40 protein-coding genes, 2 pseudogenes and 1 riboswitch (1 of these 43 running past the window's edge) are annotated in these 57,671 nt (G+C 50.8%); of the genes and pseudogenes, 13 read left to right on the forward strand and 29 right to left on the reverse strand.

The window, feature by feature from the left end; genetic code table 11:
* Positions 1 to 169: 169 nt before the first annotated feature.
* Positions 170 to 970: an ABC transporter ATP-binding protein gene (locus ACTHRH_RS16490; protein ID WP_144934968.1), complete on the reverse strand. Its 801-nt coding sequence runs from the start codon at positions 968 to 970 to the stop codon at positions 170 to 172.
* 155 nt (positions 971 to 1,125) lie between these two features.
* Positions 1,126 to 1,241: riboswitch (TPP riboswitch) on the reverse strand.
* 412 nt (positions 1,242 to 1,653) lie between these two features.
* Between ACTHRH_RS16490 and pdxK the strand changes: the two genes are divergently transcribed.
* Complete coding sequence (gene pdxK / locus ACTHRH_RS16495) at positions 1,654 to 2,472, forward strand: pyridoxine/pyridoxal/pyridoxamine kinase (RefSeq protein ID WP_144934911.1); 819 nt, start codon at positions 1,654 to 1,656, stop codon at positions 2,470 to 2,472.
* A 172-nt stretch (positions 2,473 to 2,644) separates the two neighbouring features.
* Positions 2,645 to 3,733 (forward strand): M42 family metallopeptidase, encoded by a 1,089-nt coding sequence (locus ACTHRH_RS16500; protein ID WP_144934908.1) that lies wholly within the window; start codon positions 2,645 to 2,647, stop codon positions 3,731 to 3,733.
* A gap of 216 nt (positions 3,734 to 3,949) precedes the next feature.
* On the opposite strand, the gene ACTHRH_RS16505 is transcribed toward ACTHRH_RS16500, so the two are convergent.
* The gene (locus ACTHRH_RS16505; protein ID WP_150960393.1) at positions 3,950 to 4,483 is read right to left on the reverse strand and encodes a hypothetical protein; all 534 of its coding nucleotides are present in this window, start codon (positions 4,481 to 4,483) and stop codon (positions 3,950 to 3,952) included.
* Between the two features lie 132 nt (positions 4,484 to 4,615).
* On the reverse strand, positions 4,616 to 6,106 hold the full coding sequence (locus ACTHRH_RS16510) for an MDR family MFS transporter (RefSeq protein WP_440416591.1): 1,491 nt from the start codon (positions 6,104 to 6,106) through the stop codon (positions 4,616 to 4,618).
* Positions 6,107 to 6,286: 180 nt separating this feature from the next.
* Between ACTHRH_RS16510 and ACTHRH_RS16515 the strand changes: the two genes are divergently transcribed.
* The 5 genes from ACTHRH_RS16515 (at position 6,287) to ACTHRH_RS16535 (ending at position 10,947) form a co-directional block, all read left to right on the forward strand.
* Positions 6,287 to 7,657, forward strand: coding sequence for a YjiH family protein (locus ACTHRH_RS16515; RefSeq protein ID WP_440416593.1), 1,371 nt, complete (start codon positions 6,287 to 6,289; stop codon positions 7,655 to 7,657).
* Positions 7,658 to 7,888: 231 nt separating this feature from the next.
* Complete coding sequence (locus ACTHRH_RS16520) at positions 7,889 to 9,094, forward strand: MGDG synthase family glycosyltransferase (protein ID WP_186328292.1); 1,206 nt, start codon at positions 7,889 to 7,891, stop codon at positions 9,092 to 9,094.
* Between the two features lie 126 nt (positions 9,095 to 9,220).
* Positions 9,221 to 9,607, forward strand: coding sequence for a large conductance mechanosensitive channel protein MscL (mscL, locus tag ACTHRH_RS16525; protein ID WP_144934894.1), 387 nt, complete (start codon positions 9,221 to 9,223; stop codon positions 9,605 to 9,607).
* A gap of 161 nt (positions 9,608 to 9,768) precedes the next feature.
* On the forward strand, positions 9,769 to 10,188 hold the full coding sequence (locus ACTHRH_RS16530) for an Rrf2 family transcriptional regulator (RefSeq protein WP_144934891.1): 420 nt from the start codon (positions 9,769 to 9,771) through the stop codon (positions 10,186 to 10,188).
* 132 nt (positions 10,189 to 10,320) lie between these two features.
* Positions 10,321 to 10,947: an FMN-dependent NADH-azoreductase gene (locus ACTHRH_RS16535; RefSeq protein ID WP_144934889.1), complete on the forward strand. Its 627-nt coding sequence runs from the start codon at positions 10,321 to 10,323 to the stop codon at positions 10,945 to 10,947.
* A 96-nt stretch (positions 10,948 to 11,043) separates the two neighbouring features.
* On the opposite strand, the gene ACTHRH_RS16540 is transcribed toward ACTHRH_RS16535, so the two are convergent.
* Together ACTHRH_RS16540 and ACTHRH_RS16545 are read right to left on the reverse strand one after the other, a co-directional pair.
* Positions 11,044 to 11,610 carry a DoxX family protein gene (locus ACTHRH_RS16540; RefSeq protein ID WP_144934886.1) on the reverse strand — a complete coding sequence of 189 codons (567 nt, stop codon included), beginning with the start codon at positions 11,608 to 11,610 and terminating at the stop codon, positions 11,044 to 11,046.
* Positions 11,611 to 11,968: 358 nt separating this feature from the next.
* Entirely contained in the window at positions 11,969 to 13,804 is a 1,836-nt protein-coding gene (locus ACTHRH_RS16545) for a cation:proton antiporter family protein (RefSeq protein ID WP_379291168.1), read from the reverse strand.
* A 224-nt stretch (positions 13,805 to 14,028) separates the two neighbouring features.
* Here ACTHRH_RS16545 and ACTHRH_RS16550 point away from each other — a divergent pair, with 224 nt between their 5' ends.
* Positions 14,029 to 14,370, forward strand: a complete 342-nt coding sequence (locus tag ACTHRH_RS16550; protein ID WP_225312790.1) for a hypothetical protein — start codon at positions 14,029 to 14,031, stop codon at positions 14,368 to 14,370.
* 109 nt (positions 14,371 to 14,479) lie between these two features.
* Here the strand turns inward: ACTHRH_RS16550 and ACTHRH_RS16555 are convergent, their stop codons facing one another.
* The 5 genes from ACTHRH_RS16555 to ACTHRH_RS16575 form a co-directional block, all read right to left on the reverse strand.
* Positions 14,480 to 15,055, reverse strand: coding sequence for a hypothetical protein (locus ACTHRH_RS16555; RefSeq protein ID WP_144934880.1), 576 nt, complete (start codon positions 15,053 to 15,055; stop codon positions 14,480 to 14,482).
* Positions 15,056 to 15,862: 807 nt separating this feature from the next.
* Positions 15,863 to 16,978 carry a glycoside hydrolase family 88/105 protein gene (locus tag ACTHRH_RS16560; protein WP_379291172.1) on the reverse strand — a complete coding sequence of 372 codons (1,116 nt, stop codon included), beginning with the start codon at positions 16,976 to 16,978 and terminating at the stop codon, positions 15,863 to 15,865.
* A gap of 41 nt (positions 16,979 to 17,019) precedes the next feature.
* Positions 17,020 to 17,901 carry a carbohydrate ABC transporter permease gene (locus ACTHRH_RS16565; RefSeq protein WP_144934874.1) on the reverse strand — a complete coding sequence of 294 codons (882 nt, stop codon included), beginning with the start codon at positions 17,899 to 17,901 and terminating at the stop codon, positions 17,020 to 17,022.
* A gap of 83 nt (positions 17,902 to 17,984) precedes the next feature.
* Positions 17,985 to 18,938 (reverse strand): ABC transporter permease, encoded by a 954-nt coding sequence (locus ACTHRH_RS16570; RefSeq protein WP_440416598.1) that lies wholly within the window; start codon positions 18,936 to 18,938, stop codon positions 17,985 to 17,987.
* A gap of 140 nt (positions 18,939 to 19,078) precedes the next feature.
* Positions 19,079 to 20,632 carry an extracellular solute-binding protein gene (locus tag ACTHRH_RS16575; RefSeq protein WP_225312791.1) on the reverse strand — a complete coding sequence of 518 codons (1,554 nt, stop codon included), beginning with the start codon at positions 20,630 to 20,632 and terminating at the stop codon, positions 19,079 to 19,081.
* A 370-nt stretch (positions 20,633 to 21,002) separates the two neighbouring features.
* On the opposite strand from ACTHRH_RS16575, the gene ACTHRH_RS16580 reads away from it, so the two are divergent.
* Positions 21,003 to 23,321 carry an AraC family transcriptional regulator gene (locus ACTHRH_RS16580; RefSeq protein ID WP_440416601.1) on the forward strand — a complete coding sequence of 773 codons (2,319 nt, stop codon included), beginning with the start codon at positions 21,003 to 21,005 and terminating at the stop codon, positions 23,319 to 23,321.
* Positions 23,322 to 23,488: 167 nt separating this feature from the next.
* On the opposite strand, the gene ACTHRH_RS16585 is transcribed toward ACTHRH_RS16580, so the two are convergent.
* Positions 23,489 to 24,898, reverse strand: coding sequence for a DEAD/DEAH box helicase (locus ACTHRH_RS16585; RefSeq protein WP_440416603.1), 1,410 nt, complete (start codon positions 24,896 to 24,898; stop codon positions 23,489 to 23,491).
* 60 nt (positions 24,899 to 24,958) lie between these two features.
* Positions 24,959 to 25,312, reverse strand: coding sequence for a DoxX family protein (locus ACTHRH_RS16590; RefSeq protein WP_440416605.1), 354 nt, complete (start codon positions 25,310 to 25,312; stop codon positions 24,959 to 24,961).
* A 465-nt stretch (positions 25,313 to 25,777) separates the two neighbouring features.
* Here ACTHRH_RS16590 and ACTHRH_RS16595 point away from each other — a divergent pair, with 465 nt between their 5' ends.
* Positions 25,778 to 26,497 (forward strand): Crp/Fnr family transcriptional regulator, encoded by a 720-nt coding sequence (locus ACTHRH_RS16595; protein WP_440416607.1) that lies wholly within the window; start codon positions 25,778 to 25,780, stop codon positions 26,495 to 26,497.
* Between the two features lie 172 nt (positions 26,498 to 26,669).
* On the opposite strand, the gene trhA is transcribed toward ACTHRH_RS16595, so the two are convergent.
* A complete protein-coding gene (gene trhA / locus ACTHRH_RS16600; protein ID WP_144934861.1) occupies positions 26,670 to 27,311 on the reverse strand; it encodes a PAQR family membrane homeostasis protein TrhA in 642 nt (213 codons plus the stop codon).
* Between the two features lie 248 nt (positions 27,312 to 27,559).
* Here trhA and ACTHRH_RS16605 point away from each other — a divergent pair, with 248 nt between their 5' ends.
* The 3 genes from ACTHRH_RS16605 to ACTHRH_RS16615 all read left to right on the forward strand — a co-directional run bounded on the left by ACTHRH_RS16605 (position 27,560) and on the right by ACTHRH_RS16615 (position 29,811).
* On the forward strand, positions 27,560 to 28,033 hold the full coding sequence (locus tag ACTHRH_RS16605; RefSeq protein ID WP_440416609.1) for a GNAT family N-acetyltransferase: 474 nt from the start codon (positions 27,560 to 27,562) through the stop codon (positions 28,031 to 28,033).
* 11 nt (positions 28,034 to 28,044) lie between these two features.
* A complete protein-coding gene (locus ACTHRH_RS16610; protein WP_379291190.1) occupies positions 28,045 to 28,542 on the forward strand; it encodes a phage tail protein in 498 nt (165 codons plus the stop codon).
* A gap of 213 nt (positions 28,543 to 28,755) precedes the next feature.
* Positions 28,756 to 29,811 (forward strand): hypothetical protein, encoded by a 1,056-nt coding sequence (locus ACTHRH_RS16615; RefSeq protein WP_440416612.1) that lies wholly within the window; start codon positions 28,756 to 28,758, stop codon positions 29,809 to 29,811.
* A gap of 275 nt (positions 29,812 to 30,086) precedes the next feature.
* On the opposite strand, the gene ACTHRH_RS16620 is transcribed toward ACTHRH_RS16615, so the two are convergent.
* From ACTHRH_RS16620 to ACTHRH_RS16695, 16 genes and pseudogenes are all read right to left on the reverse strand, one after another.
* The gene (locus ACTHRH_RS16620) at positions 30,087 to 30,821 is read right to left on the reverse strand and encodes a nucleoside phosphorylase (protein WP_379291221.1); all 735 of its coding nucleotides are present in this window, start codon (positions 30,819 to 30,821) and stop codon (positions 30,087 to 30,089) included.
* 55 nt (positions 30,822 to 30,876) lie between these two features.
* Entirely contained in the window at positions 30,877 to 31,800 is a 924-nt protein-coding gene (locus tag ACTHRH_RS16625; protein ID WP_440416614.1) for an ABC transporter permease, read from the reverse strand.
* Positions 31,784 to 32,851, reverse strand: coding sequence for an ABC transporter permease (locus ACTHRH_RS16630; RefSeq protein ID WP_144934847.1), 1,068 nt, complete (start codon positions 32,849 to 32,851; stop codon positions 31,784 to 31,786). The genes ACTHRH_RS16625 and ACTHRH_RS16630 overlap by 17 nt, the downstream gene beginning before the upstream one ends.
* Positions 32,848 to 34,344 carry an ABC transporter ATP-binding protein gene (locus tag ACTHRH_RS16635; protein ID WP_379291197.1) on the reverse strand — a complete coding sequence of 499 codons (1,497 nt, stop codon included), beginning with the start codon at positions 34,342 to 34,344 and terminating at the stop codon, positions 32,848 to 32,850. The genes ACTHRH_RS16630 and ACTHRH_RS16635 overlap by 4 nt, the downstream gene beginning before the upstream one ends.
* 79 nt (positions 34,345 to 34,423) lie before the next feature.
* Positions 34,424 to 35,461, reverse strand: coding sequence for a BMP family lipoprotein (locus tag ACTHRH_RS16640; protein ID WP_144934841.1), 1,038 nt, complete (start codon positions 35,459 to 35,461; stop codon positions 34,424 to 34,426).
* A gap of 514 nt (positions 35,462 to 35,975) precedes the next feature.
* Positions 35,976 to 36,050 (reverse strand): annotated as a pseudogene (locus tag ACTHRH_RS16645) (hypothetical protein); the annotation flags it as partial.
* Positions 36,051 to 36,419: 369 nt separating this feature from the next.
* Positions 36,420 to 42,386: pseudogene (locus ACTHRH_RS16650) on the reverse strand (isopeptide-forming domain-containing fimbrial protein); the annotation flags it as partial.
* Between the two features lie 569 nt (positions 42,387 to 42,955).
* Positions 42,956 to 43,720 (reverse strand): response regulator transcription factor, encoded by a 765-nt coding sequence (locus ACTHRH_RS16655; RefSeq protein ID WP_440416617.1) that lies wholly within the window; start codon positions 43,718 to 43,720, stop codon positions 42,956 to 42,958.
* A 60-nt stretch (positions 43,721 to 43,780) separates the two neighbouring features.
* Positions 43,781 to 44,656: a carbohydrate ABC transporter permease gene (locus ACTHRH_RS16660; protein WP_440416619.1), complete on the reverse strand. Its 876-nt coding sequence runs from the start codon at positions 44,654 to 44,656 to the stop codon at positions 43,781 to 43,783.
* Positions 44,657 to 44,672: 16 nt separating this feature from the next.
* Complete coding sequence (locus tag ACTHRH_RS16665) at positions 44,673 to 45,572, reverse strand: ABC transporter permease (RefSeq protein ID WP_440416621.1); 900 nt, start codon at positions 45,570 to 45,572, stop codon at positions 44,673 to 44,675.
* A gap of 54 nt (positions 45,573 to 45,626) precedes the next feature.
* A complete protein-coding gene (locus ACTHRH_RS16670) occupies positions 45,627 to 47,210 on the reverse strand; it encodes an extracellular solute-binding protein (RefSeq protein WP_440416623.1) in 1,584 nt (527 codons plus the stop codon).
* A gap of 105 nt (positions 47,211 to 47,315) precedes the next feature.
* Positions 47,316 to 48,968 (reverse strand): cache domain-containing sensor histidine kinase, encoded by a 1,653-nt coding sequence (locus ACTHRH_RS16675; RefSeq protein WP_440416625.1) that lies wholly within the window; start codon positions 48,966 to 48,968, stop codon positions 47,316 to 47,318.
* Between the two features lie 642 nt (positions 48,969 to 49,610).
* Complete coding sequence (locus tag ACTHRH_RS16680; RefSeq protein WP_379291208.1) at positions 49,611 to 50,747, reverse strand: DUF4261 domain-containing protein; 1,137 nt, start codon at positions 50,745 to 50,747, stop codon at positions 49,611 to 49,613.
* A gap of 329 nt (positions 50,748 to 51,076) precedes the next feature.
* Positions 51,077 to 53,911 carry an Ig-like domain-containing protein gene (locus tag ACTHRH_RS16685; protein ID WP_440416627.1) on the reverse strand — a complete coding sequence of 945 codons (2,835 nt, stop codon included), beginning with the start codon at positions 53,909 to 53,911 and terminating at the stop codon, positions 51,077 to 51,079.
* 823 nt (positions 53,912 to 54,734) lie between these two features.
* Entirely contained in the window at positions 54,735 to 56,594 is a 1,860-nt protein-coding gene (locus tag ACTHRH_RS16690) for an ABC transporter ATP-binding protein (protein ID WP_440416629.1), read from the reverse strand.
* A protein-coding gene (locus tag ACTHRH_RS16695; protein ID WP_144934810.1) for an ABC transporter ATP-binding protein crosses the window boundary here: on the reverse strand, positions 56,591 to 57,671 show its 3' portion. Its footprint extends 647 nt past the window's final position; only the last 1,081 of its 1,728 coding nucleotides appear in the window; its start codon lies beyond the right edge, outside the window — the gene reads right to left on this strand; its stop codon occupies positions 56,591 to 56,593. Before ACTHRH_RS16695 ends, ACTHRH_RS16690 begins: the two co-directional genes overlap by 4 nt.

Below are 57,671 nucleotides of genomic sequence, written 5' to 3' on the forward strand. Positions count from 1 at the left end.
AAAAAATGAATTGGCAAGGGTCTAGTTTCGTATTGCCTAAAAGTTACTTTAAGCGTATCTAGATTTTCAAGGTAGTTAGACGCCTATGCACCTGGAACGAATTTCCATGCAAAACTAATACTATCTTACATTTTGAAACCAGCGGATTCAAAGGCAGCCCCCCAAGCCCCTAACGGGTCGCCTGGCGCATCTTCCCCTGTTCCTCCTTCATTTGTTGGTAAATATCTTGTCTCAAGCGGATAAAATCAGGGTCCGTTAGCAGGGCCTCCTGCCGTGGGCGGGAGAAAGGAACGTCTATTTTCCTAAGCACCTTGGCGGGCCTGCTGGAAAAGAGGTAGACGGTGTCCGACAGCAGCAGCGCTTCTTCTATATTATGTGTTATGAACAGCACCGACCGTTGATGGACCTCCCAAATATCCAACAGCCAGCTCTGCATTTCCGTTCTCGTTAATGCATCCAACGCGCTGAACGGTTCATCCAGACAGATCAGCTCCTGCGGACTGAGCAGGGCCCGGAGGAAAGCCACACGCTGCTGCATCCCCCCGGACAATACATGGGGATAAGCTTTCTCGTAGCCGCCTAATCCGACTCTGGAAAGCCAGACTCTTGCTTCTTCCAGAGCCTCCCGTTTGGGCAAGCCGGCAACCTCTCTGGCGAGAATGACATTGTCCTCGATCGTCCGCCAAGGGAATAGCGCAGGCTGCTGAGGCATATAGCTTATATGTCCTTGCTGCCCGGTTACATCTTTCCCTTCCATGTTCACCCGTCCCCCTGTAGGCCGGATCAGGCCGCCGATGATGTGAAACAGGGTGCTTTTTCCACAGCCGGAGGGCCCTATAATGGAGACGAACTCCCCCTTGCGCACGGTTAAAGAGACCTCGTCCAGCACCGGAGCGGGTTTTCCTTTCGTATTGAAAATTTGAGTAATATGGTGCAGCTCCAGTTGATTTTCCAACGCCTTGTCCTCCATTCCGTTCAAAATATGCAGAACCCCTCAATAATCCCACCAGCCAACCCCTCAAGGAAAACGGCAGTCGCCGTCCTTGTAGAACTGAATAAGCATGCAAAACTTATACCTGTAATTTAAAAAAGCCCCCTTCCCCGGGAGCGCGCATGCCAAATCAAAAAGCGAATCTGCTGCTTTCCTACGCTGGCATTACCCAGATCAGGTTCAGAAAGGGTCAGTATCTTTAAGGGATACAATCTCAGCCGGCCGGATTCCAGCACCCCTGGCATCTAATATTCATGTTATTTATAATTTTTCCGATAGTGTCTGACGAGCTTAAGCCGCTGCCTTTGTTGGCGCAGCCCCGAAACTCAAGCGGTACTTAACCGGATGGATTCCTTGAGATTCTGCTTCGCCCAAGCTCATTCACTCTGATGACATTATAGACCCTGGTGCCGGAATTGTCCATTAGCGCCCCTTTTCTCCATGATGCTGAACAAGTAGCTCTTTTTTTCTCGGAATAGGTTTATCGATTGGCGAAATCATAGTAATATATTGGGGTAGTCCATTTTGTTTTGTAAGCCGCCTTGCGGCACGATTATACCCTGTTACAAAAAGGAGGAAGCAAGGAGACGTGACTTCCCGGGAGAAGAGATTCGGATCATTCCCTCTCTAATACTCGTATCACGTGTATCTTTGCGAAGATTATGAAAAAAGCACTAACCATTGCAGGTTCCGACAGCAGCGGAGGCGCCGGAATACAAGCCGACCTCAAGACTTTCCAGGAGCTCGGAGTCTATGGCATGACCGCTCTAACTACCATAGTCGCACAAGATCCGCATAATAATTGGTTTCATAACGTCTTCCCGATTTCCGCCGATGTTCTGGAAGCCCAATTGGAAACGATCATTTGCGGAATCGGAGTAGACGCTGCCAAAACCGGTATGCTCGGCTCCATCGAGATTATCGAGATGGCGGCCAGCAAAATCGAGAAATATCAGTTGACCAACGTCGTCGTGGACCCGGTTATGGTCTGCAAGGGGGCGGATGAGGCTCTTCATCCGGAGACGAACAACAGCCTGCGTGACGTGCTCGTTCCGAAAGCGCTGGTCGTGACGCCGAACCTGTTCGAGGCTTCCCAACTAAGCGGCTACGGCCCGATCAAATCGGTGGAGCAGATGAAAGAAGCAGCGGTGAAGATTCATTCGCTCGGAGCCAAATACGTCCTGATCAAAGGCGGCGGCAAGCTCGTCAGCGAAACCCGTGCGATCGATCTGCTGTACGATGGGGAGACCTTCGAGATTCTGGAATCGGAGAAGATCAGCACCACCTATACCCATGGCGCAGGCTGTACCTACTCATCCGCCATTACTGCTGAATTGGCCAAGGGCAAGAGCGTCCGGGAAGCCATTCACACGGCCAAGAAGTTCATTACGGCGGCCATTCGCCATTCCTTCGCCCTGAACAGCTATGTCGGCCCCACGAACCATGGCGCTTACCGCAATTACGAGGGCGGCAGCATTTAATACAGTCATATGAAGCCCGCGGCCTGTTAAAGGAAGCGGGCTCTGCTTTAGCTTCAAAAACGGAAAATTAGTATCACCTCATCCTTCTTGATGGTTTCTGATTTCCAAATAATGTGATAAAGTTTAGATGAAAACACTTAACTTCGTTCCATATCAAAGGAGGAAGAAAAAGATGGCTGAATTGGATACTACTTTACAGATGCTCAAAGATTTAACCGATGCGAATGGAGTGCCCGGCAACGAGGACGAGCCCCGTGCGGTTATGAAGAAGTACATAGAGCCCTACTCCGATGAAGTGACTGTAGATCGGCTGGGCAGCTTGATCGCCGTTAAGAAAGGGAAAACCGAAGGGCCGAAAATTATGATCGCCGGTCATCTCGATGAAATCGGATTTATGGTAACGCATATCGATGACAAGGGCTTCCTCCAGTTTCAGACGCTGGGCGGCTGGTGGGAGCAGGTTATGCTCGCCCAAAGAGTTACCGTGGTCACCCGTTCCGGAGAGAAAATTCCGGGAGTCATCGGCTCGAAGCCTCCGCACATTCTCTCGCCCGACGCCCGCAAGAAGCCGGTAGAGAAGCGAGATATGTTCATCGATATCGGCGCGTCCAGCAAGGAAGAAGCAATGGAGTTCGGGGTCCGGCCGGGGGATTCCATCTTCCCGGTATGTGAATTTACGGTGATGAAGAACGACAAGCTGCTGATGGCCAAGGCATGGGATAACCGGATCGGATGTGCCATAGCGATCGATGTGCTTCGCCAGCTGAAAGATGTCGATCACCCGAATACCGTATACGGCGTCGGTACCGTACAGGAAGAAGTCGGCCTGCGGGGAGCGAAGACGGCTACGAATCTGATTCAGCCGGATATCGGATTCTCTGTAGATGTCGGTATTGCCGGCGATACTCCGGGAATCAACGACAAGGAGGCACTGGCCAAGATGGGCAAGGGCCCGCAGGTGCTGGTTTATGACGGCTCCATGATCTCCCACCGCAGGCTGCGCCATCTGGTCACGGATACGGCCGACGAAGCGGGAATCCCTTACCAGTTTGACTTCGTCGCCGGAGGTGGAACGGATGCGGGAGCCATCCATCTGACCGCCGGAGGCGTTCCTGCTCTTGCCATCTGCATTGCGACACGCTATATTCACACGCATGCAGCCATTCTGCACCGTGACGATTATGAAAATGCGGTCAAGCTTCTTGTAGAAGTCATCAAGAAGCTGGATCAGAAGACAGTGAAAGAAATCATCTACGGATGACGTACAAAAAGCTCCTAACGGAGCCTCTTCGAAGACGAATAACCCGGTTTTAAAGGTAGCTTTTTATGCCAATTAGAAAGTTGTTCCATTTTAATGCTTTAATGAACTTAAACTTTCTAATGTGGTTAAAAAACCGCCCCGGAACTCCGATCAGGAGATTCCGGGGCGGTTCTGTTTTTAGCTTCTCCCTTTCAAACCGTCCCCTTTAATTTCGGACTAACCGTTCAGGAAGAGCAGCAAGACCAGCAGAAGTAAATGGATCATTATAAATCCGGCCAGAATCGGCTTGGATATGCCCGGGCTTCGCGGCCCTTCGGCAGCGGTTGCCTTGGACTTTTTCGTACTATGCGGACTTTCAGGCGAACGAAGTGGAAGCGCATGCCGACCGGCGACCACATAATCGGCCTTCCTGCTTCGGGCCGCGCTCTCCGCAGGCTCCTCCTCCAGCAATCTCCGCATGGCGAGCTTGGCTTTAAACGAATAGGAAGAAGACAAGTCCATAGCGGCAGCCAAATAATGCTTCAGCGCCTTGGAGTAACTCCCTTCTTCCTCACACTTCGCCCCTACCCGATAATGAGCTTCCGCGCAGGAAGGGTTCACATACCGAAGCACCTTCTCATAATAAGAAGGGTCCCCCCGGTTCAAGTACAGATTATGCTTCACGTGAACGAGCTGTTTCTTAAGATAAGAGGGAAATCTCCCCGACCCCCGATAGCAGGAGTCCGCCGTCCCCGGCTTGCCGCTCCTCATACATGCCGTCTCCTTCCTGCTTACACGCTATAGTTTGTCCAATACGAATCTTCCTTCTTAACCTATAGCTATGTGAGCAGGAGACGATCTATGACTTTATAAGTTTGTGCAGGTATGACGAATGCTATTCCATTAGTGCTCTTGAGCAGGCTCAGGCTCAGCGACTCTTCTGGGAAGAAGGAAGGAAGCCAGGAAGCCAGCGATAGCAATCACAAACAACGCGACAAATACATGGTGAACCCCAAAAACAAGCACCTCGCGCAAGCTCTGCCGAACCGCTTCCGAAATATCCCCTGCCTGCTGGGGATTGATCAAGTTATTCAGACTATCCAGGTCCACCGCTTCCCCTTGCACACGTTTCTCATTAATGGCCGTCATCAGCCTGGCGTTGAAATAAGTCCCCAGCAGTGCAGCGCCGACCGTCTGGCCGAGGCTGCGGAAGAATACGTTGGAGGATGTCGCTACTCCGCGCATCGACCAATCCACCGCGGACTGTACACTGACCGTGCTCATTGTCAAAATCAGACCGAACCCCATTCCTTGTATGGCGGTTATGAGGTACAGCTGAAATTGCGGACTATCCATCTGCAGTAAGGAGAGCCATAGCGTAATGATGAGAATCAGACTGTATCCGGCCAGGGAAGTGAAACGAACCCCTCTCTTAACCAACAGCTTTCCGCACAGGAAGGAACCGAACGTCCAAACCAGGGACATCGGGGTCAGCACAAACCCAGAACGGGTGGCGCTATATCCCAATACTCCCTGCACCCACATCGGGAGATATACCGTCCCCCCAATCAGAATGGCACTGACCAGGAAAGCTACGATATTGGCTAACGTTATTACACGGACACGGAACAGCTTGAGCGGAATCATCGGGTCCTTCACTCTTGACTCTATGTATATGAATAAGAGCATTAATACAATAAAAGCCGCAAAAAGAACAAGAACCGTCGGCGAAGTCCATTGATGATCTTCCCCGCCTCTCTGCAAGGCGTAGAGGAGAGCGAACATGGATGCCGCGAAGACCGCCGCTCCCCAATAGTCGATATTCTTTGTAGTCTTCTCGAATTTTTCCTTGAAAGACAGCGCCAGGATCAGCATCGCGGCTAATCCGAACGGAAGGTTGAAGAAGAATATCCAGTGCCACGAAATCTGATCGACGAAAAATCCGCCCACTAACGGTCCGAGCAGCCCGGACACTCCCCACATCATGCCCAACAATCCGATCATCTTGGACCTCTGCTCGACCGGAAAAATATCTCCAATGATAATGGAGGCGATCGGTATGACGGCGCCGGCTCCTATTCCCTGCACAGCGCGAAATACAATAAGCTGTCCCATCGTCTGCGAAATGCCGCACAAGGCGGAGCCTAACAGGAAGATAAGAGTACCGGCAAAGAAGATCCGCTTGCGGCCAAACAAGTCAGACAGCTTGCCAAAGACAGGAACGGTTATAGCCGATAACAACAGATAAATGGAGAAAACCCAATTCATTAATTGTATTCCCTGCAGATCGCTTACAATCTTGGGCATGGCCGTACTGACGACCGTTCCTTCAATGGCGGTCAGGAAAGTTAAAATCATAAGCGAAGCCATGACTAATCGTGTATTTGTTTGCATCCTTTTCCCCCGATCCTATTACCAATGTCTCTTAGTATATCAAATCCTTCCTTATTTGTATGAAGTGTCTATTAATTTTTCTTCTATATGGAACTATATTCCTAGGCGTCCCTTACTGTTTTCCGCTATAATTTATAAGGATAAAATAAGGTTCATTCATATAGTTAGAACCAATGAAGGATGGAGATTATGAAACCGCAGCGTGCCAGACTAACTTTTAGCACCACCGATGTCCTGAAATTTGCCATTCCCTCTGTCATCGGTATTTTATTATTTATGACCCCGCTCATGTGGAAAGGCCAAGTCACCATTCCCATCGCCATACTGGCCAAAGAACTGCAGGCCCTTCTGACGAATTGGCTCCCGCAGTTAACATTCTTCTTGATCGCGGTCAGCTTTATAGGAAGTGTCATCGTCAAACTCCACAAGCCGGCTTGGCTTGCGCGCAGTTCCTTTTGGACCAGCTTGTTTGACGTGCCTCCCTTCTGGTTAATCATAAGAGGACTAGGGGTATTGTTCGCCCTGGCCACTTTACTTCATATCGGTCCGGAATGGATTCAATCCGAAGCTACCGGTCAAGTCCTGCTGTTTGATCTGCTGCCGTTATTGTTCGTCGTATTTTTGTTAGCCGGGATGCTGCTGCCGCTGCTGGTCAATTTTGGCCTGCTGGAGTTCATCGGGGCATTGATGATTAAGGTGATGAGACCCCTCTTTACTCTGCCCGGGCGTTCTTCCATAGACTGCCTGACCTCCTGGCTGGGAGACGGAACGATCGGCGTCCTGCTTACGAGCAAACAGTACGAGACCGGTTACTATACTAAACGCGAGGCTGCTGTCATCGGAACGACCTTCTCGGCCGTTTCCATCACCTTCTGCTTCGTTGTGCTTGCCCAGGTGAAACTGGAGCACCTGTTTATCCCATTTTATATTACTGTCAGTCTTGCCGGATTAGTGGCCGCCATTATCATGCCGCGGATTCCCCCGCTTTCCAGGAAACGGGATACTTACTACGATTCCGACCGGCCGGCGGAGAAGGAAGCCATCCCCGAGAATTACACGCCATGGCGGTGGGGGTTATCGCAGGCTGTCCGTAAAGCCAAGGAGAATACGGGCATGAGAGGCTTTACAAGCGAAGGTCTCAAAAATATTATGGACCTATGGATCGGGGTCGTTCCCGTAGTTATGGCTATTGGAACGCTGGCCTTGATTTTGGCGGAATATACCCCTATTTTCAAATGGCTCGGACTTCCGTTCCTGCCTCTGCTTGAGCTTATGCAAGTTCCTGAAGCCCAGGCCGCCTCCCAGACCATGATCGTCGGATTTGCCGATATGTTCCTGCCGACGGTGCTGGCCGGCTCGATCGAGAGCGAGCTAACCCGCTTCGTTATCGCAGCGATTTCGGTTACGCAGCTCATCTATATGTCCGAGGTGGGAGGATTGCTGCTCGGTTCGAAAATCCCGATTTCACTGAAGGATTTATTTATTATTTTCATAGAGCGGACCCTGATTACACTTCCGGTTGTCGTTCTGGCGGCCCATCTCATTTTTTAAAATGTGCATGCTGTTCCAATGACGGCCTATGTTTCTGGAGCCCTTGGAAGCGGAAAATTTTTTTTCAAATACTAGCCATATGTTTTTCCGATCTGCTAAAATAATTCCGTCCTGCTTTCCTTTATACAAATGGTTTACGAATTTTTGAAGAAAGCTGCGAACGGCGTTAATCATTGACCGGTATTCTAAGGGTAGTCGGTTAACACCATGAACGAAAGGAGCACGGCTCGAATGAATGACGATCCTAACATTCTGATCCTGACCGCCGGTTATGGTGACGGCCATATTCAGGTAGCCAACGCTTTGCGGAATGAATTCCACACCCAAGGTGTACGCAGCGTTCATGTGCTCGATTTGCTGGATGAGGCCCACCCCCGGTTAAACTCGTTGATCCGATATATTTATTTAAAGAGCGGGCCCTCACAACGGGCAGGCTTCGACTATTACGGCTGGAGCTACTATTCTACCCGAAATCTAAATTATGATAAGTGGCTGGCCAAACCGCTGCTTGCTCTCGGAAGGCAGAAATTCAAACAGGTCATACGCAGTCTGCTTCCGGATGCGGTGATCAGCACTTTTCCCTACGTTCCGGTCTCGCCTCTGTGCAGAAAATCGGGGATAGCGATCCCGACCTTTACCGTCCTGACCGATTTCGCCCTGCACAACCGTTGGATGATCTCGAAATCGGACCGCTTCTATGTTGCCACCAAGGACCTGAAGGAAGCTATGATTCAGAGGAAGATCCAGCCCCGGCAAATTATGGTCAGCGGAATTCCGATCCGGGAATCGTTCTATGCCTCGGTCGATACCTGCAAGCTATATGAACAGTATGGATTGGACCCGGGCAAGCCGGTTGTTCTTGTTATGGCCGGCGCCTACGGGGTCCTGCAGAACATGAAATCGATTCTGGAGCACCTGACTGCATTGGACAACGTCCAGTTTGCGGTCGTTTGCGGCAAGAACGGCAAGCTCAAGGAGGAACTGCAAGCCCGGTTCGCGCACCAGCCGCAGGTTAAGCTTCTCGGTTACGTGGAAACGATCCACGAGTTAATGAGGCTGGCCTCCTGCATCATTACCAAAGCCGGAGGAATTACTCTATCGGAAGCTATTAAAATGAATGTCCCTATCTGTATCTTTAAGCCGTTTCCGGGCCAGGAGAAGGAAAATGCCCGTTACTTGAACGACAGAGGGGCCGCCCTCGTGGCCAGAACGGCTGAAGAGCTGCAGGAGCAGATCCGGAAGCTGTTGTCCGATCCGGTCGCCTATAGAAGAGTGAAATCCGCCATCTCCAGAATCAATTCGCAGCAGCAGCCTCATGCGGCGCGGTCGATTACCCTGGATGTGCTGGAAACCGTAAATCGGTTGGGAACGCACCATCGAAATCACATGCCGACGCATGAACGTATCCCGGTTCCGATGGACCGCTTGTCTTTTTGATCTTTTTGGATCTTTTTGGATCTTTTTGGACATTTTCGACCATTCCTACCACAGTCCTATCAAAAGCTATTTCATCATTTGATATACTAGTCCATGATTCTATCATACTAAAGCAGGTGAACCTGAATGTGGGAAGAGTTTAAGAAGTTTGCTTTAAAAGGAAATGTTATGGATCTGGCGGTGGGGGTTATTATCGGGGCGGCCTTCGGCAAAATTGTGACTTCCCTGGTAAATGACATCATTATGCCGATCATCGGTTTGCTCATGGGCGGAGTGGATCTGTCCAGCCTGCAATACCCGCTCGGGGATGCTTCCCTGAATTACGGCGTTTTCCTGCAGACGATCATTGATTTCTTCATCGTGGCTTTCTCCATCTTTCTTTTCATTAAAGCTTTTAACAAATTAAAGCGCAAGGAAGCCAAGGAAGAGAAATCGGAGCCGCCGGCTCCGTCCAAAGAGGAGCTTCTGCTGACCGAAATCCGCGATCTGCTTAAGCAGCAGAAGAACGGATAAGCATCGGTCGTTCGTTGACCGAGGGAAACGGCCATATTGAACGTTATCCGTATATGGCCGCTCCCTGCAATTCTCCTTTGTCCATCCCTTCAGGCTTCTTTACATTGCGCTGATTTCCATGCTAAAATGTAACTCGTTGGGTTACAAAAGGAGGAGGGGGCATGTTCTCTAACAGCCAGTTTGCTGTCGCTGTTCATATGCTGGTCTTTATTGCCCGGGGTCAATTTGACCAAGTCACTTCGGAGGAAATGGCGGAAAGCGTCAATACGAATCCGGTTGTTATACGCCGCATCCTGTGCAGGCTGGCCAGGGGTAATCTGGTGATCTCCCAGCCTGGTGCTCTCGGCGGAACCAAGCTGTCCCGTCCGGCGGATCAAATAACCCTTCTGGATGTTTATCATGTGATCGAAGGGTGCGAAGCCTACTGTCTGCACAAGAGCCAGCCCAGCGAAACCTGCGTTGTAGGCCGTAATATGCTTCCGGTGCTTGAAGGGATTATGCAGGAAGCGGAGGCCGCTGTTAAGGAAAAGCTGTCCCGATACACGATTGAAGATGTGCTGAGGCAGGTCCTTAAGCTTTAGCCCTGCTCTTGCCCGATTCGTAACCAATTCGGTGACGGATAGTTGAGTGTTAGCGGAACACCTGCCACCCTAATTGTAACCAATACAGTTTCTTATTCTATTTCTTATACTTACAAGGAGGATTTCACCAAGATGTCTACCGTATTATTCGTTAAAGCCAATAACCGGCCGGCTGAGCAAGCAGTCAGCGTTAAGCTTTATGATTCCTTCCTGCAATCCTATCGTCAATCTCATCCTGAAGATGAAATCATCGAACTGGATTTGTTCGCGGAGAACCTGCCTTATTACGATGCCACAATGATCAATGCGATGTTTAAATCGAGAAGCGGCATGGAGTTGAGCCCGGAAGAGAAGAAGGCAGCCGATTTGGTGCAGAAGTATTTGGACCAGTTCCTGCGGGCCGACAAGGTCGTCTTCGCTTTCCCGTTGTGGAACAAGACGGTTCCCGCCCCTCTGCATACCTATATCGATTACTTAAACCAGGCAGGACAGACGTTCCGTTACACGCCGGAAGGGCCTGTAGGCTTGGTCACTGGCCGGAAAGCCGCAATTCTGAACGCCAGAGGCGGAATCTATTCTGAAGGACCTGCCGCCGCACACGAAATGGCCGTCAATTTCGTAACAATGAACCTGCAGCAGTTCGGGTTTACAGACTTCACTACAGTTATCGTCGAAGGGCATAATCAGTTCCCGGACAAAGCGGCCGACCTTATTCAGAAGGGGATTGAACAGTCCGCTCAAGCGGCTCAATCGTTCTAGACCAACAACAGGAGCAAAAACCCGGAGGACCGTTCAGCGGTGCACTCCGGGTTTTTCTATGTACGTTGATGATGATTCTGACCGACAACCCTAGTGTTACTTACGGTGCCAAGGGGTGCCCAGATACTGCAGCGCCCAACGGTCCACTCCGTACCAGCCGGCCACTTTCCATGCCAGCACCAGCCAGGTCGCCAGTATAAAAAACAACGGATTGGTGCTGACCGTACCGGCAAACAAGAAGGCGGCGTTCATCAGCCCGCCGAAAAAGGCGGCAATTCCGGTCAGCAATCCGACAATAAGTCCCAAGCCTACAAGCACCTCTCCATAAGCTACCATAAAGGAGAATACTTTCGCATTCGGCAGCACAAAATCCTGCAGGAAGGAAGCATACCATCCGGTTACGTCTTTTCCTTCCTCCGCCTTGGCCAACGCCCCTCGGACAAAGCCCTCGATTGCCGTACCGGCTTTCTGCCCCGTCCAGACCTCGCTGGTCACCTTGCCCCATCCGGCTTTAATCCATTGATATCCGAGATACAAGCGAATGACCAGCCAAATTATCGCTGATCTTGTACTGCTGAACAAAAAGTGAGAGACGGGGTTATCCGGGATAACAATTTCATTCCCCACTCTGATTGGACTTAATTCTTTACCGGGTTGACTCATTCTCCTTCTCCTCCTGACTAAATTCTGAACTCATGCGCTTCTGGCGCGCCATCTGCATACCAGCACGCATGCAGAATATCCCCCTCTTCCCCGCCTGTGAATTGCCTTCCGGGCGCCCTGTCATGCGGCGCTGCAAGACAGACGGTTCAACGGAGGATTATAAACGAAACAGTTTCTCACTTCATCCGAATACTTGCCCCCTTCTATCCAAGGCTTTAGGACATCAGACCTACTTCAACCTTTTTTATATTACTAAAGGATTATCGGCAGAATGATCCTGAAATTTGAGAAATTTATGAGCATCTTTCACAAATTATCGGGCTTCCATGAAAATTGCTTCGTTATAAGCAGTGTAAACCTACTCCAGATGCCTCTTAACCATGTGCATCTGCTCGGCTTCGCCGCTGGCCAGGAGCCTGTCCCCGACTTGAATCTGCGTATTGCCATGAGGAATAATGAACGATTCGCCCCGGTAAATTCTTAAGACCAGCACCCGCTTGAGGAAAGACAAGTCCCGCAGGAAGGAATTATGGTAAGCCGGATTATTCATGCGGATTTCCTGCAAGGAATCATCCTGCTGGGTGATCAGCTTCACCGCGCTCGGATGCTCAATCAGCGCCTTCAGCAAAATTCGCGAGGCATACAGAGTGGAGAAGACCGCCATTCCCTGGCGCTGCGCCATCTCCTGCTTCTCCGGATCCTCTACCCTGACAATAATCCGTTCCAGCCCCAGACTGCCGGCATGCTCCGCCAAGCGGATATTCGCGTCATCATCCATGCTTCCGAATACGATGATATCGGTGTCATACACTCCCCGTTCCTCCAGCTCCCGGCTATCCAGGGTCACTTCCTCCACCTTCAAGCTCTGTCCGGCCGTTTCCGGGTTCCAATTACTCCGTTCTTCCTCCGAGCCGGTCTGCGAGGTATATAGACGGATATCATAGCCTTCCTTGATCAAATCCCGGGTTACCGGCATCGTTACGTGATTAATTCCGACAATGGAGACCCGTGTCCGCTTATCTGCTTCGTTGGGATACACTTTATTGAACAGGACGGGGAATAGCAGACAGGTCAGGATGGCTACGAGAATAAGGGCCCCATGGAGATGCTCGTCAATGATTCCCATCTCGAGCGCGATCGTCGAAGCGGCGATGACCAGGCTGAGAGTGGATGACATCAGCAGCCCCGAACCGAGTACTTTGCGCCACGGATACCAAATGTTCAGCAGCAGGGACGGGATCATTTTGGAAATAAAGATGGCAAAGATCAGAAGCGGAATGAGCAGGAGAATACTCGGATCCGCGAATAAGGACCACAGGTCCAGATTAACTCCGACCATTACGAAGAAGATCGGAATCAGAAAGCCGTACCCGAATGTGTCCAACTGGTGGGCAAACTCCCGGTTGGGCATCAGCAGCGAAACGATGACTCCTGCCAGGAAGGCGCCCAGAATATTTTCTACACCCAGCGTTTCGGACATGACCACGAACAGCAAAATCAGCGCAAACACAGCGCGTGTGCCCAACTGAACCGTTCCTTTGCCCAATATGGCAAACCAGCCTTTGTTCGTGAACCGCCGGAAGAAGAAATAAAATACGAAGACAAGCAGGAAGAACAGAAGCAGAAGCAGCATTTTCGTCACATCGTGAGCCAGTGCGCTCAAATAAACGGCAAGCAGGATCATCGTCACGAAGTCGGAAATGACCGTCACGAGCAGAACCGTTTGGCCCAGGCCCGTATCCATCATTTTCTTCTCCTTCAGCACCGGCATGACAACACCAAGAGAAATTGTAGCGATAATGAGCGTCATCAAATAAGGCTCCGTAACAAAGCCCAGCAGCATAAGTCCGTAAGACAAGCCGTAAGACAGCAGTAGAATAAGAACAAAGATCAGAATGGAGATGACCAGCGGATTGGGCTCCTTGCCGCGGCCTCCCGTCTTGCGAAAAGAAGAGAAATCGATTTCGACTCCGCTAAGAAACATTAAATAGATAAAACCTAACAGCGACAACAAACTGAGCCATTGATCCTCGGTTACGAGATCGAATCCGCTTTTGCCGATGACAAGGCCCGCCACAATCTCCGCAACAACAACGGGCAGCGCCCGCAGCTTCAACTGATGCAGCAGGATGGGAACGAGAAAAGCGATGGCCACAACGATCATTAAAGATGTGAGCGAGGTTGAATTCTCCATAGACTACGACTCCCGTAATAAAATAAAATTGAAGCTTTATCCTAATTTACCCAAAAGCTTACTATACCATCAACCTTAAAGAAGCGGAATAATCAAAAAAAAACTAAAAAACTTTTTTCCACATCTCCGGTAAAATATAAAATAAAATAGAAGTGCTTAGACCGTAAATGCGGTACATCCATTTCCTTATTGGAGGTGCGAATGATGGGCGGAGGATTGTGGGTATGGCTTGCGGCTGCCGGGATCTTGGCTGTCTTGGCACGAATCGCATACTCAAGAGCAGCGCTTATAAGGAGTTCGATTACAAGAGAGATGCCCAGGGGAAAATTATCCTGCTGGATACACCGCGAATGCGGGCGGATGCGGCTTTTGCTTATGACCAGACTATTGCAATGGAGAAACGGGGGCATAAGTTGTCCAACGGAATGAGCTGGAACGAGGATTGGCTGCGCACCATCCGTTCCATCCGGCGAAACACCGAAAATCCCGAATGGTACGTTCAGTATATCATCGAGCAGCGGCGAAAGGCGGGGTTGCCCGAGCTCGAAGGGGTCGACGAGGCTTAATCATATCATTTTTGCGGCTTGGCAAGGGCAGTAAGTAATCCTAAAGCAATATAGGTTCCACCGGTTAGTCGGTTATGGATTTTCGCTTTTACCGGGCTTCTCACTAACATTAAGTTGTCGACTTCAGTACCCGCGATACCGCCATTAAACAACCGGCCAACAGGAAAATGCAAATACAAAGAATATAGGAATAGCCGTTAAAAAACAAGTTGTAGGTATATTCATTAAACCATCCTTTGTTAAAGATAACGGATGCGGGATTGGAAGGTAATCCGCCCAGATGATCATTTACGTAATGAATTCCACGGGCGCGAAGCCTCAACCATAAGAAGGCTATCGAAACCAGCAATAAGATGATAAAGCCGCAGGTCATTGGCAGCCTATGTCGAGTTTGAAGAAAGCGATAGCTATGATAAGCAACGACAACAGCCAGTGTCAGTAAGGGAACGAAAAGAAGCATGAGAAAAAGAAGGGCCGGATTCCCGTTCGATAATCGGCTCGATGTGGACAAGGTCATACGGGACATAATGGAGAACCCGGCATACCCTATCGCCAGCAATATAAGAAACCCGGTCCAGCGCAAAATGGCATTTTTCGATATCCAGATTAATAGCACAGGCAAGCCGGTAACCAGGCAGGCGATCAAAAAGAGGCTTATGATTAATAATAGTAGAATAACCCACACCTTCTCCCTGTTAATATAAGGTATAAATCTTAGGTTTCATTTTCAGCCCGTATAAGAGACAGTTCCGGATCATCGTAAGCCTTGTTACGCTAAAAAATGGATTCGGGCTCCTCTTATGAAACATAACATTCTACAGCCTCTTCCGCTACCCCTGGACATCCATTTTTTTCTTAACATCCGGGCGGAGTATCTTAAAATTAGTTTCAAACCGATTGGGAGGCTTAGCCAACAAACCACGAAAGAAAAAAAGCGAGGCTAGTGGGTAAATTCCCACTAACACTCGCTGTATTCTCCCTGGCCATTTGCTTGGGGAAGCCCCCGACCCAAGGCTTACATTTGACAAGCACGACGCAGAAAGGATTAGCCGGATTCAGGCTCGCTAACGAACTTATGGACCGCTATTCCGTCAAAAACGATACTTTTCAAAAATTTAACGAAACTCGAAATCGTTATTAGGGTGAAAGACTGCCCCATAACCCTCTATTTTGATGAATAGCGATCGGTAGTTTCGTTAGAAAACGGGGAAAGCTCTTTTGGGGCAAATAGCGTTTCTATGTTTCGTTAGAAATGGAACGGCCATGGGGCTGAACAGCGATTTCGATGTTCTCGTTGGAAAGGAGAGCTCCTTCTGGGCAAATAGCGCTTCTATGTTTCGTTAGAAATGGAACGGCCACTCGGGGCCGATTAGCGATTTCGATGTTCCTTGGAAAGGGGAGCTTCATCTCCCCCCAATAACGTTGCTATGTTTCGCAAGAAAGGCGGCCTCCGTCCTGTACCATCCTGCCACCTTGGGCTTTTCAAGGCTTTTCAAGGCCTATCCAGACTCTCCATCTCCGTACAAGCCAGAATAAACGCGCCGACCCCGTGCAGGTCATTGTCCTGTACCGGACGGGTCACATAGTTGGCATAGTCGCCTGCGGAGGTTCCTATGCAAATATCGGGAATGATCACATGACCCTGATCGTTAAACCGCAGCCTGTTCAGCAGCCCTTCATAGCCGGTCCATGCCGACTGCAGCTGCTCCCTGCCTGCGCAGCCGTGCTTGATCGCTTTGGCGATCGTATAGACGAACAGACTGGTGCCTGACGTCTCCAGCCAATTATCGGGAAGCTGCCCTTTGTCCACCACCTGGAACCAGAGCCCGCTTTCCCGGTCCTGATATCGGGTTATGGCGCTTACGAAGGAGCTTAAAGCCGCTTCAAGCTCTGCACGCCCCGGATGGGACGCGGGAACGAGATCCAGGAAGTCGGCCAGCGCCATCCCGTACCAGCCCAGAGACCGGCTCCAGAACTCCGGAGAACATCCGGTTACGGGGTCGGCCCAGGGAAAGCTTCTCTTCTCGTCCCAGGCATGGTACAGCAGCCCGCTCCTTTCATCTTTCATATACTTACGCATCAGCTTCTCCTGATGAAGCGTCAAATCGATTAGCGTATCATCCCCGTATTGCGCGGCATATTTTAACGCAAACACGCCGCCCATATAGAGCCCGTCCAGCCACATCTGGTAAGGATACTTATCCTTGTGCCAGATCCCTCCTTCGGAGGTCCGGTTGAGCGTCGTGAACAATTGCCTGAGCTTGTCGGCGGCTATCCGGTATCTGGCTTCGCCGTACCGCTCATCCAGCGTGAAGAGCAGCAAGCCCGGCATGATGGCGTCCAATTCATCTCTCGCGAAGTAGAAATTGCCTTCCTCATCGATCAGTCGATCCACATATTCCTTAGGATAGGTCAAATAGATTTCCTCTCCGGTTTGCCGCCACACCTGGAGCATTCCGTACAGGAACACACCCTGGTGGTAATGCCAGCGATTCTCCGGAGGAAGCCGTTCCGGGCGATAAGCCGCCATCAAGGCGTCACAGGCCGCCCCGGCCCACTGAATGGGAGAATAATCCGTACGCGTTACGTTTGGATCAAGCTTGTTCATAGTAAAACTACACTCCTCTATTGTCTGCTTAGATGCACGTTCTAGCCTTTAATCGATCCCAACAGCGCCCCCTTGGCAAAATGCTTCTGCAGAAACGGATAAACGAGAAGCACCGGCAGGGTGGCGACGACGATTACGGCCATCTTGACCGTTTGCTCCGGAGGGGCGATGAAGCCGTCATCGAAGCCGGATGTATCCGCGGATATTCCGCTGGCGAGAATGACGATTTGCCGCAGAATGATTTGTACAGGCCATTTCGCGGCATCATTCAGGTAGAGAATCGCCGTCATGTAGGTGTTCCAATAAGTGACCGCGTAGAACAGCGAAATGGTCGCGATAGCCGGCATGGATAAGGGAATCACGATGCGGAACAGAATCCCCCAGTCGCTGCAGCCGTCTATCCTCGCGGATTCCTCCAGACCATCCGGCAGGTTCTGGAAGAAGTTCCGCATGATGATCAGGTTAAATGCGTTGATGGCACTCGGTATGATCAGGGCCAAGTAGGAATCGATCAGCCCCATTCCTTTGACAATCAGGAAAGTGGGAATCATCCCGCCGTTAAACAGCATCGTGAAGACGACCAGGAACATGATCAGATTGCGCCCGTCCAGATTCCGTCTGGCCAGTCCGTAGGCCATCAGGGATGTCAGGAACATGCTGAACAGCGTCCCGAACAAGGTGACGCCGACAGATACTCCCAAAGCCTTGACTAGCACGTTCGTCGAGAAGATGTAGCGGTAAGCATCAAGCGAGAATACGGTCGGAAACAGCACGAAGCGTTTCTGCGCCAGCTCCTGCACCGTAGTGAATGAACCGGCGATGACATGCAAGAAAGGGATGACCGTAATCATCGCAATGATAAACAGAAGCGTGTAGTTGACGGCATCGAACAGCCGGCTGGCCCACGATTTGTCTTGAAGCATGATGTCCAATCCTCCATATGCTTTAGAATCAAGGAAATGCGGCTTCGTCTCGACTTAAACGACAGCCCCATCCTTTCGAATCTTCAGAAAATTCCTTCCTCGCCTACTTTTTTGGCCAGCCAATTCGCCAGGACGACCAAGATCAATCCGACGAACGATTTGAAGAAGCCTACCGCCGTGCTGAAGCTGTACTGCCCCTGCTTTAATCCGGCCGTATATACGAACGTATCGAAAATTTCCGCAACCTCCCGGTTCATCGAATTCAGGAGCAGATAGACATGCTCGAATCCGAGCTCCAGCACATCCCCGATCTTGAGAATCAGCAGGACGACGATGACGCTGCGGATCGAAGGCAGGGTAATATGCCAAATTTGCCGAAAACGGTTGGCTCCGTCCATTCGGGCCGCTTCATATAATTGGGGATCGATAGCGGCCATGGCTGCCAAATAGATGATGGTCCCCCAGCCGGCCTCACGCCATATGACCTGCAAAATATAAAGAGGCCTGAACCAGCCGCTGCTCATAAGAAAATTGATTTTCTCATAGCCGAGCATGGCGAAGATTTCGTTAATAATTCCCCGATCCACCGACAGCATAACGAAGGTAATAGCTACAATGATGACCCAAGACATGAAATGAGGAATATAAATCAATGTCTGGACGAACCGCTTATAGGCATTGAGCCGGACTTCATTGAGCATCAGTGCCAGCAGAATCGGTACCGGAAAATAAATCAGCAGGTTCAACAAAAACAAGACCAGCGTATTTTTCAAAATGGTAAAAAACATCGGCTCGGCAAACAGCCGTTCAAAATGCTTGAAACCGACCCACGGACTGCCGGTCATCCCAAGGTAGGGCTTGTAGTCCTGGAAAGCAATGACCAATCCGCCCATGGGAATATATTTAAAAATTACGAAATAGATTAAACCCGGCAAAATCATCAGGTAGACCGCACGGTTTTTGACTATTCTCCTCATGAGGCCCGACTTGGCCGCCGGCTTCGATGTCTTGACGTTCTGCACCGCTGCTTCGCTCATGACCGATTCTTCCTTTCCCGTAACCAGAAGATGGACAGGCTGTCGAATTCTCCAACAGCCTGTTTAGAACTCATTCAATTAAAATTCCATTCATATGTTTGTTTTTGGCCTATCGGGCCGATCCTCCCCTCTTGGAGAAATCACCCGTTGCTTTTGGCCATCTGATAAGATGCATTAAACTCTTCTATAATCTGATTGCCGCCTTCCTTGAGCCATCGGTCCACCTCGCCCTGGAAACCGGCCTCATCCAATTTGCCCAGGATGAAGTTATAAGTGGCATCCTTGATGATTTCCTGCAGACGGACTCCTCTCTCGGTATAGGTCGGTGAATCGAGAGGAGCGGCCGGATCGTGAATCAGGAAGTTTTCGTTATCGACGGTCAGCTCTTCCGCTTTCGCCTTGACCGGCAGCTTGAAGTAGCCCTCCAGCATGTCAATCGTGCTCGGGCCGCCGATCATGATTGCCTGATACGGCTTCACTTCGCGGTCGGTCAGCTTGGTGTCGTCCACGACGGACGCCTTCCCTTCCACTACGTTATAGTGCGTGCCCTCCACCCCGTAATAAATCAGGTTGGTCAGCTCCGGGGCCATCAGCTTGTCATAAAAGTCCAGGATATTCCTTAAATCCTCCTCTGTCTTCACGGAAGATTTCGGGAACAGGACAGCCGATCCGTAGCCGGGGATGGCCCAGACGCCTAACTTCCCGTCCGGTCCTTCCACCCGGTTATGCACCTCCAGCTCAATGTCGGGATTGATGTCTACCATTTTCTGATGCAGACTGACGACATCTCCCATAGCTCCGATGTACATTCCGGCCACACCGGTAATAAACAGATTCTGCTGATCCGTCTTGCTCGTAACAGGGAAATCCTGATTAATCAGCCCTTCCTGATGAAGCTTCTTGAAAAATTTCATCGTCTCCATATACCCGGGATGCATAAACTCCGGAATGAGCTTCCCGTCCTCTTCGCCCCAGTTATTCGGCGTTCCGAAGTAAGAGCTGACCGTCTTGAAGGCACCGTAGATCAAATCACTGCGGTCTGTCAGTCCGATCGTATCCTTCTTCCCGCTTCCGTTAGGATCGCCTTCGGTGAAGCTCTTCAGCATTTGGTACAGCTCGTCGGTGTTCTTAGGCTCGCTCAGACCCAGCTTATCCGCCCAATCCTTCCGATAGATGATCCCTTGCCGCGATAGAGGCCTCTCCTGGTAGAGCGCATAGATTTTGCCATCTACCGAAGTATTGTGCAGGACGGCCGGATTCAATTTGCTCAGATTCGGATAATCCTTGAGCAGCGGACCGATCTCCCAGAATTGTCCGTCCCGAATCGCGTCCTTGAACAGAATCAAAGTGCTCTGATTCTTCATATATACGGCTTGGGGCAGCGTACCGGTGGCGAAGGAAGCGTTCAGCTTCTCTTCATAGCTGCCGTCCGGCACCCACTGAATGTCCAGTTCTGTATTGGTCTTCTCTTCTACCATTTTTTCAATCAGGTCGGACGGGACCTCAGGGGTATGCAGATTCGCCATCATACTGATCTTAACGGGGCCTTTCGGAGCACTACCCTGCTGCTGCGCGGGTTCCTTATCCCCCGCTTGCTGCCCTCCGCCGGCACCGCAGCCCGCCAACAAAGATACGGCTGCAGCCGCAGCGATTAAACCGTTTCCATATTTCCAGACTGCTGCTTTCTTTCCCAATTCATGTGACCTCCTTGTACATAAATTTTTACGATGGAGCCTTGCTGTCCTAACCATAACGAAAACCGGCAATTACGTACATAATCCCCGAATAAGATCCTATCTGTTAATCGTTGAGTGGAGGGGCCATAAGGGGGAGTATGGGAAGAGGCCGGATAGAAGGGGCAATCGGGGCTTCATACGATAAGATTGGCTTTTACACCGGAGCGAATGGACAGGTTCCGGGGAAATGATCTGCTGATTATTCAGGAACCGAGTCCGGATTATCGAAATCTAATCCAATGATTATTTTCCCAAAAATGATTATTGCCCAATGTTTGCGTTTTCACCTAGAATGAGGATACTACTTGAACGGCAGGAGAAGATTTCATTGAGCAAATACAGCTTATATACAAAAATGGTTATTTTCGGCTGCGCGTTATGTATTATTCCCGTTCTGTTCCTCGGCTTCTTCTCATACATCAAATCTGCCGACTCCATTCAACAGCAGGTTAACGAGAGCAACATTCAGCTTATGAAGCAAATGAACGGCAATATGGAGCAAATTCTTAAAACACTGGATCAATCGCTGAATCACGTCATCAACTCGACTCTGGTTCAGGAGGCGCTTTACCGCCCTATTACGTTCTACGACTTTCAACTATACAATAGCCTGAGGAAGGAGCTCAGCCATCTGCAGTCCTTCGATACGAAGGTCACCGATATCCTTCTGGTCAACACAGCCGATCAGTGGGTGATTAACAACCAGGGACTGTACAAGCTGCAGGAGTATCCGGAACAGAAGACGCTGCTTGACTTCATGTCCCTGCCATATAATTCGAACTGGGTCCTGCTCGATAACAAGGGACTGGGGTCTTCCGACACCGAATCCTATAACTGCCGGCACATTATTACACTTATTAAGAAGCTGCCCAATCTCAGTTCGGATAAGCGGGGACTGGCTATAGCGAACATTCCGAGCTGCAGCTTGTCCCCTATTCTATCAGACAATTCCGGCTCCCGGGAAATGATGATCCTGGACAGTGACTACCGCATTCTGATCCATCCGGATCATTCCATGATCGGGCAATCGGTTCTCGCCACCCAACAGATTGAGCCCGAGGATCTGGACTTTTTTGATAACAAGGTGGGGCAATTCAAGACCGCTGCAGGCAGCGGAGAATTTACGGCAACCTACGTACAGTCGGATTTCAACGGCTGGATCTATGTTTCTTTCACCGAAATCCAGCAGATTACGAAGGAGGCCAAGGCGATCGGCTGGTTTACGTTCTACGTCTGTCTGGCTATCATCGCGACATCCGTCTGCTTCGTCTGGCTCGGCAGCCGCAAAATGTATACACCGATTCGCGGTATAATAAAAGCGATATCGGAACGGCTGCCGGAAATGGCCGTCAAGAAGAAGGATGAGCTGCAAATGATCAATGATCATATCGAGGATTTATTTCAGTCCAATTCCAATTTGAAGCATGAGCTGTCGCAAAGCTTACTGCAGATGCGCTCCCTTTTCCTCAATAAATTATATCAAGGGCATCTGAGCCGGGCGGAGCTGGAGGATAAAATGAACCTGTACGGCTACTCCGCCTGCGCCAAGGAATGGGATTATATGATCGTTCTGACTCTGCAGATCGATCTGTGGGAGCAGACCCGTTATGAAGCGAAGGATCTGGATCTGCTGTTGTTCGCAGCCAATAACATAGTGGAGGAAATCGTTCCGCCCGAGAACAGACTGGCGCCGGTTATCGTAGATCAGACGCAAGTAACGCTCATTGGCAGCGAGATAAACGATCTGGATCTGTTTAACAACTATATTTACGATATGACGGAATCGATTCAGCAGAAAATCAATACTTTCCTGGATCTGGAGGTAAGCATTGGAACGAGCCTTCCGTTCAAGCTGCTGTCCAAGGCGCCCAGGGCGTATAGAGAAGGCTTGGAAGCTCTGAAGCATCGAATGAAGCTGGGTAAAGGGGTCATTATTCCGTATTCCAACATTAACCAGGGGAAACATACGCTGATCTACTCGTATCCCCGGCAGATTGAGAACGAGCTGATCGATTCGATTAAACTGGCGGATGAGGAGAAAGCCTCGGAGCTGTTGAGGGAATGGTTGAACGAGGTGTTCCATCGGGACCGTTCGCCGCATGAATACCAGATTTCGCTGCTCCGGTTGTTGAACGATCTGCTGATCGTCGTGCAGGAGGCTGGAATCCGGCTGCCGCAATTCGTTCCCGAGGGCCGGTCTTTGCACCATGAGCTGCTCCAGCTCTATGTTAGCGCGGAAATTGAGGCCTGGTTTCTGTCGAGCGTCATTCGCCCCCTGATCCAGGTGTTCGGGGACCGCAGGGATTCTCAATATCACAACCTGTCCGAGCAGATTATCGATATGATTCATAAGGATTATGACAAGGATCTCACCCTGGAGGAATGCGCGTCCCGCCTGCACTATAACGCCTTCTATTTAAGCAGCGTGTTCAAGAAGGAAACGAACATGTCCTTCAGCGATTATTTATCGATGCACCGGTTCCATATGGCCAAGGAATGGTTGACCGGAACCGACATGCCGATTAAAGACATCGCCCAGAAGCTCAGATATAACAATCCGCAAAATTTTATCCGGTTCTTCCGCAAGCAGACGGGCATGACTCCCGGACAGTACCGGAGCCAGTATGGACAGGCGGCCAAAGGGTAATAACGGCCGCCTCTCTGCTGCCGAAGCTTCTGGAGCCCGGCATCGTCAGGCGGCTCGCTGCTACGGGAGCGGAATGCGGCGGGCCGCTCCTGGAGTTGTCCCACTGGCCAGCGATGTGGAACGGGCCGTGGATGGACCGCCCCTGTCAGAGGGGGCCGCCTGAAGCTCTAGCGGCGTCCTCTCTTGCCTGCGGTACGCGGACGGCCACCTGCGCCGCCCCTTGCCTCGGGGCGTGAAGAGCCCGGCTTCCGGCTGCGGCTTAAGCCGGTATCGGCCTTGGCCCGCTTCCCGGGACGCCCGTCAGACCGGGCTGCTTTCGCTCCGCCCGCGCCCGGGTTAGCCTCCATCCGTTGACGCCCGCTTCGCAAGCGTCCCTTGCTTACCGGCCGCTCCCGGTCCTCTTGGCCGCCGGCCTGCGGTTTCCTATCGCTCCGGCCAGCGTTCCGCCCCTCCTGCCTTTCCGCGGCGTCCAGTGATGTCCTGCGGATCGGCATCCGTACTCCCCGTTCTATAGCCAACAAAGCCGCCCGATCCTTGGGAGTCACCAGCGTTACGGCCACTCCCTGCCCGCCGGCCCTGCCGGTCCGTCCTATTCGGTGAATGTAGCTTTCCGTATCGGGAGGTATGTCATAGTTGAATACGTGTGTGACTCCTTCAACATCGAGTCCCCTTGCAGCGACATCCGTAGCGATTAACAGTTGGAGCTTGGCCTCGCGGAACCGTTCCATGACTTGCTCCCGTTTGGCCTGGGACAGATCCCCGTGAAGCTCGTCCGTCGCATACCCGTATTGCTGCAGCTCCGCATTCAGCTTGCTGACCCTTCGCTTGGTCCGGCAGAATACGATGGCCAGGTAAGGCCGGTATTGATCGATCAGTTGACGAAGCGCAGCCAGCTTGCCCCGATCCGTCGTTTCGACCACGGACTGCCGAATTTCTTTCACCGTAATCTGCCGATCCTCTACCTGCACCGATACAGGCTCGCGCATATAGCGGCTGGCCAGCCTCCGGACGGATTCCGGCATCGTCGCGGAGAAGAGCATCGTCTGCCGGTGGGCGGGAAGCTGCCGGATAATATCCTCCACCTCGTTCAGAAACCCGATATGCAGCATCTGGTCCGCTTCGTCCAGAACGAACATGGACACAGAGGACAACTGAACGGTTCCTCTCCGCAGATGATCGAGAAGTCTGCCCGGAGTGGCAACGATGATCGAAATATTGCCCTGCAGCTTCCTAAGCTGGCGCTCCACATCCTGCCCGCCGTATACGCAGAGGACGGATGAACGATCCTGATGGACCAGCAGCTTGTTCACCTCGCTCGTTATCTGCAGAGCCAGCTCCCGTGTCGGCGTCATGATTAACGCTTGAACGCCTTCCGCTTCCGGATTTAACCGCTGCAGAATGGGGAGCAGGAAGGCAAGCGTTTTGCCCGTACCCGTCTGGGCCCTTGCGATCACATCTCTCCCGGACAGCAGGACGGGGATGGCCCGCTCCTGAATCGGGGTCGGCTGACCGATTCCATTAGCCCGTAATATTGCGCACCATTCGGCGCCTATTCCCAATTGCTCAAATTTGGACAAAAAACAGCCCTCTTTTCTGTAGTTACGAATTTGTTTGCCGGACGGCGGGATTCCACTATTTTACATTCCAGCGGAGCCCTCCAGTACAATAATTACAATAGATAATATTAGCATGGCACAAGCATTCAATGCCATAATGGGCTTATGTTTGGCCCTGACCAGATGAGCGTGAATAGCCCCCAGCATAAGAATGATCAGGAGAGCGGCGGAAGCTTTCAGGAGGACCGGGACCCAGAAAGCCGCCAGGAGTCCAATGACACCGGCTAATTCCAACAAAGCAACGACATTCATGAACCACATGGGATAACGATATTCCTTCCAATGCTGAACCATGGATCGTGTGCGCAGCAGCTTCATCGTAACCGATATCCCGAACATAACGATTAGAATCATTTGAACTATAATAATAACCATATTTCTTCCCGTCCCCTCCATTTGATAGAATCTATAGAATAAGCTCTATATAATTTGGCTATCGATTAATGATGGAAAAGACGAACTATAGAGTGACTGTTCTAGCGATAAGGCCCCATGGTTTTGCACAGGATCATTGAAAATGTAACGGACATGAGAGACCCTATTTCGTCTAAATAAGCTGTTTTTTTAAATTAACGGAAACAAATGCGCTTATTTCATAGAATCTTACTAATTTCACGTGTATTTCTTCGGAATAAGGTCATCTGAGTCCGTTAAACGGTAGCGAAAGGCCTTTTTGGAGCAGTTAAGGTCTCTAGGTTCCGTTACGATCAAACCGTAGAGGTTTTTCGCATAATCTTGGTTGTACACCATTAATCGATAACTTGATATAAGGGTACAATGTTTAGGCAAAACAATAAGTAGTGCAGACTACATTGATCCTGCTATTGAAGGGGTTTTTCCATGGACAAGATAAAATATTTATCGAGAATACAGCTTTTTCAAGAGCTGGAACTGGAAGAATTGAAACAAATAGAGCCGGTCACACCGATCCGCGTCGTTAAGAAGGGAACCATCATTGCCTCTCCGCATATGGATTCCAAGATTCTGTATCTAATTAAATCCGGCACCGTCCGCTTGTACAAATTATCGGGCAGCGGCAAGGAGCTTACTCTCGATTTATTGGGAAAAGGTCATGTGTTCGGCGAATTCGGATCTTTTACCACAGGTTCTGAAAATATGTACGCCCAAGCCTGGGAGGATTGCGTGATATGCAAGATGGAGCAGCCTCAACTGGAACAAATTTTACGCGAACATCCGCAGCTATCCTTGAAGCTTATTGAAATCATCTCCAATCGACTTAAAGAAGTGGAGGAACTGCTTGAATATATGGCCTATGGCAGTGTTCGAAGAAGACTTCTTTATCTGCTGCGTAAAATGGCCGAGAAGTTTGGAACGAATTGGACGGGAACCGACCGCCGGCCTGACGAAGACGGATGGATTCAATTGGATATCTCCATTACTCACCAAGAATTGGCCGCCATGATGGGGAGTGTCCGTGAAACCGTAACGGCGCTTCTCAACGAGTTAACAAAGGAGCATATTGTTCGCAGAGCGGGGAATCGGAAGCCGTTCCAAATCCATTGGCCTCGACTGGTGCATGCTCTGGAATCGGAGGAATAAACGGGAATGACTTACAGCGGCCGGCTTCTCCATCAAGGATAAACGGATATCGTCTTCCTAGGACAGGCGTGTTTACCGATGAAATATAAGAACAGGCATAGGTGAAACTTAAAATAAGGCGCTGCCGTAATCCGAACCGGATGGAATCGGAAACCGGTTAGCGCCTTATGTACTAGGGAAGAACATGCAGCAGGATCGCGAAGAAGTGGAAGATGGAGCCTGCGAGTACGAATAGATGCCAAATCGCATGGTGGTAAGGGAAGCTCCGCCAAACGTAGAAAACCGTCCCCGCGGTATAGAATACACCTCCGACAACGAGCAGAGTCAATCCCGTTCCGCTTAAATTGGCAACGAGAGGCTGCCAGGCGAACACAATCAGCCATCCCATGGCGATATAGAGAATCGTGGAGGTAAACAAAAATTGCTTCGTAAAGAAGGACTTGAACAGCACTCCCAAAGCTGCGATGCCCCATATCACTCCGAACAAGACCCAACCCAGCGTTCCCTGCACGACATGAAGCAGTATCGGGGTATAGGTGCCGGCGATAAACAAGTAAATGGCCGAATGGTCGAAGATTTCGAACAGATCTTTAACCTTCCCCTCCGGGAAGCTGTGGACGAGCGTTGAGCTCAGGTAAAGCAGCAGCATGGTCACTCCGTAAACAACGAAGCTTACGACATGCAGCGCGGTTCCTTGTAAACTGGCGAATACAATCAGCAGAACGAGAGCAGCCACGCTGAGCACGGCCCCGAAGCCGTGAATTGCGGCGTTAGCGATCTCCTCCCGCCTCGTGTATACATGGGTATTTGCCATAATACCACCTGCCTTTGCTTGCGACTTTCTTTCTATTATAACGCAATTAATGCACCATTTCTTCCTGACTCGCCTCCATGGGCAAAAATCCGATGTTCCTATTCTTCCCAGTACAATTTTTATCTATTACTTAAGAACGATGCAAAGGTCAGATCATTTTTGTCCCGCACCGTATGTCATCCTGTGCCTCACATGGATAGGCTCGCATAGACTATACCAAATCTCAGGGGAAGGATTGTTGCTGGTCAATGGTGACGTTAGTTGATGCCACGACGGAAGACGAAGCATTTCTCTACGAAGTGTACCGCAGTACACGTCATGAAGAAGTAACTGCCTGGGGTTGGGGGGACGAGGAACGGGACGGGTTCTTGCGCATGCAGTTTGATCTGCAGCAGCGGTCCTATAGGCTTCAGTATCCTTGGGCCCAATACAGCATTCTCTACAAGCAAGGCGTAAGGATAGGGAGAATCATCTTGAACGAATCACCTCAAGAGATACGACTGATCGATATTTCCCTTCTGCCGGAGTATCGAAATGCCGGGATCGGCACCGCTTTCTTGAAAGAGCTGCAGAAGAGGGCCGAAGCGCATGGGAAGCCTGTTCGGTTACATGTCATCCGCTCCAATCCCGCCGTCTCTTTGTACGAACGCTTAGGTTTTTATCCGGTAGAGAATCAGGAACCTTACGCCGTTATGGAATGGCGTGGAAATCAACATGAATAGGAGGAACTTAGATGGCCGATCCATTTTTAGGCGAAATTCGATTGTTTGCTTTTAACTATGCACCGGTAGGATGGGCATTCTGTGACGGTCAGTTGCTGCCGATCAACCAAAACCAGCCCTTGTTTTCCCTGCTGGGATTCATGTATGGCGGTAATGGGACCACCCATTTTGCACTGCCCGATTTGAGACGCAGAGTGGCCATCCATCGAAGAACAACGGATGAAATTGGCCAGGCCGGAGGAGAAGAGCTGCATACTCTTACTATTGCTGAAATGCCAAGCCATACCCACCAAGCGGTTGGAAGCTCGGAGGCCGCTAATACCGTTCTTCCTGCCAACAGCACATGGGCATTGGCCGATAGCCTCACTTATAACCAATCCGGGAACTCGCCGATGAGTCCGGGCGCGATAGCTGCGGTTGGCGGCAATCAGCCGCACAATAATATGCAGCCTTTTCTTGTGCTCAATTACTGTATTGCCTTGCAGGGGATATTCCCGCCCCGGCCCTGATCATAAATCGGTGTAAATAGGCTGCTTCATAGTCACGTGACCACTTCTTGTCTGCTTTCGGCGCATACACTGAGTCAAATAGCGGGAGGAGGTTATGGTCATATGTTGTGCTGCAAAAAGAACCTGGTTTGCCGAAGGAAAGCCTCGTCTCGAGGAAGATTTCCCGTTAAAGCAAGGACAAAGAAATTAAGATGCCAGCCTCTTAAGCTGAAAATGATCAGGTTTAGAAAACTCCGGGGGCTGCGGGGTTTACGAGGGCGCCGAGGTCTTCGGGGGCCTCAAGGCTTTCCAGGGCCACAGGGACCAATAGGTGCACCCGGGCCACAGGGAGCCGACGGGGCGCTTGCCATTTACGGGGACGGCTCTGCCGGAGAGCTTCTTGTCGCCAGCGGACAAGTGCTGGACCTGAGCACCCCCGGCGGACTTGCTGCGCTGCCCGCAGGGTTGAACCTGCAATATTCCAGAATTGAAATTGCCGGGACTCTCATTCTTCCTAGCGGCATCACGCTGCAGTCGACGGGAGATATTATGGTTACCGGTACGGTTCAAGTCCTTACGGGGGCCGCGGACTCAGGCAACGGAACCCCGAACTTCGGCATATCGGTTGCGGACGCAGGACCTTATAACGGCGGAATCGGGCTTGCTTCCCTGCAGGCTGCTCAGGTAATTCCCGAGGCCGCTGCCGGCGGTGCAGGAAGCCGGGTGCTTCAGGGGAGCGGCGGAGAAGGCGGAGGCGGCTTGATTCTGCTGGCCAAAGGCCCAGTTCTTATTGCCGGCGGAGCCGTTATTACAGCCAACGGCAGCGACGGAACGAATCCGCAAATTCCCGGAAGAGGCATTGTTGGAAGCGGCGGAGGAGCAGGCGGTGTAATTGTAATCCTGGCCAAAGGGGGTATCACCATTGAAGGAACGCTAAGCGTGAGCGGTGGAAATGGAGCCGATGGCTGGAATGGCAACGGCGGAGATGGTGAAGGCGGCGGTGGAGGCGGAGGCGGAGGGATTGTCCACCTTATTTCCCCAAGTCCGCCCATTGTGACAGGAACGATCCAACTGAATGGCGGCATGGGAGGGACTAACTCGCCCGGGGTTACCGGCATAATCACCGTTGGCGGCGGCGGGGGCGCCAGTGGCGGCAACGGCGGCAACGGCGGCAACGGCGGAGGAACTCCCATTGCGGGACAGCCCGAGGTTGCATCACAACCGGGGCAGAATGGGCAGCTTTTGCAAACGGTCGCCCCCACTCCTGAGAACCTGTTTTTTGTCCTTTAGATCCTTGAGGAGAACGATAGTTAAGACCGGTCCGGCCAAGGAAGAGCGGCTCCAATGCCTGCTTCTTCCTCCGCGCAGACGCTGGAGCTCCGTACACAACGCCGCAACGCGCGCGGTTTTCCGCGCGCGTTGCTAACCGTTCAATATAGATCATGTCTTTTTCTATTGGAATATCAGGCCAAGCTTCGCTTCATTTTATAGCCTGCCCTTACCTTGCCTCTTACCCGCTCTGCTGGGTCGGCTTAATCCGGCTTGCTTCCACAGATGGGCTCGGCTCATTCGCTCCGGGCCAAACGGGCAATAGCTTCCAGCGCAATCCCGATTTCCCGTTCTACCGCTTGCGCCACGGCATCGGTATGGGGATCGTACACTTCCGACAAATCTTCATCAGCGAAGCCGTCCACCGCCAGAATGGCGCCGGCCCGTGCTCCGCGCAGAGAGGAAACCACATATAACGCCGCGATCTCCATCTCCACGGCGAGGATGCCCGCTTGCTTGTACTTCCGATGCGGCAGCTCCTCCACCCCGGTGAAGAAAGCGTCATAGCAAACCGTAATGCCCGTGCGCACTACGCCGCTTCCCGGGACCTCCGCCGCGGCTGCCTCCAGCGCCGCAATGATCCCGGGGTCCGCCACCGCCGGGAACCCGGAAGGTACAAGCTGCTTGGTCAATCCCTCTTCTCTCGCCGCAGCGAAGCTGATGACCAGACTTCCCGCAGGAATATCCGCATGATATGAGCCGCATGTTCCGACGCGGATCAAGGTCTTAACCCCTGCGCGGATAAGCTCTTCGAAGCAGACTGCGGCTCCGGGTGAACCGACTCCGTGGCTGACGACGGCCAGCCGGACGCCATTATATTCCCCGACTAAGGTGCGATATTCTCGGGCGAAAGCCAATTCCTTGGCATTCTGAAGCTTATCCGCTATCGCCTTGGCCCGGCGCGGATCACCGCATACGATGGCATAAGGAGGCATGTCCTCCGAATGAATTTGCAAAATAGGCAGATACATAGGTCGTTCCTCCTCAAACTGATATTGCCGTTCGGCGGTTGCCGTCCTTCCTCCGCTATCGGGAGCTTCCGCCTGACTTCCCGGCATCGCCGAGCCCCTTCTTCCCCTTGAAGAAGAAGAGAGCCGCGAAAGTAACTACGTAAGGGATCATGGATGTAAACTGCGTTGGCAGCGAAAATCCTTGCAGGCGAATGCTTAAAGCATCCATCAATCCGAAGAAGAGACTGGCCAGCATGACCCCTAGCGGATGGGACTGGCCCAGCATCATCGCCACGAGTGCGATAAATCCGCGTCCTGCGGTCATTCCTTCGGCGAACATCGTCAATTGGCCGAGCGACAGCTGCGCTCCGGCGAGACCGCACAGCACTCCGCACATAATGACTGCGGAATACTGATAACGCGGTACGCTCATCCCCATGCTCCGGGCAGCGACCGGGTTCTCTCCCACCGCAAGCAGTCTGAAGCCGGACACCGTCTTCCGGAAGAACAGATGCAGCAGGATAACGAAGAGGAACGTCAGGAACACGAGCGGAGAATGGCCTCCAACAATGTTCCCGACTACAGGTATGTCGCTGATGATGGGAATGTCCCATTTGGGAAGCCCGATCATCTCGTTATCGCGATAAGCGCCTTTTACATGAAATATAGTTCGCAAGCAGAAGGTCGTTAGACCAAGAGCGAGAAAATTGAGCGAGATTCCGACCACAATTTCGTTGGCCTTCAAATGGATGCTGGTATAGGCAAACAACAAGGAATACATGACGACGCATACAACGGCGAATAATACGGCCAACCAGACGTTCCCCAGATAATGGTTGCCGACGATGGCCGAGAATGCCCCCACCAGCACAAAGCCTTCCAGACCGACATTGAACAGGCCGGCCCTTGCGCACAGCATGCCTCCCAGAGCGGCGAGCAAAATCGGGGTCACCATGCGGATCATCGAATTCAATAGAGAAAGGTCAAACAGCTGATCCATTGGCTTTCCGCTCCTTTCTCCGTTTGAATAAGGCAAGTCCGAATTTGGCCGACACGAACAGCACGATCGCCGCTTGGATGACGCTGGCAATTTCCAGAGGCACCTCTGTGTTTCTCTCCACACCCATGGCCCCCGTCTGCAGGGCTGCCAGCAGCAAGGAAGCCAGTGCCGCACCGATAGGGTTGGAGCCGGCGATCAGAGCAGCCATCAGTCCGGTCCAGGCATAGTTGGGCGTAATTAGGGCACCGTCCAGGTATCGGTACTGCATGCCCAGCACTTCCACGGAGCCCGCGAGCCCAGCCAGGCCGCCGCTGATAAACAGCCCGGCCAGCATCATCGGACCTCTGCGGACACCGCCGTAAGAGGCGAATAACGGATTACGCCCGATCATGTTGACCTCATATCCGAAGACAGAATATTTGACGAGCAGATGAATCAGGATGGCGGCCGCTACAGCCAGGAAGATTCCGGCGTGGAGACTCGACCCGGGAAACAGCTTGGGCAGCCAGGCCGAAGGCTCGATCATCGGTGTCTGCGGCAGCGCCGCCGAGCCGGTCGTATCCTTGAAAGGACTGCTGACCAGGTAAGAAGCGAAATAAGTCGCCATGTAATTCATCAGGAGTGTAGAGATGATCAGGTTGATTTTGAACCGGTCATCCAGCCACCCGGCGATGGCTCCCCAGACGCCTCCCGCCAGGATTCCCGCAACCAGAGCGGCAATAAGCCGCAGCCAGCCCGGGCCGGGCAAATAAAGAGCAGTGAGCGCTGCGGTGATTCCCCCCAGCACCATCTGGCCCTCGGCCCCCAGATTGAAAAATCCGGCACGAAACGCCAGAGAAAGCCCGACGCCGATCAGCAGAATCGGAATAGCACGGGCTAGCGTATTGGTCAAGTAATAGAAGCTGCCGAAGGCGCCCTTCCACATCTCTGCATAGGTGTTTATGACGGATTCCCCCACCAGCAGAATAGCTACCGCTCCCACGGCCAAGCCGGCAGCCAGCGCCATCAATGGATGAAGGAGAGATGATGCGTTCTTTAGCCAATTGCTCATGACGTTCTTTCTCCCCCCGCCATCAACAAACCGATCCGCTCCTCGCCGGCCTCTTCGCCGCTTACTTCGCCAACGATACGGCCCTCGAACATAACGAGAATCCGGTCTGCCAATGTCATAATTTCGGATAATTCCGAGGAAACAAGCAGGATGGCTCCTCTGTCTTCCCGTTTGCGAAGCAGTTGATCATGGATGAATTCCATGGCCCCGATATCTACACCCCGCGTAGGCTCCGCCGCTATAAGAAAAGGGGTGTTCTGCGCCAGCTCCCGCGCCACGATCAGTTTCTGCAAATTACCGCCGGACAGATTCTGTGCCTTCTCGTCCAACGAGGAAGTTTTGATGGAAAACCGCTCCACCCAATCGCGAACCATCGCGGAAATCTTCTGTCTATGCAGCCAGCCGGACTTGTGCAGCCGGTCCTGATGGCCCATCATCGCATTTTCAACAACAGAAGCCTCCCTGGCCGCCCCCCACATATACCGGTCCTCGGGGATATGCGCCAACCCGGCTTGCCGTACCTCGCCGGGCGATGCTTGACGGACATCCGCTTCGAGCAGCCGGATCTGACCCGAATCCGCGCGGCGCAGTCCGCTTAGCGCTTGAAGCAGCTCGGATTGTCCGTTGCCGGATACCCCGGCAATTCCGACGATCTCCCCGGCTCTTACCTGAAAGCTGACCTTATCAAGAAGTGGCTTGCCATCCCCGAGCACGGTCAAATCCTTGACGTCGAGAACGACCTCACCCGGCCGCGGCTTGCTCTTGACCCTCTCAGCCAGCTCGCGGCCGACCATCAGCCGGGACACTTCTTCAATGTTCGTATCTGCGGCATTCAGAACCCCCGTTACCTGTCCGTTGCGAAGCACCGTTATTCGATCGGCGACTTCCATCACCTCATGAAGCTTGTGAGTGATCAGAATGATGCTCTTGCCTTGAGACGCCAGCCGCTGAATGGCCTTCAGCAGTTCTTTCACTTCGAGCGGTGTAAGAACGGCAGTCGGTTCATCCAATATAATAATTTCCGCACCCTGGTACAGTACTTTTAAAATCTCGATGCGCTGCTGCATGCCAACCGAGCAATCTGCGGTGCGCTGCTCGGGATTCACGGGCATGCCATACTTCTCCCCTAGCTGCTTAACCTGAGAGACGGCCTGCTTGCGGTTGAACCAGGGACCTCTGCCCGGCTCTCCTCCGGCAACGATATTTTCCGCTACGGTAAAAGAAGGAAACAGCATAAAATGCTGATGCACCATCCCTATCCCGCCGCGAATCGCTTCCAAGGGATTGTGAAACACCACCTCTTGGCCGCGAAGCCGGATGGTCCCGGAGGCAGGCTTCTCCATCCCGTACAGAATGCGCATCAGTGTCGTCTTACCCGCCCCGTTCTCACCGACGACAGCATGCACCTCCCCCGGCTGCAGGGAGAAATCAATGTCTCTATTAGCTGTAAAGTTACCGTATTTCTTAGTAATTCGCTCCATTTGCAATAGCATCAGATGTGTTGCCTCCATTCGCCAGAGAATGAGGAGACCGACTGCGGGTACGCAGCCGGTCGGGCAATCGGAAAGACGATTAGTTCAACGGATTATCGATTTTCAGCTTGCCGGAAATAATCTCTTCATTAATTGCTTTCACTTTATCAATATTTTCCTGACCGATGAACGGGCTGAGCTCGGTCTTGGTCTCGTGAGTAACGAATGGGAGGCCCACTCCATTTTCCTTCAATCCGTAGTCTACCGTCGTTCCCAGCTTGAAGTCTCCGCTCACGAAATCTTTAATCGTCTCGTATGTCGCCGTATCGGTTCCTTTGATTTGCGACATGATGATATGCTCCGGATCCTTGCCGGTATGGTCCATATCCTGGCCGGAAGTATAGAAGCCCTTCTCCTTCGCCGCCTCGAATACCCCGAGATCGCCAACGGCGGCAGCTCCTACAATGAAGTCCGCTCCTTGAGAAAATTGCAGCAAAGCCAATTCTTTGGCCCTGGCAGGATCGTTGAAGTTTCCAACGTAGTTCACCAGGAATTTGGCATCCGGATTAGTAGATTTCAAGCCCTGCTCGAACGGCACGGTCCACTTCTTGATCATGGGGATGTCATCCGCCGCTACCATTCCTACCGTATTCTTCTCTGTAATTAAACCTACCAGAGCCCCCAGCAAGTAGGAAGATTCATATTCACGGAACACTACGCTGCGAACGTTCGGCAAATCTACGACAGTATCGACAACCGCAAACGCCTGATTCGGGTTCTCGGCAGCCAGCTTCTTCAAAGCATCCTCCGCCTGGAAAGTAGCGGTTATAATCAGATCGTATTTATCCGCGATGGCTGCACGCATGTTTTGCTCGAATGCATTCAGATCTGCAGATTCTATCGTTTTAACCTTCACATTGAACTCTTGTCCGGCTTTCTGCAGCCCCTCTTCCATCAATTGAAAAAACGGATTGACTCCTATTTTTTCCGGAAGGACCATGGCAACCTTCTTGTCTGCCGGCTTGTCCCCATCGCTGTTCGCTGAACCGCCCGACGGGTTATTATTGTCTTTCCCTCCTCCCGCACAGCCAGCCAGGAACAGAATCAATGTAATCAGTACTAAAAATGTTTTCTTCATCTAAGTTTCTCCCCCTCTATTTAATCCTCTATCATCGTATACAAAACACGAATAATAGTCAATTAATATATAAAAATGTTCGTTATTTCCCAAGAAACCGACCTCAGGCGAGACAATTTTAACCCATTAAATCTTAATTTCTTCGTACAAAACCATATGTATCCTGCTTGGCGTTGGATCGCCCTACTTGTGACATAAAAGAAACTGTATAATTCCTATCTATTTACTTAGTATTAATCATGCTAGTATCATATCTTCTTTATTCCTTGTTGTCAATCTGTTTGTGAGCTCCTTTTGGGAGCTTCTCATACCCCCAGGATGCCTAACGCTAGAAAGCGGAAAAAGCAACAAGATCTAAATTCTCAGCGATATTGTCGGCCGTAAGCATTGTTTAGACCAAACCTCGCATCTTAAGCAAAAAAAAGCCCTCCTGCTTCCCAAGGGAGGGGGAAAGCAGAAGGGAAACAATGCTGTATCCCATTACCTGAGATCACTAAGGAAATCATGGCTGGGATTATTGCAACTCGCTGCCTCTTCTTCTTATGAGCAGCAAGCCTGCAAACAGAATTAGAGCTCCGAATAAACCTAAGTTATCAAGTTAGTGGATGTATTCGGCACCACCACAGCTAGATTTATACATATGTTTAACTCCAGCTATGGTTAAACAAATGTTTTAAAATATTTCGACATCTTTTGATCTATTCCTCCAATGATTTAAAAACCGGGAAAAAGTAACTAATAATTTTTGACTTAATAGGTGATGGGGGGACAAAATACCCAGCCCGCTGTATAAGGGGAGTCATTCCTTCTTTCCATACAAGCAGAAACGGCTGTCGCCGTTAAAGAAAACCTCCTGCCTCCCCAGGACGGGGAGGCAGGAGGTTACTCAATGCTGTATTCCCATTAGCCGATTTCACTATGGAAATCATGGCCGGGATTATTGCATCTTGCCTCTTCTTCTCATGAGCAGCAAGCCTGCAAGCAGAATTAGTGCTCCGAATACTCCTAAGTTATACAAGTTGGTGGATGTATTCGGTAATCGGTTGTGCTCTGAAGCTGGCGATTGGGCCGGCGAAGCGTTATCTGCAGGCACCTCCGGAGTCACTGCTTCCTCTGGTTCTGCAGGTAATGCTGTCTCTTCTTCCGGTTCTGCCGGAGGTGTTACTTCTTCTGGTTCTGAAGGAATCTCAACATCTCCGGATGTGGATCCTTCTCCAGGCTCAGATGGGGAGGTTTCGTCTTCCTCATCATTAGAGTCAGTCGGAGGTGTTCCTCCGCCGCTGGATGGAGGGGTGGTGTCCTCGTCCGGTTCCGCAGGAGTTGTCGGCTCCTTCACTTCGACAATGATCGTGACTTCTGTCCGGCCGCCTTTGCCGTCGTCAATGATCACCGTGAAGCTGTCCTCTCCGACAAAGCCCGGATCCGGTGTATAGGTCCAGTTACCATCTTTGTCTACTTCCACCTTGCCATGCTTTGGATCTTTTCCTTTTTCATACGTAAGATCATCGCCGTCCGGATCTTCACCTTCGATTTTGCCGGATACTGGTGTATCCTTCGGTGTCGTTACTTTAACATCCGGTGAAGTCGGTGGACGATTGTCATCAGGGTCGGTTCCGTTTCCTGGGTCTGTTCCAGGATCCGTTGGCGGAGTATTCGGCTCCTTCACTTCGACGATGATCGTGACTTCTGTCCGGCCGCCTTTGCCGTCATCAACGATCACTGTGAAGCTATCCTCGCCGACAAAGCCCGGATCTGGCGTATAGGTCCAGTTACCATCTTTGTCTACTTCCACCTTGCCATGCTTCGGATCTTTGCCTTTTTCATACGTAAGATCATCGCCGTCCGGATCTTCACCTTCGATTTTGCCGGATACCGGCGTATCCTTCGGTGTAGTTACTTTATAGTCCGGTACGATTGGCGGATGATTGTCGTCAGGGTCGGTTCCGTTTCCTGGATCGGTTCCATCGTCAGGATCCGTCCCATCGCCAGGATCCGTCGGCGGTTTGTTCTCCACGCCGATTTCTACCGTCGGTCGACCCGGCTTGTCCATGTCGCCTCCGGTTACTTCGGCGATATTCACAATCTTACGGCCTTCTTGGCCGTCCAGGATCATCGCTTTGAACTCCAGCGTATGCCATTCTGTATCCGATATATCCCCGTACATTCCAACGACCCGACCGTCGGCAAAGTAGCCGTTATCATCATATACATTTTCGGTAACTGTGGCTTGATTAGCGTATACACTTCCGGTAACGGTAACTGTAGCTCGATTGAGGTTGACGTACACGTTATCGGTGACCGATTCCCCATCGACCTTCAGACTGCCCGGTACGTAGGCCAAGCCTTCCGGTAGGACGTCGGAAATGACGAAATTGCGGATCAGACTGTCACTTACCGTATTACGAGCCTTAATCGTGTAGATCACGGTATCGCCGACTTCAAACACGCTCTTGCCGGCTTCCTGATTGACCGCCGTCTTTACCGATTCCAGCGTCGAATCCCGCGGGAATACTTCGATTGTCGTCGACGGTTCATCCGGCTCTTCCGTATTGTCTCCACCGACTACGGCGATGTTTTGAATATCTGCACCAGCCTGGCCTTGGTCTACGGTCACTAAGAAGGTAACCGTATGTTCGGCGGTATCCGTCACATGACCGAAGGTTCCTGTGACCTTGCCGCCTACCACATGACCGGCGTCATTGTCTTCGGCATCGGTTACTTTGCTGCCATCGACTTCGAGACTGCCCGGCACATAAGTTAAACCTTCCGGAATGATATCCGTGATGACCAGGTTTTCGACCAAGCTATCTGCGATCGTATTCCTTGTCGTGATGGTGTAACGAATGGTGTCGCCCACTTCTGGGTTGTTGGCATCCGTATTTCCATCTGCTTTTTCATGGATATTGGCGATCTTTTTAGATTCCAGCTTCGGATCTTTCGGGTCAACCTTGATCGGAACCTCTGGATGGGTTGGCGGCACATCTTCACCTTCCACCATCGCAATGTTTTTCAGTTCCTTCCCGGATTGCCCGGACAGAATCTTGGCATGGAAGGTCAGCGTACGCCACTCGGTATCTTTGACCTCACCGAAGTTTGCCGTAACGGTGCCATTCTCAAATGCTGCATCTACTTCCGGATCTGCTTTCAAGCTGCCTTCGACATATTCCAGTCCTTCCATCAGCTTGTCCGAGATCGTGAAGTTGTTAATGATACTCTCCGACACAGTATTACGAGCTTTAATCGTATAAACTACGATATCGCCGACTTCGTATTTCTCTTTAGCTTGATCCAAGTTCGCTGCCGTTTTTTCGGATTCAAACTTGGGATCTCTTGGATATACCAGTACTTCTTCTTCCGGGCTGTCTGGTTCAGGAACATTTTCACCACCGACAGTGGCGATGTTTTTAATGTCTGCGCCAGCCTGGCCTTGGTCTACGGTCACTAAGAAGGTAACCGTATGTTCGGCGGTATCCGTCACATGACCGAAGGTTCCTGTGACTGTGCCTCCGACGACATGGCCTGCATCATCGTCTTCGGCATCCGATACTTCCTCACCATCGACTACAAGACTGCCTGGCACATAGGTCAAGCCTTTGGGAATCATATCCGTGATGAACAGGTTTTCGACCAAGCTATCTTCGACCGTATTCCTTGTTGTGATGGTGTAACGAATCGTGTCGCCCACTTCTGGATGATCGGCATCTTTATTGCCATCCGCTTTTTCGTGGATACTAGCGATCTTCTTAGATTCCAGCTTCGGATCTTTCGGGTCAACCTTGATCGGAACTTCTGGTTTTGCTGGTGGGACATCTTCACCTTCCACCGTCGCAATGTTTTTCAGTTCCTTGCCTAATTGTCCAGACTGAATCTTGGCATGGAAGGTCAGTGTACGCCACTCGGTATCTTTTACTTCACCGAAGTTTGCCGTAAATGTACCATCCTCAAATGTTGCATTTACTTCCGGATTTGTTTTCAAGCTGCCTTCGACATATTCCAGTCCTTCGATCAGACTATCTGTAATCGTGAAGTTGTTAATGATACTTTCAGATACAGCGTTTCGAGCTCTGATGGTATAAACAACGGTATCGCCAACTTCGAATTTCTCTTTAGCCTGATCCAAGTTGGCTGCCGTTTTTTCGGATGCAAACTTTGGATCTCTTGGATATACCAGTACTTCTTCTTCTGGCTTATCTGGAACTTCCGTATTGTCACCACCGACAGTGGCGATATTTTTAATATCTGCTCCAGCTTGTCCCGCTCCTACTTTGACGAGGAAGGTCAATGTGTGTTCGTCCGTATCCGTAATGTCACCGAATTGACCGATGACGGTGCCTTCTTTGTAGTGGCCGTTGTCATCGTCTTCTGCATCGGTGACGGTTTGACCATCGACTTTCAGGCTTCCAGCTACATACTCCAAGCCTTCTGGAATCGCATCTGAGATGACCAGGTTTTTGACCAAGCTGTCTGTTACGGTGTTTTTCGTACTGATCGAGTACAGCAGCGTGTCCCCGACTTCCGGATGTTCCAAATCGGTGTTCCCAACCGCTTTATCTTGGATGGTGGCGGTCTTCGTCGATTCTAACACCGGTTTCTGATAAGTAAGTGGTGTTTTCGTCTCATTCGAATCGACTTGTTCTTCTTCATTTGTTAATAGATTGTCATAGCTTACTTGTGCTTTGTTGACAATTTGATTGATACTATCACTAACTAAAGCCTTTACTTTAAACTGAACGGTAATTCCATCAGGTAAATTGCTCGCGTTTGGCAGGTCTCCTAACTTAACAATAACTTTCTGCCCGTCGAAATGACCGGCATCGCTATCGTCTTCATCTGTTAAGTCGCCTTGCCCCGGTCCGTTTGTAATTTTTAACGAGCCTGGAACATATACTGTACCTTCAGGAATAGCGTCCTCAAAAACTGCATTAGCCGCAATGTCTCCACCATTGTTCTTAATGGTTACTTCATAGGTTAACTCTTGGCCAGCGAAGACTTCGCCCTCCGGAGAAGCTGTTTTTTCTGCGACAACACATGGTTCAGTGCCAAGGAAGATGTCGTCTAGGAAATTGCCAGTTTGAGGTTCCCCGTGAACCGAGTCTACTGCTTCAAAACCAAATCGAGTTACAGTTTGACCAGCAGGAACTGTATAAGTTCCACGATACTCTACCCACCCTTCAGAAGTGTGGGTGCTTATCGTTTCAACAACCGGTAGATCACCAGGAGCAGTCGTATTTGAACCGATTCTAACTGTCATTGTATCGTACCCTTGCACATGTCTATGGTATGCAGCTCTGTGTGATAGTCGCCAACTAATCGTTTGTCCCGGAGTTGTTTTTACATCCTGATACAATTGACTAGATTCAGAAGCGTTTAATTCTACATACTGCTCTCCATCAGGGACATCAGTTATATGATGGTATTTGCTATTTATATCAGGATCTATACCAAGTTTAGTTGGAGAGCCAAATTCAATAACTCCTGTACTATCGGTAGTTTTCCAGCCTGGTACAAAATCATCATAGATGTACATCCAAGAGGATTTACCACTTTGATTGATAGCATCATCAGGAAGATTCGACAAATCCGGTTCCTCAAAACTACCATTAATCAGCGCCACTGGTGCTGCACAGGCGTTTGGGGGTTCTATCGGATCAGGCGGATACACGTCAATGGTATGGTTCGGCTCGTCTGGCGTGTCTAGATTGTCGCCAGTGATAGCGGCAATATTTTCAATGGTCTGGCCGGCTTGTCCAGAAGTAACCTTCACTTGGAACGTAAGGGTATGCCATTCGGTATCCGCTACATCTCCAAACCTTCCGGTTGCTTTAGCACCGACATTCTCGCCTTGATCATCATCTTGATCATCACTGACGACTGTACCATCTACAGTCAGGGTACCCGATACATATTCCAACCCTTCCGGAATCTCATCCGAAATGACGAGGTTTTTCACCAGACTGTTTTCGACCGTGTTTCGCGTCTGAATCGTATAAAGAAGCGTATCTCCTACTTCCGGATGTTCCACATCGGTGTTACCTTCCGCTTTTTCCAGAATCTCTGCTGTTTTTTTAGATTCAAGTACTGGACGATTGGGTTCGAATTCCGGCAAAACTCTTGATGCTAAGTCAAAAATTAAACCCCCTGTCATAGCGCCTAGGTAAGTGGTACTATTAGTTTCCGGGTCAATTATATAGAATTTTGGATTAGGATTACCGCCAGCCAGCAGCATTTTTCCGCTGGGCAAAAAGCTGATTCCTCTAACCCCCCACTCTATAGCTACACCATCTGAATTAGTTATAGGGACTCTGCGTAAAACATTCGCAGTCTCTCGATCCAACTGCATAACTGAGTTAGCTCTATAAAACCAGAGGTAGCCGTCACCATCGGCAACAATATCGCCTCCTAAGTCTGCGGCCGAGCTATCAAGGCCCTTTATTTCGGTAGAAGTCTTATTGCCGGTACTTAGATCATAAGAACCTAGGAATGCTTTGTCGCCAATTCCATAAGAATAATAATATTTCCCATCATAAATTACAGCATTGCCCGCGATACCATCTAACGTTGTTACATATTCTGCTTTCCCATCAGCAGCGATTCTGTAAAAGTTAGCTGATCCAAGGGCACTAGCATAGAAAGCATTTTCGGTCAAAGATAGCGCTAATCCGTTTAAATTATTCACAGTGATGCCTGTTATAGGGACACTTGCCTTGGCAGTAGTTGTTGGGTTATTTCCATCAAATTGAACAAGGGTCATTCCCTGGGCACCATAGGAATCTACATCATTAATCGAAAAGGGTTCTGCAGCATGGATTGGTGCAGGCGAAACAAACGGCAGTACCCCCCCAATGACGAGTAAAAATACACAAAATTTAACGAGGAACTGTTTTAATTTGTATTTGTTTGCCCTCGTTAAGCGAGTACTACTCAAGCGTTTCCCTCCCATCGTGGTTGTTAGACCGGTAGTATAAGTTCAGTTCAGTATCGATCTTTCCCACTATGCATTACATGTTCAAAACCATTCGTTTTCTTATCCGTTGTCAATTTGCTCATATGATGGTCGCAACTGATTTCGATACCATCTCCCCTATCTTTTTGTTCTGATATGAACCATATAATCATGTAGGAAAACATCATCAGAGATTCGACAACCACCTTCCTTCTTGGATTTAAACTATTGTTTAAATCTTATGAAGATTATACATCTGTTTTAAACACTTCGACATCTTTTGATCTATTCCTCCAAATAATATAAAAAATAAGAAGGATTCACTAAAAATGATTAATATTATTCTCGGTGAGAGGACAAAATACCCAGCCCGCTTATATAGGCGGAAATTATTCTTTCTATTTCTCTATAATAAATAGAAACCTCCTGCTTCCCCAGGCAGGGAAAACAGGAGGGTGCACATTTGCTTATTCCCATGACACGAATCACTATAGAAATCCATGGCCGGGAAGGCTTGCATCTAGCTGTCTTCGCTTTTTATGAGAGCGATCTTATCCGTTCCATTGATTAACCATTTCGTTCCGATACTCGGTTGGGGAGCACCCATTCAGCTTCCGAAACGTCTTGGCAAAGTGGGAATAATCCTCAAACCCAACCGAATGGCCAATCTCATACACCTTGATGAACGGCTTCTGTAAATAGCGCTTGGCCTGCTCAATTCTCAACCGGGTCAAATAGCGGATGAACGATTCGCCGGTCACCTTTTTGAACAGGGTGCCTAAATAATTCGGAGTTATCCCGAAATCATCAGCTACCTCGCCCAATGACAGCTTCGGGTCAGAGTACCGCGATGCCATAACCGACAGTACTTCCTTTATCATCGGATGCTTGTTCTCTCCTATGGCCTGCGGCTCATGGACCGGTTCGACGGTTGCCGGACGGCTCTGCCTCTTATGCTTCAATTGTTGAAGCATGGCAACGAAATAATCCGGATCGATCGGCTTGAGAATATAATCCGCCGCCCCGCAGCGAATGGCCGTCTGGGCATATTGGAAATCCCCGTATCCGGACAGGATAACGAAGTCCGTCTGGATCTGGCGCCGGCTCATCTCCTGCATAAGGGTAAGGCCGCTCATCCCCGGCATGCGAATATCGGTTATTACGACGTCGGGGGTATAAAACTCGAGAGCTTGCAGCGCCTCTCTCCCGTCGCTCGCTTCAGCCACAATCCGTATCCCTTCCGTTTCCGTTTCGATCAATGTGCGGATCGTCTTCTTGACGACCCGTTCATCGTCAACCAGCATAACATTAAGCATGTCTTACCCACCCCTGATAAAGGATAAAGCCGTCGTTCGACTATCGGAGGCACACTCCTTCTATTCTTTGAGAGACCCGAGCATAGCTCCTTTGACAAAGTGCTTCTGCAGGAACGGATACACCAGCAGAATAGGCAGCGTCGTGAAGATAATGGCGCCCGCCTTAATCATCTCCGGAGTCTGCAGCACATCCGTATCGAACATGTTGCTGTCGAAGCCCGAGTCAAAGCTGCTGTTCTGAACCATATTGCGAAGCTTCAATTGCAGCGGGAACAAATACTCCGAGCGAATGTAAATGAGTGCGCCGAAGTAGGAATTCCACTGCCCCACCGCATGGAATAGAGCAATCGTAGCCAAGACCGCCTTGGACAGCGGCAGGACGATGCGCACGAAAACTCCGAACTCTCCGCAGCCGTCGATTTTGGCCGCTTCAATCAGCTCTTTGGAGATCCCTGCGAAGAAGGTTCTCATAATGATAATATAATAGGCGCCTAGTGCACCAGGAATAATTAACGCCCACAGCGTATTATTCATTCCCAGCGCGTTGACCACCAGGAAGCTGGGGATCAGCGGCGACGGGAAAATAAAGGAGATTAGGATAAGTCCCACTATCCATTTGCGCGCGGGCATCCGCGGTCTCGTCAAAGTGTAGGCCAGGGACGAAGTCAGCAGGAGACACAGCAAGGTTCCCACGAGAGTGATATAGATGCTGACCCCCATGGCGCGCCACATATCCGCCATACCGAACAAGGTATGGTACACATCCAGGAAAAACCCTTTCGGCCACAAATAAACCAGCTTGGCCCCGGCATATACCGGATCGCTCAAGGACACGGCAAGCAGGTGGATCATCGGAGCAATCATGGAAAGACTAATCAGGAGGATGACAGCACCATTGGTCCATTGAAACAGCTTATCCGAACGCTCCATGTTCATATTAGTCCCTCCATTTCTAGTAGATAGTTTCCCCGGTCGTCTTCTTGCTCAGCTTGTTCAACGAGACGACCAGAACGACGCTGACCACCGCTTTGAAGATACCGATAGCCGTTGTATAGCTGTAGAGGCCTCCCGTCAACCCGACCCGGTATACATAAGTATCGAACACCTCGCCTACTTCCCTTACGAGCGGGTTCAGGAAGAATAGGACTTGCTCCACATTGGCGTCCATCAGATGGCCGATGCGCAGCAGGAACAGAATGATGATCGTGGGCATTAGCGAAGGAAGCGTAATGCTCCACATTCTTCTCCAGCGCCCTGCCCCGTCCACCATAGCCGCTTCGTACAAGTTAGGGTTAATCGAGGTCATGGCGGCCAGATAGATGATCATCGACCATCCGATTTCCTTCCATATTCCCGCACCAATGACAACGCCGAGGAAATACTTGGGCTCAGTCAGGAAGGATACGGGCTCGAAGCCAAACCGGCCCAGAATCGTGTTGACAATCCCCTCATTGGCCAGAACTTCAACGAAAATTCCGCCAACAATAACCCAGGACAAGAAGTGAGGCAGATAAAGCAAGGTCTGCATAGTCCGTTTAAACCATTCCATACGGATTTCATTCAACAGCAGCGCCAGAAGCAGCGGAGCCGGAAACCCGAACAGAATGGAATACAATCCGAATCTCAGCGTATTTTTCAAGACCATGAAGAATTCCGGGTAGTTGAACATATAGATGAAATGCTTCAAGCCTACCCATTTGCTGTGCAGGAAGCCCTGGAACAAATTGAAATCTTGAAAAGCTATAATGTTCCCCGCCAGAGGAATGTACTTAAAGATAAGAAAATGAAGCAATCCGGGCAGCGCGATTAGAAACAGGACAACAGGGTCCGTCCATTTGATTTTCCGAAGCAATGGTACGTCTCCTTTCGTGATGAAATGGAAAGTAGTGTTCCAGACGCCATTACCTTATTGTCCCTGTCTGAAAGATGTATACCATTCAGTCGCTTCCTTGATCATTTGGTCCCCGCCGCGGCTCTTCCATTCCTTCACGAACTTGTCGAAGCCTTCATCCAGGTCTTCCTTGCCCACGACCAGCTTCACGAAAGTATCGTAAAAAATGCTTCCGGCTGACAGATCCACGGCAAGCTCCGGATGCCCCACCAGAGACTCCAGCGGCGGCATTCCCAGCGAATCATGCTTGTAAACAGATTTCTCCGCATCTTCATAACCCTTCATGATATGCTCCTCTTCCGGCACATACTTGATCAGGGAAGACCGGCTGGAGCCCCGTACATTAATGGTCTTGCGGTGAAAGCCGCTGGCCTGATTATCTACGTTGACCGGAGCTTCGGCGTCATATTCGATTTTCCCGTCCTTCTCCGTATAATTGTGACCCTCTATCCCGAAGCCGAAGAACTTATCCGCTTCCGGGGTTCCCCATGCCCAGTCCAGAAATTTGATAACCTCTTCAGGATTCTTCGTTGTGGATGGAATAACCCATACGAAATCAATTCCTTCCGATTGCGGCTGGAAATAGGATTCTCCGCGCGGTCCTTTCGGCGGAACGATCATGGTCGTCTTCGCATCCGGCTGGTTAATGTACTTGGTGATATCGGTGAAAGTGCCATATTGATTGGCGGCGGCCCCATAGGAACCAACATAGCCCTTGAAAATTTCAGTGATGCGGTCGGCTTGCTTCTTGGTGACGAAATCTTTATGAATGTAACCGTTGTCATACAGCTTCTTATAAAAAGCGATTGCTTCCTTCATTTCCGGTTGAATGATATCCGGCTCCATCTGCCCGTCGCGCATCTGCCACGCGCCCGGCCGCACGCCGAAGGACCCGGTGAACACATCGCTCCAGCCGATATTGTCCGTAATGGCCAGGGCATATTCATTATTCGGATCGCCGTCTCCGTTCATATCGTTCTGCTTCACGCCTTCGGCAAATTGCAGAAATTCGTCCAGGGTAGTCGGCACATCCATATTGAGCTTATCGAGCCAATCCTGGCGGATGAACATGATCCGGGTTGCCGGAGCCGCCGCAAGAATCGGGATACCGTATGTCTTCCCGTCCTTTAGAACGCGGGGACTTTTCCAGGCCACCTCGGGAATATTTTTCTTAATATTGGGTCCGTATTTATCCAACAGCTCGTCCAGCTCCAGGAAGACCCCCTGATCGACAGCGCCGGCATGTACGTTCGAGCTGATTCCGCTGGTCATCACCAGATCGCCCAAATCTCTGGACGCAAAGCGGAGAGCCAACTGCTGATTATAGTCCGCACCGCCTCCCCAGGTCATCAATTCATACTCGAGATCATAGCCGGATAGCCGGCTGAGTTCCTTGATATATTTCTCTTTCTCACTCGCCGGAGCCTGTGCGGCAAACATTCCTCCGCCATCCGTCGTCAGAATATGAAGCTTGACCGGCTTCGCCTCCTGTTCCGGGCCTGCCCCCTTCGTTTCTTTGGCACCGCTTCCGCAAGCAGGCAATGTAAGCGCTGCAGCAAGAAGACATACGGAACCTATTGCTTTTGACCGTCCTTTCATGTTCGGTCTACCTCCCTTTCTATGTTTGCAATCGATTATATCAATGGCCGTGCGCGGCCTATATGGTCTAACTAAGGAAATTATGGTCAATTCCTCGCTGGCGGGCTATGACCATGTATTTATTTCGTCTGCCGGGCGATAGGGAAGTCGGACTTCGAAACAGGTTCCCTCTTCACCGGAATGCAGGATGTGCAGCCCGTAAGGGGGCCCGAAGGCCAAGCGCAGCCGGCTATGAACATTCCAGAGGCCGATTTGCCGGATGGTCTTTCCTGCCGACTCCACATCTTCAGACGCAAAGGCCTTATTAAATTTCGCCATAGTGCCCGGATCCATTCCCCTCCCCTTATCGATCACCTGCAGCTTGAAGCAGCCATCTTCCGCTTGTCCTGCGATGAGTACTTCGCCAGGATGAAGTCCGTGATTTTCGTAAGCATGGATAATCACATTCTCAATGATAGGCTGCAGGATCATCCTGAACAGTTGAACTTGATCCAGATCCTTCTCCTCTACGGCGATGTCGAACCGTAACTGCTCATAGCGCTCCTGCTGTATTCTTAAGTAGTTGCGAATATGGTGAATTTCCTCGCGAAGCGGTACCGGATGCCGGGGATCACTCGCACTGTAACGAAACATCCCGGCCAGCATGACCGTCATTTGGCTGATCGGCCTGACCTTGGCCTCGATCGCATAGGAATTGATAATTTCCAGACTGTTGTACAGAAAATGCGGGTTAATCTGAGACTGCAGCGCTTGAAGACGGGCTTCTCTCTGCTTAAGCTCCATGTCTTTGTGCTCGATGCGGGAGAGATGAATGACCTCGACCAATCTTTTGACCTCCAACAAAATTTTATTGAAGGTAATGAAGGCGAGAGCGAGAATTATCAGCCCGACAATCGCTGTAATCATTCGTAAATTGGGAAGCGTACCTACCAGCTGGTTCATAGGAACCTCGGACAGAAGCGTCATTCCGGTAGCTTTGGAGGTTTCATACACGATAATTTTATGCTCCTCCGCAGTGCGGTCGATAAAATATCCGCTCGTTTCCCGCATCTGCTCCCTCCAGACACCGGGGACCTCTTCCCCCCATTTGGCAAAATCGGAATGATACAGAAACTGATGATTGGCTGTATCGATAATAGCGATATGGTCATCCTCCCCGGGTTTTCGGCCGTCATCCATATCCAGCAGCCGGTCCAGCGAGAAAGCATAGATCATCGCTCCGGCGAAGCCGAAGGTAATATTGTCGAAGATGCTCCGCTGTACCATGACGACGGGAACTCCTCCTACTTTCTGAATGCCTATGACCTTGAAGCTTTCATCCGGTTCGACCGAATCCCGAATGTCGACGCCCAACCGGTTCGCGATCTGATCGCCAAGCACCGCACCTTTAACCGAATACATATAGAATCCGGCGAATTCGTTATTGCCGTAGGCGATCTTCGGGTAGATCTCCTGGCTGATTTCCGACTTCAGCAAATACAAGCTATAAGCGTCGCTAGGATCGTATTTGACAAACTGCTGTATCCTGGGATCGCCCGGAAGCGTCTGAGTATCCAGCTTGATTCTGGCAAAATATTCGTCCAGGCGCTTATTCAACTGCCTGATCCACTGCGCATTGTAATAGACCGCGCTGTTCTCGATCGTCTGGGTCGTTTTGTTATACCATATCACTCCGATAATAAGAAAGGGGATACAGAAAAAAACGAGGAAAAACAAAGTTAACTTCTTCTTGATGGATAGCGGGCGAAACCAGTTCATGAGAGTCCCTTCTTTCCCCTGTGTAAAGTCCAATCCTTGCTGTTCCACATTTTATCCGTCATATCCTCTTCGGGCAAGGGAAAATCGTTTCGCTACACGGCCGCTGAAAAGCCTGCGAATCTGCATCCTTTTGGCCGTTTAGCTGCACGATAAAGGTTTATACAGTACTTTGCGGGGAGCCCTGTAAAATCCCCCACAAAGTGACGTATGACCTTCGAAGCGTATTCCGTCCGCACTCCAACGGAGTCGGCGTCTAAACCTTCCTCTAATCGCGGTCGTTCTACCTGCTTTGCTTCGACAAAGGTTTATACAGTACTGCGGGGAGCCCTGTAAAATCCCCCACAAAGTGACGTATGACCTTCGAAGCGTATTCCTAGTACTTTGCGGGGAGCCCCGGAACTGGAGATGAGTAACCGGTATCAGCGGAAGCTTTTTATGCCAATAGATGCATTACATTAAGACTACGAAGAACTAAATACCCTGATGTGGAAAAAGAAACCTGAAAGTCCTTTTGGACATCCAGGTTTCTTTGCAAAATGGTTTCTGTTCCGGGAAGATATGAAGTGTCTGACTGCAGGTGTGAGGTCCTCTAGTCTCGTTTCTTCCATTGAATCTGCCAAGATTGGGCTGCCATATGTAGAACTAAAATTGTATTTTCAGACTGTCTCCGTTGACATACACGCCTGCGGAACGGGTAATCGGCAGCCTCTGTTCAGCCGAGAAACCAATGGTTTCCCCGTCCCTTAACGTAACGTCCTGTTCCAGGATATATCCGGAAATCTCAATCAGAAAATCGCGCAGCTCACTCGGACTCGCTTGAGAGTCCAGGATTTCGATCTCATCTTTGCCGAAGGCTCGAAGTCCGTAAGTATATGCGCCCATACCGTTTTCCGTTCTGATAAGGCCGAAATGTACGAGATTCAACAAGGGCAGCATATCATCGGATTTCATAAGGTTCGCGAATTCCAGATAAAGCTCGGGCTGAAAGACGGTACCGGAAGTGTAAATTCCGACGGCGTTCGGAAGTTTCAAACAACTGGCCGCAAGCTTCGTGTACAGTTTGGCGCTGTCGAGCGGGGAACCGGACCGGGTAAAGACGGCCAATATGATCTGGGCGACATGTGTTTTGGTAACTTCGACGGCATCCTTCCACAAATAGTTGGCCTGGGCAAAATATTCGGCTTCGCCATCCGGTACGGGGGCATCGACAAAGCTGACCGCCAACATGAAGCCGTCTACATCAAAAACAAGGGTTCCGCCTTTTTCTTTAGCGGCATCTTGCCCCTCTTCCTCCGGAGGCGGACAAGTGATGTTCCAATCCTGCAGCAGATTTGCTTTGATTTGTTCCAGATCGCATTCCGGCGAATTGAGCAGAACGAATCCGTTGAAGATGCCGGATGAATCGTCTTCGGATGCTTCTTCTTCCGATGCTGTATTTTGTGATTCTGCTTCGAGCGCTGCGGCCCGATCCATCCAGTACTGGCGGATCATTTCAACGAGAGCAATGGCTTCTTGCTCCGCCGTCGCAGGATCATACGGCTGCATCTCGCTGAACACATGGCCGCAATGCTGCGTATCGGACGGGTCTTCATAACCGCCGCAAACGCCAAGCAGCCATTTTCCTAACACCGATTTTTTATACTTGAATATGTAGTAGTGCATGCCGTGTAAATCAAATTCTCCCGCGATTTCAATTTTGCCGGGCTCCCGGCCGAGCTCATGTTCATCCGCCAGCCATTCAATCATGGATTGCATAGCCGCTTGCTGCTGGATTGTCATTCATTTCCCGCCTTTTATTATAAAATGATTGTTCTATAATTGTTTATACTACTAACTGTTGGGAGGTTAATCAATCTAATAGATTGTCTTTTTAGGATTGGAATATAAAAGAGGGCCTAGTTGCGACCTCGACTCTCAGTAACAGCCTCTTTAAGGGAGGCTTGTATAGATGAAAACTTACACTTGCTTATATTTTGAAAAAACCTCCCTGCAAACCTGAGGCTCACAGGAAGGTTCAATTCGAAAGCAGCACTTACCCCAAAATGGCGTGCCACTGGAAAAATAGTGCGGAAAGCATATGTTTCCCGTACCCTCCCGCACCCTTTCCTCTATTTTACATGCACCAGACAGACAGCGATTAGACCGCCGTCCTGAGTAGTCACTTTTATCGTCGCGGTTCCCGTGGCCATCGCCTGCACTTGGCCCGCTGCATCAACTGTCGCCACTGCTATGTTATCCGATTCCCAGATGACGTTCCGATTGCTGGCGAAAACCGGGGCTACTTCCGCCTTGAGTACAGCCGATTCTCCAGGAGCCAGATGAAGCTCCGTGCGGTCCAATGTCACGCTCGTGACCGAAACGGTACGATCCTCAATCGTATAGCGCCACAAGGTGTTTCCGTAAGAGGTGGCAGGACCGTTTTTAAAATAAAGATTGCCATAAGCATCCTGCGCCAATCGATGCGAATCCTGATTCCGGAGAATGGTTACCTCCTTGCTTTCCGGATCAATTTGGAATAGCTTACCTTGGGCTGTACCGTATATATATCCGTCCTTGCCAAGCTCAAGCTCGACTCCGCCCCTTTCATAACCCAGACCCGGGAATTTCTCTTCACGGTAGATAACCTCTTGCTTCTCCGGATCGAAGATGAACAACGTCCCTTGGGCAAGCCCCCAGATATGACCTTCCGGACCGACCAGCAAGGCGCCTATGGCGGTGAGCCCGGGAACTGGAACGGTTTCATAGGTTATCCTTCCTTCAGCGATATCCCATATAAACAGCTTCGCTTCCTGGGCAACGGGCTTCGAGCTTTCGCCATAGATGCTGGAACCGCCATATACTTTCCCGTCCTTATAGGCCAATGAAATGACGCTCTGGTCGGGGATCAGGTTGCGGCGGATGTCCGCTTGCCCGGTAGCGATATCATAAATCGTAAAGGCCCCGCCCAGCATTCCGTAATGCGGGGAAGTTCCGATGAACAGCTTCTGATCGGCTTCCGACCCGGCCATAGCTACCGGCCGATTCTGATTCTCGCTCCCCATGGTAAACAATTGACGCGGGTTCTGTTTGCTTTTCCACGGTTTGCTCAAATCGTACTCGAAAATCTTCGCATCGGGGTAGACACCGAAATACATCTTATTTCCCAAGGTCAAGATCGACTCCGACTGCCCGATGCCGGTCTGCCGCACAATCGTTCTGGTGTCGGGATTGAAGATACCTACCCCACCGGAAATGTACCCGTTGCTGTAAATATTCCCGTCCGGACCTGCTGCGACGTTAAATATATCTGTTGGCTGAGCCGGAAGCGGCAATGTAAAGACCTTCAGCTTCTGAGTCTGCAAATTGTACTTGAACGCCTTGCCTTCATAATTGCCTATGAAACCGAATAAGGTCGGCCCCGGGTAGTCGGGATCATTCAATCGGACGAAGCTCCATCCGATCGCTGTCTGGCCGAGCACGGCGGGATGGCCCCCAATCATTACCTGGCCGGTTGTCTTAGTGTCCAGATTATACTCATACAGATGGGCACCGTTAGTGTAGTAGACGACATTTCTTGTCGGATCGGCAATAATTCCCCGGGAGTGGGCTGTGAATTCCGCATCTACACTTCCGGTAGCCACATCCAGCACAACCATGTTATATCCCGGATCCAGCTTGATGAACAGCTTTCCGCCCACCAGATTGAGATCGTAAACAAAGCTGTATTTTGCATATTCATCGGGCAGCAGGTTTCTTTTTGCTCCCGTAGCAGGGTTAAATTCGATCAGTGCGGCATGGGCCCCGACCCCGGCATAGAGCAATTCTTTCTCCCGATCGTAAGCGACACCGCGAACATACTGCTCCCCGGGCTTCATCTGGCCGTAATCGGTCATTCCGTTGGCAGGATCATATTGAAACAAATTACCGCCCGGGTAAGTTCCCCCATAGATTTTTCCATCCTTGCCTGGAATCATACCGTAAATGACGGTAGTCCCTGCAACCGGCTGGCCTAAATCCTCCACTAGATCCGCGCCGGGAGTATATTTATAGAGGTGCCCGTTCGGATAGCTGCCAATATAGACCGTGCCGTCCTCTGCCGTTACGATAGACCACGATCCGGTTGCCCCCGGAAGGTCGAAGGTTCGGACGACCTCTTCCGATTCCGTATCGACAATGGCGAATTGGCCAGGGTCCCCTACAATAACGGTATATCCGACATCTTTACCGGCTGTGTCCTGTCCGAACGCTCCCGTCATGATGGTCAGATTGGCAATCTGTACGCCTAAATCCTCCATATAAGGGGTGACCTCGACCACTTGCGGAGTTTCCGCAATAACCGCCCCTTCCGCATCAACGACCCGGTAGACAAACGTATAGGTTCCTATCCTGGAAAACTTCAGCGTCCAGGTTTCCGTCTGGCGGTATTGTGCGGGAAGGTCCTTCCCCGGCGCCCACTCTCCCTTGTTCATGAAGGTATGAACCACTCCTGAGCTATCCTCTGCCCGGAACAATAAATCGCCGGGTCCTTCTATTTTCTCGAAGGTAATAGTCACATCCTCGTATCCTTCCTTCCCGAGCTCCTCTGTCTCCAAAGTAACCGGGACCTGAAGGTATTGTCCGGCTCCTGCGGTTTCAGGCAGGTCATACTGAAAGCGATAGGTAGAGCGGCGGTCTTCCCCGGCACCTGCGCCCTTAACCCTCACACGGATTTCATCCGACACTCCTCGATAGGTGGCTTTCAGTGTCGCTTCGCCTTCCTTCAGCGCCCGCACAGTCATGCCGGATACGGAGAGTACGGTCTTGTCGCTGACTGTAAGGATGACATCGGAAACCTGTTCGCTCCCTCCCTTGTGAAATTTCGCGATGACCCGGACCTCCTTCGATTTTCCTTCCTTCAGGTTAAGCGCTTGGGGAACAATCTTGATCGATTGCGGAATTTTCCCCTCCGCCAATTCATTATGCATCCCCCCAAACTTTCCGAACTATTTGCAAAAACAGGCATCACCGCCAACATACTGCACAAGCCAATGAGCACCAACGCCGTCCATCTGCGCAGCATTCATTCAACATCTCCCTTCACTGGATTTGATAGTGGACATTTGAGTCGTACAACATTTCGTATATTGAGTATAAGTCTTGTTGTAAAGCGCTTTCATTTCTTTTGGTCAAAATTACCCGCCTTCTAAAAAGTATCCCTCCTCCCTATAAAAGGTGAAGAAGACAATCATGCAGTAATATCTACAAGTATTTTACCTGTACATAAATAGATTGGCAAGAGTATCCTTATAATCCTGCGGAAATTTAGTTTGACTGAGGTTGAAGTTCTAACTCGGTTTCTACTTGCGGCCCTCCAGATAGCAAGAATTCGGAACTTATATCCATATTGCCGCCCCATGGCCCAGATATAGCAAAAAGACATGCATTTGTGCATGTCTTTTTGCTGCATTTCCTTAAATCGCGAGAAAGACGAACGAAAATGCAGGTCTTTTACCTCGAAAAGCCGAAAACCAGTCAAAATCGTTAAATTCACCTGCACTTTTGCATGTCATTTGCCGATTTCAGCCAAATACCTTCGAAAGACCTGCACTTTTGCCGGTCCTTTCACCCCGGAAGGCGTCCCCTCACAAGGAAGCCCCGTGAAGAACGATCATTCGACTCGGAAGCCTCGCCTTGTACCGCTCGAATCCGGGGCTGGGACGTCTGCTTTATCCCGCAGATACCAACCGGCCGGACGACGGCATGTTGCTCCGGCTAGACCCGCAAGCCCCACACCTTATCCGCGCCCCCTCATACCGCCTCTTGCTTAGCTCCCCCGGTAAACTGGCTGTTATACAAATCGGCGTAGAAGCCGCCCTGCTCCAGCAGCTCCTGGTGATTGCCCTGTTCGATGACGTTGCCTTCATTCATCACCAGAATCGTATCCGCGTCGCGAATGGTGGACAGCCTGTGCGCGATTACGAAGCTTGTTCTTCCCTTCATCAGCTCGTTCATCGCCTTCTGAATATAGACTTCCGTTCTGGTATCGACACTGCTTGTCGCTTCATCGAGAATAAGAATAGCCGGATCGGACAATATCGCCCGGGCAATCGTCAATAACTGCTTCTGCCCCTGAGAAATATTCGAGGCCTCCTCATTCAGAACGGTGTCATACCCGTCAGGCAGAGTCCGTATGAAATGGTCGGCATGAGCAGCCTTGGCCGCCGCGACAATCTCTTCGTCGGTAGCTCCCGCCCGCCCGTAGCCGATATTCTCCTTGATAGTGCCGTTGAACAGCCATGTGTCCTGAAGCACCATTCCGAACATTCCGCGCAGATGTCCGCGCTTGAGCTTTGTAATATCGACACCGTCAATCGTGATTCGGCCGTCGTTCAGCTCATAGAACCGCATCAGCAGATTGATCAGCGTCGTCTTGCCCGCACCGGTCGGCCCCACAATCGCAACGGTCTGGCCCGACTTCACATCGATGTTCATGTTCTTGATCAACGGGGCATCTTCCTTGTACCCGAACCGGACGTTGCTGAACTGTACCTCGCCGCGCGGAGCAGTGATGGATATGGCATCTGCCGCTTCCGGCACTTCCTCCTCTTCATCCAGAAGCTCGAAAACCCGCTCCGCCGAAGCCATCGTGGACTGGATGACGTTGGCGATATTGGCCAACTGGGTGATAGGCTGGGCAAACTGTCTCGAATATTGAATGAAAGCCTGAATGTCCCCGATTTCGATCGCCCGTCTCGTGACGAGCACGCCGCCAATCACGCTGACGAGCACGTACCCGATATTGCTGATAAAGCTCATGAGCGGCATGATGATTCCGGATATAAATTGTGCTTTCCAGCCTGCTTCGTACAGCTTGCCGTTAATTTCCTCGAACTTCTCCACCGACTTGTCCTCATGCCCGAAAGCCCTGATGATCTGGTGGCCCGTAAACATTTCTTCCACGTGGCCGTTCAGCTCTCCGAGTGACTTCTGCTGGTCTTTAAAGTAGGTTTGCGAACGTTTGGCGACCGACTTGGTGACCAGGAAGCTCAGAGGCAAAGTCAGAAAAACGATCAGAGTAAGCAGCGGGCTAATCGTCAGCATCATAACGATGACTCCCACGAAAGTGACTACCGACGTAATCAACTGCGTCAAGCTTTGCTGGATGGTGCTGCTGAGGTTATCCACATCGTTGACGGCACGGCTTAAAATTTCCCCGTTCGTCCGGGAATCTAAATATTTTAGAGGAAGCCGCGCAAGCTTCGCGTTGACTTGTTTGCGCAAATCATACACGGTTCTCTGCGTCACTCCGGCCATAATGTACTGCTGAATGTATGCAAACAAGGAACTGATCAGATAGAGTTCCCCAAGGACGACCAGAATCTGCAGAATGTAGTCAAAATCGATCCCGGCCCCCGGCACCATAAAGCCTTCAAACAGGGCGGTGGTCGCTTTTCCCAATATTTTCGGGCTGACAATGCTGAATACCGTACTGAGCACAGCCGCTGCGAAAACAAACATCAACGAATATTTATGCGGTTTTAAATAGCCGATCAGCCTTCTTAACGTTCCCTTGAAATCTCTGGCCTTCTCGATCGGCATCCCTATCCGCGGGCCTCCATGTCCATGTCCGGGCCGACCCGGACCGGGTCCTCTGCGTTCTCCGCTCATGCGATTTCCTCCTCTGACAACTGGGAAGAGACGATTTCCCGATAGACCTTGCACGTATCCATCAGCTCGCGATGAGTTCCGATTCCCGCGATTTCCCCTTCATCCAGCACGATAATCCGATCCGCATCCATAACGGTACTGACTCTCTGGGCCACAAGCAGGACGGTGGAGTTCGTCGTTTCTTCTTTAAGGGCGGCCCTAAGCTTGGCATCCGTTCTGAAATCGAGCGCGGAGAAGCTGTCATCGAACGCATAAATCTCCGGCTTCCGCACCAAGGCGCGAGCTATGGACAGACGCTGCTTCTGCCCGCCGGACACATTCGCTCCCCCCTGGGCGATGACCGAATCGAAGCCGTCCTTCATCCCGGTTATAAACTCCTCCGCTTGAGCTATCCTCGCCGCATGCCGGATCTCTTCATCGGTAGCCGTCTCCCGCCCGTAGCGGATGTTGTCTGTAATGGTACCGGTGAACAGCAGCGCCTTCTGCGGAACGAGGCCGATCTTCTCCCGAAGACTTTCCTGCGACATCTCGCGAACATCCACCCCATCGACCAGAATTTGCCCGCTGTCCACATCGTAGAAACGGGGGATCAGGTTAATGAGCGTCGATTTGCCCGAACCGGTTCCGCCGATAATCGCCGTGACCTCTCCCGGATTAGCGTGAAAGGAAATATTGGAGAGCGCAGGCTTCTCCGCCCCCGGATAGCTGAACGTAACATCCCTAAACTCGATATATCCTTGCCGCCCCCGGCTCGTCTTGGGCTGCTCGGGATCCTTGATTTCGGGAGTCATCTCCAGCACCTCGTTAATGCGCGCCGCAGAGGCGGAGGCACGGGGAATCATGACGAACATCATGGAAACCATGAGCAGGGAGAACATGATCTGCATGGCATATTGGATAAAAGCCATCAACGCCCCCACCTGCATATCCCCGTTGCCGATCCGGAGTCCGCCGAACCAAAGGATGGCGATTGTGGAGAAATTCAGCACCAGCATCATGATAGGCATTAAGGAAGCCATTAATCGATTGATCTTAACTGCGGTCTGGGTAAGATCCAGGTTGGCTTCGTCAAAACGC

It is taken from the genome of Paenibacillus sp. SAFN-117 (assembly GCF_051966115.1).
GTDB lineage: Bacteria > Bacillota > Bacilli > Paenibacillales > NBRC-103111 > Paenibacillus_L > Paenibacillus_L residui.

Excerpts from the sequence above, each read along its gene's own strand:
- ACTHRH_RS16490 (WP_144934968.1), bottom strand. The coding sequence starts at position 970 with ATGGAGGACAAGGCGTTGGAAAATCAACTGGAGCTGCACCATATTACT.
- pdxK (WP_144934911.1), top strand. The coding sequence starts at position 1,654 with ATGAAAAAAGCACTAACCATTGCAGGTTCCGACAGCAGCGGAGGCGCC.
- ACTHRH_RS16500 (WP_144934908.1), top strand. The coding sequence starts at position 2,645 with ATGGCTGAATTGGATACTACTTTACAGATGCTCAAAGATTTAACCGAT.
- ACTHRH_RS16505 (WP_150960393.1), bottom strand. The coding sequence starts at position 4,483 with ATGAGGAGCGGCAAGCCGGGGACGGCGGACTCCTGCTATCGGGGGTCG.
- ACTHRH_RS16510 (WP_440416591.1), bottom strand. The coding sequence starts at position 6,106 with ATGCAAACAAATACACGATTAGTCATGGCTTCGCTTATGATTTTAACT.
- ACTHRH_RS16515 (WP_440416593.1), top strand. The coding sequence starts at position 6,287 with ATGGAGATTATGAAACCGCAGCGTGCCAGACTAACTTTTAGCACCACC.
- ACTHRH_RS16520 (WP_186328292.1), top strand. The coding sequence starts at position 7,889 with ATGAATGACGATCCTAACATTCTGATCCTGACCGCCGGTTATGGTGAC.
- mscL (WP_144934894.1), top strand. The coding sequence starts at position 9,221 with ATGTGGGAAGAGTTTAAGAAGTTTGCTTTAAAAGGAAATGTTATGGAT.
- ACTHRH_RS16530 (WP_144934891.1), top strand. The coding sequence starts at position 9,769 with ATGTTCTCTAACAGCCAGTTTGCTGTCGCTGTTCATATGCTGGTCTTT.
- ACTHRH_RS16535 (WP_144934889.1), top strand. The coding sequence starts at position 10,321 with ATGTCTACCGTATTATTCGTTAAAGCCAATAACCGGCCGGCTGAGCAA.
- ACTHRH_RS16540 (WP_144934886.1), bottom strand. The coding sequence starts at position 11,610 with ATGAGTCAACCCGGTAAAGAATTAAGTCCAATCAGAGTGGGGAATGAA.
- ACTHRH_RS16545 (WP_379291168.1), bottom strand. The coding sequence starts at position 13,804 with ATGGAGAATTCAACCTCGCTCACATCTTTAATGATCGTTGTGGCCATC.
- ACTHRH_RS16550 (WP_225312790.1), top strand. The coding sequence starts at position 14,029 with ATGGCTTGCGGCTGCCGGGATCTTGGCTGTCTTGGCACGAATCGCATA.
- ACTHRH_RS16560 (WP_379291172.1), bottom strand. The coding sequence starts at position 16,978 with ATGAACAAGCTTGATCCAAACGTAACGCGTACGGATTATTCTCCCATT.
- ACTHRH_RS16565 (WP_144934874.1), bottom strand. The coding sequence starts at position 17,901 with ATGCTTCAAGACAAATCGTGGGCCAGCCGGCTGTTCGATGCCGTCAAC.
- ACTHRH_RS16570 (WP_440416598.1), bottom strand. The coding sequence starts at position 18,938 with ATGAGCGAAGCAGCGGTGCAGAACGTCAAGACATCGAAGCCGGCGGCC.
- ACTHRH_RS16590 (WP_440416605.1), bottom strand. The coding sequence starts at position 25,312 with ATGGTTATTATTATAGTTCAAATGATTCTAATCGTTATGTTCGGGATA.
- ACTHRH_RS16595 (WP_440416607.1), top strand. The coding sequence starts at position 25,778 with ATGGACAAGATAAAATATTTATCGAGAATACAGCTTTTTCAAGAGCTG.
- trhA (WP_144934861.1), bottom strand. The coding sequence starts at position 27,311 with ATGGCAAATACCCATGTATACACGAGGCGGGAGGAGATCGCTAACGCC.
- ACTHRH_RS16605 (WP_440416609.1), top strand. The coding sequence starts at position 27,560 with ATGGTGACGTTAGTTGATGCCACGACGGAAGACGAAGCATTTCTCTAC.
- ACTHRH_RS16610 (WP_379291190.1), top strand. The coding sequence starts at position 28,045 with ATGGCCGATCCATTTTTAGGCGAAATTCGATTGTTTGCTTTTAACTAT.
- ACTHRH_RS16615 (WP_440416612.1), top strand. The coding sequence starts at position 28,756 with ATGATCAGGTTTAGAAAACTCCGGGGGCTGCGGGGTTTACGAGGGCGC.
- ACTHRH_RS16620 (WP_379291221.1), bottom strand. The coding sequence starts at position 30,821 with ATGTATCTGCCTATTTTGCAAATTCATTCGGAGGACATGCCTCCTTAT.
- ACTHRH_RS16625 (WP_440416614.1), bottom strand. The coding sequence starts at position 31,800 with ATGGATCAGCTGTTTGACCTTTCTCTATTGAATTCGATGATCCGCATG.
- ACTHRH_RS16630 (WP_144934847.1), bottom strand. The coding sequence starts at position 32,851 with ATGAGCAATTGGCTAAAGAACGCATCATCTCTCCTTCATCCATTGATG.
- ACTHRH_RS16635 (WP_379291197.1), bottom strand. The coding sequence starts at position 34,344 with ATGCTATTGCAAATGGAGCGAATTACTAAGAAATACGGTAACTTTACA.
- ACTHRH_RS16640 (WP_144934841.1), bottom strand. The coding sequence starts at position 35,461 with ATGAAGAAAACATTTTTAGTACTGATTACATTGATTCTGTTCCTGGCT.
- ACTHRH_RS16655 (WP_440416617.1), bottom strand. The coding sequence starts at position 43,720 with ATGCTTAATGTTATGCTGGTTGACGATGAACGGGTCGTCAAGAAGACG.
- ACTHRH_RS16660 (WP_440416619.1), bottom strand. The coding sequence starts at position 44,656 with ATGAACATGGAGCGTTCGGATAAGCTGTTTCAATGGACCAATGGTGCT.
- ACTHRH_RS16670 (WP_440416623.1), bottom strand. The coding sequence starts at position 47,210 with ATGAAAGGACGGTCAAAAGCAATAGGTTCCGTATGTCTTCTTGCTGCA.
- ACTHRH_RS16675 (WP_440416625.1), bottom strand. The coding sequence starts at position 48,968 with ATGAACTGGTTTCGCCCGCTATCCATCAAGAAGAAGTTAACTTTGTTT.
- ACTHRH_RS16680 (WP_379291208.1), bottom strand. The coding sequence starts at position 50,747 with ATGACAATCCAGCAGCAAGCGGCTATGCAATCCATGATTGAATGGCTG.
- ACTHRH_RS16685 (WP_440416627.1), bottom strand. The coding sequence starts at position 53,911 with ATGCATAATGAATTGGCGGAGGGGAAAATTCCGCAATCGATCAAGATT.
- ACTHRH_RS16690 (WP_440416629.1), bottom strand. The coding sequence starts at position 56,594 with ATGAGCGGAGAACGCAGAGGACCCGGTCCGGGTCGGCCCGGACATGGA.